The sequence below is a fragment of the Streptomyces cinnamoneus genome, from assembly GCF_014650495.1.
Lineage (GTDB): Bacteria > Actinomycetota > Actinomycetes > Streptomycetales > Streptomycetaceae > Streptomyces > Streptomyces cinnamoneus.
This window is the reverse complement of the sequence record NZ_BMVB01000037.1, coordinates 1-42,398: the sequence shown is the minus strand read 5'-3', so window position 1 is coordinate 42,398 and position 42,398 is coordinate 1. Positions and strand designations below refer to the sequence as shown.

Genomic DNA, 42,398 nt, shown 5'->3' with positions numbered 1-42,398 from the left:
GCCCGGCGGCCAGAACGCCGGCGGCGGTGCGCAGCAGCAGAAGAAGGGCAACGCCCCCTGGCCGGGCGGCGCGAGCGCTCCCGGCGCCGGCGCCACCACCGGTGCGATGCAGCACCCCACCCCGGGCGTGCCCGCCGGGAACGGCGCCGCGCCGTGGCCCACCGACGCCCAGACCACGGGGACGACCCCCTGGCCCGGCGATGCGTCGACCACCGGCACCGTCCCGCAGCCGCCCGCCCCGGGCGCTCCCTCCGCTGCGGCGAACGGTGCGGCTCCGTGGCCGGGTGAGCCGCAGGCGCCGGTCGACGACTGGCCGGGCGGTTCCTCCACCACGTCCGCGACCCCGTGGCCCGGCGGCCAGAACGCCGGCGGCGGTGCGCAGCAGCAGAAGAAGGGCAACGCCCCCTGGCCGGGCGGCGCGAGCGTTCCCGGCGCCGCACCGCAGGCACCCGCCGCCTCCACGACGCAGCAGTTCCCCGCGCCCAGCATCGGGGGCGTCCCCGCCGGGGGCGCCGCCTTCGCCGGCGCGCGGACGGACACCCCGCGCGAGGGCTTCCCGGCCGTCCAGGCCCCGGGCCCGCAGGGCGCCGGCAAGCCCGCGGCGGCCCAGGGCAACGCCCCGGCCAAGGGCAAGAAGAAGCGCGGCCCGAAGAACGCCGCGCCCGCCCCCGCCGCCGGCCAGGCCGGCCAGGCCGGCCAGACGCTGGTCGGCGGCGTGCCGCCGGTGCCCCCGGCGGCCGGTCAGGGACCCAAGCCCCCTGTCGACAGTGGCGCGCCCCGCGTGCCCGTGCCCAAGCCGAAGCCGGCCGGGGCCGCCGCGAAGCCCGCGCCGGCCGTGCCCAGGCCCCCCGCGCCGGCCGTGCCCAAGCCCCCGGCGAAGGGCGCCCCCAAGGCCCCGGCCAAGGCCGCCGCCAAGAGCGCACCCAAGAAGAAGGGCCGCTCCAAGCTCGTCCTCCTGGGCGGCGGGCTCGTCGGTCTGGTCGGTCTCGCGTACGGCGCCGGGCTGCTGCTCGACCACGCCGACGTGCCGAACGGCACCACGGTGCTCGGCGTCGACATCGGCGGCAAGTCCAAGGAGCAGGCCGTCCAGAAGCTGGACTCCGCCCTCGGCCAGCGCGTCGGCGCCCCGCTGAAGGTCTCCATCGGCGGCAAGACGGCCGACCTCAAGCCGTCCGTGGCCGGCCTGTCCATCGACACGCAGGCCACCGTGCGCGCCGCCGCCGGACGGGACTACAACCCCGTCACCGTCCTGGGCTCGCTCGTCGGCCAGGGCCGCACGGCCGAGCCGACCGTCATCGCGGACGAGGAGAAGATCGCCGCCGCGCTCAAGACGCTCGCCGGCGAGACGGGGACGGCGAAGGAGGGCTCCATCAAGTTCGAGCCCGGCAAGGCCCTGCCCGTCTACGGCCAGCCGTACAAGGGCGTGGACCTGGACAGCTCGGTCAAGGCCGTCTCCAAGGCGTTCCGCGACCGGGCGGCGACGGGCAACAACCCGACCGTCATGCTGGCCACCTCCGACCAGCAGCCGAAGGTGGCCAACGCCGAGGTCGACCGGATGATGAAGGACTTCGCGACCCCCGCGATGTCCGGCATGGTGACGATCCAGGCCGACCCGGCCCACAAGATCAATTTCGGTCCGGACCGCTCGCTGCCGAAGATCCTTTCCGTCAAGGAGGTCAACGGCAAGCTCGTCGAGAGCTACGACCTGGAGGCGATCAAGGAGCTGTACGGCTCGGCCTTCAACGGCGTGCTCATCACCCGCGGCAACGGCAGCAAGACGCCCGTCCAGCCGACGGACGTCGCCGGCGCCCTCGGCAAGGCGCTGCGCGGCAAGACCCCGGCCGAGCGCATCGTCACCATCACGCAGGGCTGACCGGCCCCGCGCCGCGTACGAGCCTGCGTACGAGCCCCCGCGCCGGGACCGGCACGGGGGCTCGTGCGCGTCCGGGCATGGATCCGTCCATGACATCTGTCATCCCCGGTCCACGACGTCCGACACTGCCACCGATGCCCCTGGCCAGCGAAGATGTTGTCCATGACCACTACTGCAAGCGTCAACACGGGGGACGGGCGCCGCACGGGCGCCCCCGTGGTCAGCTTTGAGAACGTCAGCAAGAACTACGGCACCGTGCGCGCCGTCGCCGATCTGAGCCTCGATCTGTACCCGGGCGAGACCGTCGCCCTGCTCGGCCCCAACGGCGCAGGCAAGTCCTCCACGCTGGACCTGCTGCTGGGCCTGCGCAACCCCGACGCCGGGCGCGTCGAGGTCTTCGGCACGACACCGCAGGAGGCCATCCTCCAGGGCCGGGTCGGCGCCATGCTGCAGTCCGGCGGGCTGATGGAGGAGGTGAAGGTCCGGGAACTGGTGAAGCTCGCCTGCGACCTGCACCCCAAGGCGTTCCCCGTCGAGCAGGTGCTGGAGGCGGCCGACCTCACCGGCATCGCCGACCGCCTGGTCAACAAGCTCTCCGGCGGCCAGGAGCAGCGGGTGCGCTTCGCGATGGCCACGGCCGGCGCCAACGACCTCATCGTCCTGGACGAGCCGACGACCGGTATGGACGTCTCGGCCCGCCAGGCGTTCTGGGGCGTGATGCGCGAGCAGACCCGCCAGGGCCGCACGGTCCTCTTCGCCACGCACTACCTCGAAGAGGCCGACGCCATCGCCGACCGCGTCATCGTGCTGCGCGGCGGCAAGCTGCTCGCCGACGGCTCGGCCGCGGAGATCAAGGCCAAGGCCGGCGCCCGGCGCATCGTCTTCGACCTCGACCAGCCGGTCGGCGAGGGCGCGCTGCGTGAGTTGCCCTTCCTCGCCTCACTGGAGATGTCCGGCCGCACGGTGCGCATCCAGTCCCACGACGCCGACGCCACCGTCCACGCCCTCTACGGGCTGGGCCTCTACCCGCGCAACCTGGAGGTCGCGGGCCTCGGCCTTGAGCAGGCATTCCTCGCCATCAACGACGCCGCGACCGCCGAGGAGGCGGCCCGATGAAGACCCTCGTCAAGCTGGAAATCACGCGCACTCTGCGCAACAAGAAGTTCGTGTTCTTCTCCGTGCTCTACCCGGCGGTGCTCTACCTGCTGATCGCCGGTGGCGCCAGCAACGCCGAGCTCGTCGAGGGCACGAAGCTCACCCTTCCGCTGCTGATGATGGTCTCCATGGCCTCCTTCGGCGCCATCACGGCCGTCCTCGTCGGCAACAGCGAGAAGATCGCCAAGGAGCGGGAGAAGGGCTGGGTGCGCCAGCTGCGCCTCACCGCCCTGCCGGGCCGCGGCTACGTGGCGGCCAAGGTCGCCTCCGCCTCCGTCGTCTCCCTCCCCGCGATCCTCGCCGTCTTCGCCATCGCGGCCGTGGTCAAGGGCGTGCGCCTGGACGCCGCCTGGCAGTGGCCGGCGCTGGTGGGCTCGATCTGGGCCGGCAGCATCGTCTTCGCCGCGCTCGGCGTGGCCATCGGCTACCTCGCCAGCGGCGACGCCGTCCGTCCGGTCACGTTCATCATCTACTTCGCCCTGTCCATCCTGGGCGGCCTGTGGATGCCGACCACGACGTTCCCGGACTGGCTGCAGTCCATCGCCAAGTGGACGCCCACCCACGCCTACGCGGCGCTCGGCCAGGCCATCGAGGTCGGCGACGCGCCGCACCTGAAGGACGTCGGCCTGCTCGTCGCCTACCTCGCCCTCTTCGCCGGGTGCGCCGCCTGGCTCTACCGCAAGGACACCCGCAAGGGCTGACCGGGCCTCGGCCGGAACGACACGACAGGGAGACGGGGACATGGCCGGACGCGAACGCCGCTGGAATCCGTGGCGCGCCGTCATGGAGGTCCGGGACGACGCGACGTACACCGTCGGCATCGGCGCCGAGCCGGACAACCGCCGACAGATGATCGTCAAGCTGACCTGGATCGCCATCTGGTTCGCCTACATGGCGGCGCCCGTCGACGACGTCCTCTCCGACCACCACACCCGCACCGGGGACGTCCTCGGCGGCCTGGGCCTGCTGGCCTTCGTCGCCGGCTACCTCACCCTGGTCCTCCGGCACACCGTCCGTGCCCTGGACCGGGGCCTGGTGCTCCTCTGTCTCGGCGGGCTCACCACGCTCGCCACCCTGCTGTCGCTGACGCTCGGCGGCGCGTGGCTCGTGCTCTTCGTCTACGTCTGCGTCGCCTCCGGCGCCGTTCTGCCGGCGAAGCTGTCACGCATCGCGATTCCGCTGGTCACGGGGGTACTGGCGGCCATCGGGGCCACCCAGCCGGGCGTCAGCGACTATCTCTTCGCCCTCATCGTCCCGGCGCTGCTCGGCGGCTTCGCGATGACGGGGGTGCGACAGATGGCCCTCACCACCAAGGCGCTGCGCGAGGCGCGCGCCACGGTGGCCCATCTCGCGGCGAACGAGGAACGGCTGCGGCTCGCCCGGGACCTGCACGACCTGCTGGGGCACTCCCTGTCGCTCGTCACGCTCAAGAGCGAACTGGCCGGGCGGATGCTGCCCGACCGGCCCGAGGAGGCCGCCCAGCAGGTCGCCGACATCGAACGGGTCAGCCGGCAGGCCCTCGTCGACGTCCGGGAGGCGGTGAGCGGTTTCCGCCGGCCCACCCTGGAGGCCGAACTGGCCGGGGCCCGCACGGCCCTGGCCGCCGCCGGCATCGCCGTCGACCTCACCGGCACCACCGACGCCCACCCCGACCTGCCGCCCGACGAGGAGGGCGCACTGGCGTGGGCGCTGCGCGAGGCGGTGACCAACGTGGTGCGGCACAGCGGCGCGCACCGCTGCGAGGTGTCGCTCGCCGAGGACGGCGACGAGATGTGCCTGACCGTCACCGACAACGGGCGGGGCCCCGGCGGCTCGCCGGGCAACGGCCTGACCGGCCTCACCGAGCGGCTGGCGCTCGCCGACGGCCGGCTGGAGACCGGCGCCGCCCCGCGCGGCGGGTTCCGGCTGCGGGCGTGCGTACCGCTCTCGCGCCCGGTCGCGGAGGCGGAGGTGCAGGCGCAGCAGCAGAGCTGAGCGCGCGGGCACCTACGCTGTCGCTGTGACAGCAGCTCAGCCCGCAGCCCCTGTGGACGATTCCGGCCGGCCCGCCATCCGGGTCCTCCTCGCCGAGGACCAGTCGATGGTCAGGGAGGCACTGGCCGCACTCCTGGGCCTGGAGGGGGACATCGACGTCGTCGCCCAGGTCGCCCGCGGCGACGAGGTCCTCGACGCCGCCCGCCGCACCCCGGTCGACGTGGCCCTGCTGGACATCGAGATGCCGGGAATGACCGGGCTCGACGCGGCGGCGCTGCTGCGGCGCGAACTGCCGCAGCTCAAGGTCGTCATCCTGACGACCTTCGGCCGGCCGGGCTACCTGCGCCGGGCCATGGAATCCGGTGCCGACGCCTTCCTGGTCAAGGACGCCCCCGCCGCCCGGCTGGCGGAGGCGGTGCGCCGGGTGCTGCGCGGCGAACGGGTCATCGACCCGACGCTGGCGGCGGCCGCCCTCGCCGAGGGCGCCAACCCCCTCACCGACCGCGAGCGGGCCGTCCTGACCGCCTCGGCGGACGGCTCCACCAACGCCGAGCTGGCGAAGGCCCTGCACCTCTCGCACGGCACGGTCCGCAACTACCTCTCGACCGCCATCCAGAAGACGGGCGCCCGCAACCGCGCGGAGGCGGTGCGCATCGCCCGCGACAAGGGCTGGCTCTGACGCCCGGGCGGCCGGCCGCCCTCAGTTGAGCATGGCCCGCGCGGCCAGCGCCTGGTGGCGCACGGTCTCGGCGGCCGTGGGCTCCACCGGGGCGATCACCTCGGCGTACTCCTCCAGCTCGCGCGCGCCGCGGGCGAAGTCGCCGCGCTCCACGAGCAGCTCGGCGCGCTCGTAGCGCAGCCGGGCCGGATGGGTGGGCAGGAGCAGGGAGAGCTCCACGGCCCACAGCTGGATGTTGCTGCGCTCGGGGCGGGCCGCCGCCCAGGCGCGGATGTTGTTCAGCACCCGCAGGACGATCTCCAGCGGCTCGGCCGGGGAGAACAGCGACGGCGTCAGCGGCGCCCCGGTCGCGCCCGCGACCAGCAGCCCCGCGTCCTCCTCGGAGAGGATCCGGCCCCCCTCGAAGGGGTCGGCCAGCACGTGGTGCCCGAACGGGTCGCCGAAGCCGACGACGAAGTGCCCGGGCAGTGCCACCCCGTACACGGGCGCGCCGGCCCGCCGGGCGACCTCCATCCAGATCACGGACAGCAGGATCGGCAGCCCGCGCCGCCGCCGGAGCACCTCGTCCAGCAGGGAGGACTCCAGCCGCCGGTAGTCCGCCGGCGTGCCGTGGAAGCCGCAGCGCCCGCCGAGCAGCTCCGCCAGCGCCTGGGCCCAGTGCCGGGGCTCCGCCCGCCGCCCGAGGGCGGGCAGCAGCCCGGCCAGCCGGTCCAGCTCCATCTGCGCGGCGTCGGCCGCGTCCTCCCGCAGCCCGGCCCCGGCCCCCGCCGCGGCCTCCGCGGAGACCAGCAGGCACAGCATCGCCAGGTCGGGCCGGTCGTCCCGGGCCGCCTCCGCGAACCGCCGCCGTCGCTCAGTGGTGTCGTCGTACATGCGTGCCTCGTACCCCTCGGGGCGATGGCGCAGCCACCGCCACTGTCCATGGTGCGACCGTGGCTACCGCTGCGGCTCGCGACGGTAGTGATAGGCGTGGTGCGTGGTGAAGCCGAGCTCGTCGTAGAGCGCGGCCGCCGCCGCGTTGTCCGTCTCCACCTGCAGGTACGCCGCCGAGGCCCCCTCGTCCAGCGCCGCCCGGGCCAGCCGCGCCATGACGAGGGTGCCCAGCCCCTGCCGTCGCCGGTTCGGGCTCACGTCCAGCGCGGCGAACCCCGCCCACCGGCCGTCGACCACACAGCGCGCTATCGCCGCCGGGGGCCCGCCGGGCTCCCCCGGCACGGTCGCGAACCGGACCGACGGACCGCCGCCCAGCACGGCCGGCGCGTCCCCGGGGTCGGCGCCGGTCCGCCCGTACGCCGCCAGCCACGCCTCGTCCGGCTCCCGGGTCAGCAGCACCTCGGCCGCGGCCACGTCCCGGTCGGCGATCGGCGCCAGCGCGGCCGTCCGCATCAGGGCGTACCGCTCGGCCGTCCAGCCGCGCCGCGCCAGCTCGGCGTCGAGCAGCTCGTCGGCCGCCGGGTCGCCCGTGGTGACCTGCACGCGCGCGGGCAGCCCGCGCTCGCCGTACCAGGCGGTCACCCGCTCCAGCGCCGCCGGCAGCGGCAGCCCGCAATCGCCCAGGGGAAGCACCGAGTTGGCCCGGGCGGTGAAGCCGCCGGCCGCGCGCAGCGTCCAGCCGCCCAGCGGCTCGGTCTCCCGGGCGGGCCAGCCGCGGGCCGCGATCTCCTGGAGCTCGCGGCGGCCGGCCGCGGGGCCGCGCCGCCGGGCGGGTGCCGCCGGGACGACCTTGCCGGCGACGAGCGCCGTCTCCGCGATCTCCACCGTCTCACCGTTGCGGCGTGTGATCCGCAGCACACCGCCGGTCCAGGAATCCAGCATTCCGACGGTGTCGGTGAAACGCTCCGGCGAAGTCGCGGTGTCGTTCACCCGCCGTACGGAGACCCTTTTTCCCACATCTGCCGCGGTGATCCGGACTTCCAGCCTTCCGCCAGTGGTGAATTCCACAGCTCTGCCCGCCCCTCTTGTTCGTCATGTGCCCGGGGAGGGAGATACTAGGTGTGGGCATCGACGACGCCGCGCTCCCGCGCGAGATGAGCCCTACCGAGGAGGAACGACAGCGTGACCTACGTCATCGCGCAGCCTTGTGTCGACGTGAAGGACAAGGCGTGCATCGAGGAGTGCCCCGTCGACTGCATCTACGAGGGCTCCCGGTCCTTGTACATCCACCCGGACGAATGCGTCGACTGTGGCGCTTGTGAGCCGGTCTGCCCGGTCGAGGCGATCTTCTACGAGGACGACACTCCCGAGGAGTGGAAGGACTACTACAAGGCGAACGTCGAGTTCTTCGACGAGCTCGGTTCGCCCGGTGGTGCTTCCAAGCTCGGCCTGATCGAGCGGGACCACCCCTTCATCGCCGCGCTGCCGGCGGACATCAACCCCGAGCACTGAGCGGCGCCGCCGCGGCCCCGTACGGCCCTCCGCCGTACGGGGCCGCGGCGTTTCCCGCCCCCGGGCGCCCTTGCGTCCCCCGCATTACCCCACGCACCCCCACGCCGCAAGAGAGCGAGCAGCGAACATCGTGAGCGCAGTCTCTTCCCGCCTCCCCGTCTTCCCCTGGGACCGGCTTGAGCCGTACAAGGCCACCGCGGCCTCCCACCCCGACGGCATCGTCGACCTCTCGGTGGGCACCCCGGTCGACCCGGTGCCCGCCGTGATCCAGCAGGCGCTGGCGGCCGCCGCCGACAGCCCCGGCTATCCGACGGTGTGGGGCACGGCCGCGCTGCGGGACGCGCTCACCGGCTGGGCGGAGCGGCGCCTGGGCGCGCGGGGCCTGGAGCACGCCAACGTGCTCCCGGTCGTCGGCTCCAAGGAGCTGGTGGCCTGGCTGCCGACCCAGCTCGGCCTCGGCGCGGGCGACAAGGTCGCCTACCCGCGCCTCGCCTACCCGACGTACGAGGTCGGCGCCCGCCTGGCCGGCGCCGAGCCCGTCGTCTACGACGCCGGGGCGTTCGCGGCCGACGCCGCGGAGATCGCGCTCGACCCGGCCGGCCTGAAGCTGCTCTGGCTGAACTCGCCGTCCAACCCGACCGGCCGTGTGATGTCCCCGGAGGAGCTGCGCCGCGCCGTCGCCTGGGCGCGCGAGCACGGCGTCCTGGTCGTCAGCGACGAGTGCTACCTGGAGCTGGGCTGGGAGGCCGACCCGGTCTCGGTGCTGCACCCGGACATCTGCGGCGGCTCCTACGAGGGCGTCATCGCCGTCCACTCGCTCTCCAAGCGTTCCAACCTGGCCGGCTACCGCTCCGCCTTCATCGCCGGTGACGCGGCCGTCCTCGGCGAACTGCTGCAGATCCGCAAGCACGGCGGCATGATGATCCCGGCGCCCGTCCAGGCCGCCACGGTCGCGGCCCTGGCCGACACCGCGCACGTCACCGAGCAGCGCGCCCGCTACGCGGCCCGCCGGTCGGCGCTGCGGGCCGCCTTCGAGGGCGCGGGCTTCCGGATCGAGCACAGCGAGGCGTCGCTCTACCTGTGGGCCACGCGCGACGAGCCGTGCTGGGACACGGTCGGGGAGCTGTCCAAGCGCGGCATTCTGGTCGCCCCGGGCGACTTCTACGGGGCGGCGGGCGAGCGGTTCGTCCGGATCGCCTTCACCGCCACCGACGAGCGCGTCGAGGCGGCGGTCCGGCGTCTGGCCGAGTAGCCCCTACGTCCTCGCCTACGCGAACAGGGGGCCCGGGACGGTAAGTCCCGGGCCCCCTGTGGGTGCTCCATGGAGCGGTTCAGCCGAGGGGCAGGCCCTTGCCCGGCAGGCCCTGGGTGGGCAGGCCGCTCTTGGTGACGCCCTGGGCGGTGTTGCCCGCGGCCTGGCCGAGGCCGCCCGCCACCTGGCCCGCGGCCTTCTGTACGGCCGGGACCTGCTCCTTGCTGGCCTTGCCCACCGTGCTGGTGGTGGTGCTGACGGCCTTGTTGCCGACACCCGTCGCCGTGCTTCCGGCCTGCTGGGAGGCCGAGTCGATGTTGTTGCTCAGGTTGGCGCTGTCCACCGCGCTCAGTCCGCCGAGGTCGGGGGCCTTGACCAGGTCCGCGGCGCTCGCAGAGCCGGCCGCCGCACCGACGATGGGAGCGGCCGCCGCGACGAGCAGGGCGGCACGGGCGATCCGACGCGTGAGGGGGAGGGACATGTTGCTCCTTTGACGGAGTGGGAGTTCGGTTGCGTCCGGCGAGCGGACGCTGTGACTACCGCGTGAGCCCGGCGAAGGTTGCGGTGCGCCAAGGTAAAGAGTCAGTAATGCGTCGCATTATCGGCTCTGTTGAAACCCCGCCAAACCGGGCAGGTTGTCAATCAATACGGAGGGCTTAAAAGCCTTTAGTCACAAGGTCGCCGGGGGTAAGTCGAGAACCCGTGCGGATGGCCGGGGAGGCGACAACTCCCGTATGTCGCACGTACTCCCGGGGAGGGGTCACTCGCACTACTGAGCGGTGGTGATCCGCACCTCGGCCGGGCCGTTCCCGGCCGCACCGTCCCCCGATTTCCGCCAGCCGGCCGCGGAATTCCCCGCCGTCCACACCCGGTCGCCGAAGGAAACGCGCTCCACCCGCAGCTGCGCCGCGTGCGCCACGGCCCACGACGCCAGCTCCCAGCCGCGCCGCCCCGGCCCGTCCTCCGCCGGGCCCGCCCCCGGCCCGGGCCGCACCGGCACGACGACCGTCCGCGGATCCCCCGCACCGCCGGCTCGGCCCTCGCCGGCCGGGGCGCCGGTCACCGCCGGCAGCACCCCCGCCCCGAACTCGCGCGTCAGCTTCGCCCGCACCGCCGCACCGCTGCCGGGCTTGCCGTCCCCGGGACTGCGGGTGCAGCTGAACGCCGCCTCGACGCGGCCCGTCAGCGCCAGCGCCAGCAACGAGGCGTCCGGCTCGTGCTTGGCGTACGCCTGCGGGAAACCGCTGCGTTGCACCTTCTGCGCGGCCACCGTCAGCGGCAGCCGCGAGTAGCCCGGCACCTTCACCAGGTGGTCGTAGAACTTCCCGGCCGCGTACACCGGGTCCGTGATCTGCCCGGCCGTGCCCCAGCCCTGCGTCGGCCGCTGCTGGAAGAGGCCCAGCGAATCGCGGTCTCCGTGGTGGATGTTGCGCAGGCCCGACTCCTGCATCGCCGTCGCCAGCGCAATGGTCACCGCCCGCTCCGGCAGACCCCGCGAGGACCCCACGGCCGAGATCGTCGCCGCGTTCACGGCCTGCTCCGGGGCGAGGGAGTACGACTCCCCGTTCGCCCGCACCGTGCAGCGCGGCGCCCCCGGGCCGCCCGTCACCAGCTGGGCGATCCCGTACCCGATCAGCGCCAGCAGCACGGCACAGGCGGCCGCGGTGCGCAGCAGACGGCCACGGCGGGTGGCGATGATCCGGGACATGCGGGCCACGTTACTTGAGAGACCGCCTCCCGCAGGCGCCCGGCCGCCGGGGCGTCCGCGTTAGGCTCGCGGCATGGATCACGCCGCACTGGACCTGTCCCTCGACGCCGCCGCCCTCACCGCCCAGCTCGTCGACATCCGTTCCGAGAGCGGTGCCGAGAAGCCGCTGGCCGACGCGATCGAGCGGGAACTGCGCGCCCTGCCGCACCTGAGCGTCGACCGGCACGGCAACAACGTCGTGGCCCGCACGAACCTCGGCCGCGCCGAGCGCGTCATCCTCGCCGGCCACATCGACACCGTGCCGATCGCCGACAACGTTCCCTCCCGCCTCGACGACCAGGGCATCCTGTGGGGCTGCGGCACCAGCGACATGAAGTCCGGCGTCGCCGTGCAGCTGCGCATCGCCGCGACCGTCCCCGCGCCCAACCGCGACCTGACGTTCGTCTTCTACGACAACGAAGAGGTCGCCGCCCACCTCAACGGCCTCGGCCACGTCGCGGCGGCGCACCCCGAATGGCTGGCGGGCGACTTCGCCGTCCTGCTGGAGCCCTCCGACGCCGAGGTCGAGGGCGGCTGCCAGGGCACCCTGCGGGTGCTGCTGCGCACGACGGGGGAGCGGGCCCACTCGGCCCGCAGCTGGATGGGGTCCAACGCCGTCCACGCCGCCGCCCCGATCCTCGCCCGTCTCGCCGCCTACGAGCCGCGCCGCCCGGTCGTCGACGGCCTGGAGTACCACGAGGGCCTCAATGCCGTGGGCATCACCGGCGGCGTCGCCACCAACGTCATCCCCGACGAGTGCACCGTGACGGTGAACTTCCGCTACGCCCCCGACCGCACCGAGGAGGAGGCGCTCGCGCACGTCCGCGAGGTCTTCGCCGACTGCGGCGTCAGCGAGTTCGTCGTCGACGACCACTCCGGCGCCGCCCGGCCGGGCCTCACGCACCCGGCCGCCGCCGCCTTCATGAAGGCCGTGGGCGGCGAGGCCCGGCCCAAGTTCGGCTGGACGGACGTCGCGCGCTTCAGCGCCCTCGGCATTCCCGCCGTCAACTACGGGCCCGCCGACCCCCTCTACGCGCACAAGCGGGACGAGCACGTCGCGACCGCGAAGATCACGCACTGCGAGGAGCGGCTGCGCGCCTGGCTGACGAGCTGACGGCCCCTCGCCACGGCGTTCCCGGGCCTACCCTGGGGCAACGAATCCGACGATCTGCGGTTCCCGTGAACCGCAGCGGAGGGAGCACGGTATGGGCAATCCCGAGACGTCGCGCACGCGACGCGAGCAGCGCCGGGGACCGGTCGTGCGCCGGCTCGGCCAGATGCAGGCGGGCACCACCGACCAGCACCTGCTCGACACCAGAGGGACCGCCGACTGGGTGCACGAGGACCCGTTCCGGGTCCTGCGCATCCAGTCGGAGTTCGTCGAGGGCTTCGGAGCGCTCGCCGAACTGCCACCGGCGATCAGTGTGTTCGGCTCCGCCCGCACCCGGCCGGGCACCCCGGAGTACGAGGCCGGAGTGGCCATCGGCCGCGGCCTGGTCGAGGCGGGCTTCGCCGTCATCACCGGCGGCGGGCCCGGAGCCATGGAGGCCGCGAACCGCGGAGCGATGGAGGCGGGCGGCGTGTCCGTCGGTCTCGGCATCGAGCTCCCCTTCGAGCAGGGGCTCAACCCGTACGTGAACCTCGGCGTCGACTTCCGCTACTTCTTCGTCCGCAAGACGATGTTCGTGAAGTACGCGAGCGGCTTCGTGGTCCTGCCCGGCGGGCTGGGCACCCTGGACGAGCTGTTCGAGGCGCTCACCCTCGTGCAGACGAAGAAGGTCACCCGCTTCCCCATCGTCCTCTTCGGCTCCGCCTACTGGCGGGGCCTGGTCGGCTGGCTGCGCGACACCCTCGTCGCCGAGGGCAAGGTGGGCCTGCACGACCTGCAGCTCTTCCACGTCACCGACGACGTGGACGAAGCGATCGGGGTGGTCACCAAGGAAGCGGGGACGTAGCGCCCCGCGCTCAGGCGAGCCCTCGCCGGGCCACCGCGGGCGGGCGGTGGCCGGCGATGGACGCCACCATGTCCAGCACCTGCTTCGTTTCCGCCACCTCGTGCACGCGGTAGACCTGCGCGCCCAGCCAGGCCGAGACGGCCGTCGTCGCCAGCGTGCCCAGCACCCGTTCCTTGACCGGGCGGTCGAGCGTCTCGCCCACGAAGTCCTTGTTCGACAGCGAGACGAGCACGGGCCAGCCCGTCTCCGCCATCTCGCCCAGGCGGCGGGTGGCCTCCAGCGAGTGGCGGGTGTTCTTCCCGAAGTCGTGCCCGGGGTCGATCATGATGCCGTCGCGCCGGACGCCCAGCTCCACGGCCCGCTCGGCCAGCCCCAGCGTGACGCGCAGGATGTCCGCCATCACGTCCTCGTACGCGATCCGGTGCGGCCGCGTACGCGGCTCGACGCCGCCCGCGTGCGTGCACACCAGCCCCGCCCCGTAACGGGCCGCGACCTCGGCCAGCTTGGGGTCCACACCGCCCCACGCGTCGTTCAGCACGTCCGCCCCCGCCTCGCAGACGGCCTCGCCGACCTCGTGCCGCCACGTGTCGACGCTGATGACGACGTCCGGATGGCGCCGGCGCACCTCGGCCACGAAACCCACCGTGCGACGCGCCTCCTCCTCGGCGGTCACCTCCTCGCCGGGGCCCGCCTTGACCCCGCCGATGTCGATGATCGCGGCACCCTCCGCGATCGCCTGCTCCACCCTGGCCAGCGCGGGCTCGTCGCGGAACGTCGCGCCCTGGTCGTAGAAGGAGTCGGGCGTCCGGTTCACGATCGCCATGATCACCGGCTCGTGAGCGTCGAACTCTCGTCGTCCCAGCCGCAGCATCTTCCGTACTCCCTCTCCGTGGTCCGCCAGCGACCTTAACCGTCAGTGCGGCATGGCACGATCAGAGTGGACGGTTTGGCTGATGGAGGACTGACGGGGAGACGGTCGTGTTCTGGTTCTTGCTCATCGCGCTGGTCGTGGTGGTCGCCGCGGTCACGCTCGCCGTCGCCTCCGGCGATGACACCACCGGCGTCCTGCCCGAGCCCGCCCAGGACCGCATGGCCTGGCCGCTCCCGGCCGGCCGGCCCGTCGGCCGCGCCGACGTCGAGGCGCTGCGCCTGCCCATGGTGCTGCGCGGCTACCGCATGGCGGAGACCGACGACGTGCTGGACCGGCTGGGGGCCGAGCTCGCCGAGCGCGACGCCCGCATCGCCGAGCTGGAGGCCGCGCTCGCGGGCGCACAGGCGGCGGCGATGGGGGGCCGCGGGCTGATCGGCCCCGAGGACGCGCCGCCCGCCGCCGGGGAGGCCGGTTCCGGCCCCGCCATGCAGGACGACGGCACGGGCAGCGCCGGCCGCCCGGGCGACGAGGGCGGCAACGACGGCAACGACGCCAAGGGCGGCACGCGCGACGAGGAGGGCACCGCATGAGCGGGGCAGGAGTGGTCGTCGGCCCGGACGGGCTCGCGCGCTGCCCGTGGGGCCTGGAGGCCGAGTCCCGGGAGGACTACCGCGCCTACCACGACACCGAGTGGGGCCGGCCCGTCCACGGCGACGACGCCCTCTACGAGCGGATATGCCTGGAGGCGTTCCAGTCGGGGTTGTCCTGGCTGACGATCCTGCGCCGCCGCGAGGGGTTCCGCGCGGCCTTCGCCGGGTTCTCCATCGAGAAGGTCGCGGCCTTCACGGACGCCGACGCCGAGCGGCTGCTCGCCGACCCCGGCATCATCCGCAACCGCGCCAAGATCGCGGCGGCGCTGGCCAACGCCCGGGCGGCGGCGGAGCTGGGGCCGGGCGGGCTGGACGCGCTGGTGTGGTCGTACGCACCCGAGGCCGCGCGGGCGGTGCCCCGGACGTTCGCCGACGTGCCCGCGATCACGCCCGAGTCGACGGCCCTGGCCAAGGGCCTCAAGAAGCACGGCTTCCGCTTCGTGGGGCCGACGACGGCGTACGCCCTGATGCAGGCGTGCGGCCTGGTGGACGACCACCTCTCCGGCTGCCACGCCCGCGGCCGGACGGGCCCGGCGTGAGCCCGTCCGGCCGCTGAGCCCGGCCCGGCCGCCCGGCGCCGGGCGGGTGGCTCAGCGCCCCACGAACTTCGGCTTCTCCTTCGCCAGGAACGCCGCGACGGCGATCCCGTGGTCCTCCGACGCGCCCGCCGCTTCCTGCAGCTCGTCCTCCTTGGCCAGCGTCTCCGCCAGCCCGTGCTCCGCCCCGTACGCCAGCGACTCCTTGATCGCGGCGTAGGCGGCGGTCGGGCCCTGGGCCAGCCGGCGGGCCACCGCCTCCGCCTCGGCGGCCAGCTCCGCCGCCGGCACGACCTTGTCGGCCATGCCGAGCGCGTACGCCTCCTCGGCCGGCACGTTGCGCGGGAAGAGCAGCAGGTCCGTGGCCCGGCCCCGCCCGATCAGGCGGGGGAGGGTCCAGGAGACGCCCGAGTCGGCGGTCAGGGCGACGCCGGCGAAGGAGGTGTTGAAGGCGGCCGAGTCGGCCACCACCCGGTAGTCCGCCGCGAACGCGAAGCCGGCCCCCGCGCCCGCCGCGACGCCGTTCACCCCGGCCACGACCGGCTTGGGCATCCGGGTGATGGCGCTGATGATGGGGTTGTAGTGGTCCTTGACGGTGTCCATGGCCGTCCGGGTGCCGTGCTCGCGGTCGGCGGCCAGCGAGGCCACGTGTTCCTTGAGGTCCTGCCCGACGCAGAAGGCGCGCCCGGTGGCGGTCAGCAGGACCGCCCGGACGTCCCCGTCGGCGGCGGCGCGCTGCAGGGCGTCACGCAGGGCGGCCTTGGCCTCCGTGTTCAGTGCGTTCATGGCGTCGGGGCGGTTGAGCGTGATCGTCGCCAGCCCGTCGGTCACCTCGTACAGCACGGTGTCGGCCATGGTGCGGTCCCTCCCTCGGTCGGTTGCGGAAGGGGGTGTCCCCCCTGCCGTTCAGGCGCTCAGCATGCCGGAGATCATCGGGAGCCGATATGTGACCTGCGTCAAACAATTGGGTGGCGTCATGGCCCTGAGAGCGACCCACTCACGCAGGACGATCCCCGAATTGAGTGGTTTTGCGGCAGCGCGTTGCCGAAGGGATGCGGACCGATGTTGGTCATTGGGTCGCGCGATGCGGGATAATGACCTGGAAGCAATGTGTTCGATGCCGGTGACGTGTGCCCTTCCAGAGGGCCGTCGGCTGACGATGAGCTGGTTTCAGGAAGGGGAACGAGCATGGCGGCCATGAAGCCGCGGACGGGCGATGGCCCGCTCGAGGTGACCAAGGAGGGGCGGGGCATCGTCATGCGGGTTCCGCTCGAAGGCGGCGGTCGTCTCGTCGTCGAGCTGACCCCTGACGAGGCCAAGGCTCTCGGCGAGGCCCTGGAGAAGGTCACCGCCTGACGCACAGGCCCAGGATTTCCCGCACCGCCCCGGCTGCCGGCCCGTTCCGGTCCCGGGGCGGTGGTGTACCCACGGCCGCCCGGCGCCCGCTCCGTTCCCGGCCCGCCGTTCCCGGTCCGCGCCCGCGCCGTCCCGTCCCGCTTCCGCGGGCCCGCCGGTCCGGCCGTCAGCCGCCGCGACGGACGGCGCACAGCAGGCCGTCGCCCACCGGCAGCAGGGACGGCACCAGCACGGTGGACTCCCGCACGGCCCGCAGCAGTTCGCGCAGCCGCTGCACCTCGGCGGGCGGCAGCGCCGAATCGACCGTGCGGCCGTCGGCGAAGACGCCCTCGAAACAGACCAGTCCGCCCGGGCGCAGCAGGCGCAACGATTCGGCTAGGTAGTCGAGGCACTCCGTGCGGTCACCGTCGCAGAAGACCAGGTCGTACCCGCCGTCGGCCAGGCGCGGCAGGACCTCCAGGGCGCGGCCGGGGATGAAGCGCGCGCGGTTGCCGGCGAAGCCGGCCGCGCGGAACGCCTGCCGGGCGAACTGCTGGCACTCCGGGTCGCTGTCCACGGTCGTCAGCACGCCGTCCGGGCGCATGCCGTGCAGGAGGTGGATGCCGGAGACCCCGGTGCCGGTGCCGATCTCCGCGACGGCCTTGGCGTCCGCGGCGGCGGCAAGCAGGCGCAGCGCAGCGCCGGTGCCGTTCGACACCGAGCGGAGGCCCGCCTCGTAGGCCCGGTCCCGGGCCCAGCGCAGCGCCTCGTCCTCGGCGACGAACACATCGGCGAACGCCCAGCTCGTCTGCTGGTTGCCGGTAATGGCCCTCTCCTGTCCCCGTAGTCCACGCACCCGTGACTGTATCCGCTGCCCACGGGAACCCGCAGATGGGACCGGGCGTTGGGAAGGGCGGACGGGCACGGTGGAAGGCCGGGCGGAAGGGGGAACCGACGGGCGCCGGCCGGGCGTCACGGATCACGGCAGGGCAAGACCAAAAAGCGGGTCAAAAATGCTTATCCGGAGCTAACGGGCGAGGTGGATATGGTAGGGGCTCCACTGGACACCACCAGAGCCGACAGGGGAGGTGCGGCTGCGGGCGGCGACCGCCGAGGGGTGCTGAGGCGCCTTGGGCTCCGGTCCGCTCCCGAGCCGAAATCCGTGACCTACACCGCTGATACCCGCGCCACCAGCTCCGCAACCACCGCGACCTTCGCCACCGATGCGGACGCACAGGCGTGGACACCTCCCACCTGGGAGGAGATCGTCAGCACGCACAGCGCACGGGTCTACCGTCTCGCCTACCGTCTCACGGGCAATCAGCACGACGCCGAGGACCTGACGCAGGAGGTCTTCGTCCGCGTCTTCCGCTCGCTGTCCACGTACACCCCCGGCACGTTCGAGGGGTGGCTGCACCGCATCACCACCAACCTCTTCCTCGACATGGTCCGCCGCCGCCAGCGCATCCGCTTCGACGCGCTCGGCGAGGACGCCGCGGAGCGGCTGCCCAGCCGCGAGCCCTCCCCCCAGCAGCACTTCAACGACACGCACTTCGACGCCGACGTCCAGCAGGCGCTGGACACCCTCGCGCCGGAGTTCCGTGCCGCAGTCGTCCTGTGCGACATCGAGGGGCTGTCCTACGAGGAGATCGCCGCGACGCTCGGCGTGAAGCTCGGCACCGTCCGCAGCCGCATCCACCGCGGCCGTTCCCACCTGCGCAAGGCGCTCCAGCACCGCTCGCCCGCCGCCCGGGCCGAGCAGCGCGCGACGGCGGGGGCGGTCCCGGGGGTCCGGATGGGTGGGGAGGTAGGGATCGCGTGAGCGGTTCAGGCGGTCCGTCCCCCGCCGAGCACCATCTCGGCGACCGCCTCGCGGCCCTCGTCGACGGGGAGTTGGGACACGATTCGCGGGAGCGGGTGCTGGCGCACCTCGCCACCTGCTGCACGTGCAAAGCGGAAGCCGACGCCCAGCGCCGGCTCAAGAGCGTGTTCGCCCAGGCCGCACCTCCGCCGCTCTCGGATTCCCTGCTGGCCCGCCTGCAGGGGCTGCCGGGCGAACGGCTCGGCGGCGACGACCATGACGGCGGCGGTGACGGCCCAGCAAGTGGAAGAGGCGCTTCCGTCGGGCGGGCGGAGGCGTTCGTCCTGCTCCCGGTGGCTCCGGACCCCCGTGAGCGCGGCTTCCGCATCCACGAGGTCGAGCCGCGCGGTGGCTCGCGGGGGCGCCGCTTCGCCTTCGCCGCCGCCGGGGCGGTCTCGCTGGCGGCCTTCGCGCTCGTCGGCGCGCAGCCGCTGGAGACGGCCGTGGAGCCGCCCAGGGCCCGTGGCGGCGGTCCGAGCGCCGCGACGACCTCGCTGGCCATGACCCCGGCCCAGGTCCGCGAGGAGCGCGACCTGAGCCGCACCCGGCCGGCGGCCAAGGAGGTGTCCGTCCCCCTGACGGCCCCGGCGTCCGCGGGAGTCGCGCTGCTGCGTCCCTCCGACGCCCCGGTGCTGCCTCCCCTGGTGCACACCTCGCGCCACCACCTCACCGGAGCGGCGTCCGCGCCCTGATTGCGCCCGGCTCCCCTCCGCACGCACCACAGGACCTGGTGTAATCGTCATGGGGCGCGCCGGCCACCGGCACGCGCGCCCCGAGGACGGAACGGTGGGGAGAACCATGGACGAGGGCAAGGCACAGCCGCCGCAGGACGCCGCTGCGGCCGGGGACGGAACGGAGCAGGCGCCCCTGCACGCGCCCGACCCCTACGGCACCCCGCCCTACGGCCGGCCCGGGCCGTGGGCGCCCGCACCGCCCGTGCAGCGGCCCACGGTGACCCCGGCCCACGGCACGCACCTGCCCCCCGCCGCACCTGCGCCCCTGCCCGCCCACCCGGTCGGGCCCGAGCCGCAGCCCCACCCCTACGCCGGGACGCCCGCCCCGGGCCCGTCCCTGCCCGCCGCCGGGCCCGTGCCGGCGGCCCCCGGCGCCCTTCCGCCCGCGGCCGCGCCCGCGCCCGGCCCGTGGTCCTACGACCCGTGGGCCGCGCCCGCCCCCGGCCCGCAGGACGCGCCGGAGAAGAAGACCCTGCAGCTGACCCGCGGCCGGCTCCTGGCCGGCGCCGCCGCCGTGGCCCTGCTCGCCGGCGCGCTCGGCGCGGGCATCGGCGTCCACCTGGAGCGCGACGGCGGGCCCTCGCACCGGGTCACGCTGCCGCAGTCGGCGCCCGGCAGGACCGACCGCGCCGCCGGCAGCATCGCGGGCATAGCCGCCCGCGCCCTGCCCGGCGTCGTGACGATCCACGTCCGCGGCAGCGGCGACCAGGGCACCGGCACCGGCTTCGTCCTGGACGACAAGGGCCACATCCTCACCAACAACCACGTCGTGCAGTCCGCGGGCTCCGGCGGCTCCATATCGGTGACCTTCAACGGCGGCCAGACCGCCAAGGCCACCCTCGTCGGCCGGGACGGCGGCTACGACCTGGCCGTCATCAAGGTCAGCGGCGTCAAGGGCCTCACCCCGCTGCCGCTCGGCAACTCCGACTCCGTGCGCGTCGGCGACTCCGTCGTCGCCATCGGCGCGCCCTTCGACCTGGCCGGCACGGTCACCACCGGCATCATCAGCGCCAAGGAACGGCCGATCACCGCGGGCGGCAAGAAGCAGGACGGCAGCGACGTCAGCTACGTGGACGCCCTGCAGACCGACGCCCCCATCAACCCCGGCAACTCCGGCGGCCCCCTCGTGGACTCCCAGGCCCGCGTCATCGGCATCAACAGCGCCATCCGCTCGGCCGGCGGCGACCCCGAGGGCGGCCAGGGCGGCAGCATCGGCCTGGGCTTCGCCATACCGGTCAACCAGGCCAAGCGGGTCGCCGAGGAGCTGATCAACACCGGCCGGGCCACCCATCCGGTCATCGGCGTCTCCCTCGACATGGGCTATGCGGGCGACGGCGCCCGGGTGAACACCGACAGCTCCAAGACCCCGGGCGTCTCCCGCGGCGGGCCCGCCGACAAGGCGGGCATCCAGCCCAAGGACGTGATCAAGAAGGTGGACGACGTCCCCGTCCACAGCGGCCAGGAGCTGATCGTCAAGATCCGCAGTCACCGTCCCGGTGACACGCTCCGGCTGACCGTCGAGCGCGACGGCCAGGAACGGACCGTGCAGCTGACCCTCGGCTCGGCCAGCACCCGCTGACCCTTCGCCCGGCGGCCACCGGGGTGTCTCCCACGGTTCCCGCCGGGGCAGGTACCGTGATAGACGGCCCGGACCCGGGCACCGACGCCCCAAGGAGCTGTGCAACGTGCTCGACATAGGACCTCTTGAGCTGGTCGCGCTCGTTGTCCTCGCCGTGCTCATCTTCGGCCCCGACAAGCTGCCGAAGATGATCCAGGACGTGTCGCGCACGCTGCGCCGGATCCGGCAGTTCTCCGAGAACGCCAAGGAGGACATCCGCTCCGAGCTCGGCCCCGAGTTCAAGGACTTCGAGTTCGAGGACCTCAACCCGAAGACCTTCGTCCGCAAGCACGTGCTGGAGAAGGACGAGCTCGGGCTCAAGGAGATCCGCAACGGCTTCGACTTCAAGTCCGAGATGGCCGAGGTCACCGACGCGGTGCACGGCCGCTCCGGTGACGCCCCAGCTCAGACGCCGTCCCCCGCCGCCGGCTCCGGCACCCCGGACCTGCTGAAAAAGGGCGAGGGCCCGCAGCCCGGCGGTCACCCGCCGTTCGACGCCGACGCCACCTGAGCCCGCGTATGCGGGGCCCCATTGACGGGGGTGGCTATCCTCCCTTTGTTTGGGGTGCAGCCGCCCGCGGGGCAGGCGCGCCCGGACGACGGGGCAACGAGGAGGCGCCGCGCAGATGGAGACGACGAGTCGGGTAGAGGCGCAGGGGGTCGGCGGGGCCGACGGTTCCGCCGAGGACGCGCAAGGAGGGCCGCAGGGCGGGCCCGGGACCCGGCGCTCGGTCGACGGCTATCTCCTGGCGTCGTTCCCCTGGTACGGCCTGGACGAGGCATACACCGGGCCGCGCTGGCTGATGCAGGTCGGTGCCGCGGCCGACGGCACCGTGGAGCACGGGTCCACCGGCCACGGCGCGGAGCCGTCGCTGCGCATGGGCCGCATCGAGCACGACACGGGCACCCAGCGCTTCGCGGTCGTGGTGACCGTGGCCAGCCGCCCGGTGCGGCGCAGCGCCGACGGTACGGGCGTGCTGGAGGCCACCTCGGTGTCCTCGGCGGCCTGGCTGGCCGGCTCGGGCCTGCTGGCCTGCACCTGGCCCGCCCAGATGGAGCGCGCACTGCGCCAGGACTGGCTGGACCAGCAGACGGCCCTGGCCTGGGAGCTGGCCGACCGGCTCGACGAGGCGCCCTGGTCGACGCTGTCGCTGCCGGTGGACGGCGTGCCGACCGACTTCCGCTACCGCGAGTCCGAGTACGGCTGGGTGCTGGCCGGATCCGCCGAGGGAGGCGTCCACGTGGGTGCGTACGGGCGGGGGATGAGCGCGTACGGGATGGGCTTCTCGGTGATCAAGGACATCGCCGCGTACGAGCACTGAGCGCCCGGTACCCGGGGCACGTGTAAGGGGCGGCCTCCTTGGGAGGCCGCCCCTTACACGTGGTGTGCGTCCCGGACGCTCAGAACTTGTTGCGCGGGGTGATGCCGAGCGACATGCCCGACAGCCCGCGCTGGCGGCCGCCGAGCTTGCCGGCGATGGCGCGCAGCGCGCTGCCCGCCGGGGACTCCGGGTCGGTCAGCACGACCGGCTTGCCCTCGTCGCCGCCCTCGCGCAGCCGGACGTCGATCGGGATCGAGCCCAGCACCGGCACGTTCGTGCCCGTGGTGCGCGTCAGGCCGTCGGCGACCAGCTGGCCGCCGCCCGTGCCGAAGACGTCGACCATCTCGTCGCAGTGCGGGCACGGCAGCCCGGACATGTTCTCCACGACGCCGACGATCTTCTGGTGGGTCTGCACGGCGATCGAGCCGGCCCGCTCGGCGACCTCGGCCGCGGCCTGCTGAGGGGTCGTCACGACGAGGATCTCGGCGTTCGGCACCAGCTGTGCCACGGAGATCGCGATGTCACCGGTGCCCGGCGGCAGGTCCAGCAGCAGCACGTCCAGGTCGCCCCAGTAGACGTCCGCCAGGAACTGCTGTAGCGCGCGGTGGAGCATCGGGCCGCGCCAGACCACCGGCGCGTTGCCCGGGGTGAACATGCCGATGGAGATGACCTTCACACCGTTCGCCGACGGCGGCATGATCATGTTCTCGACCTGGGTGGGCTTGCCGTCCGCGCCCAGCATCCGCGGCACGGAGTGGCCGTAGATGTCCGCGTCGACGACGCCGACCTTCAGGCCGTCGGCCGCCATGGCCGCGGCCAGGTTGACCGTCACCGAGGACTTGCCGACGCCGCCCTTGCCGGAGGCGACGGCGTAGACCCGGGTGAGCGAGCCCGGCTTGGCGAAGGGCACCTCGCGCTCGGCCTGGCCGCCGCGCAGGGAGGCCGCCAGCTCCCGCCGCTGCTCGTCGCTCATCACGTCCAGCTCGACGGTGACGCCCGTGACGCCCTCGACGCGCGAGACGGCCTCGGTCACCCGGCTGATGATCGTCTCCCGCATGGGGCAGCCGGACACCGTCAGGTAGACGGCCACCGCGACCGAACCGTCCGCCGCGATCTCCACCGATTTGACCATCCCCAGGTCGGTGATGGGTCGCTGGATCTCGGGGTCGTTGACCGTCGCGAGCGCGGCGCGGATCGCGTCCTCGCCCGGAGACGTTCCGTTCGTATCGGTAGCCATAGGGACGATGGTACGGCGCGGGAGGGGGCCTCCGGAAAGGCCCGTCAGCGGTCGCGTTCCTCACTCTCCTCCGGGAATACGCGGCGCTGTTCCATCTCCTTGACCAGCTCCTGGAACTCCGAGCGGATCCAGTCGCGCGTCGCGACCTCGCCCAGGCCCATGCGCAGGGCCGCGATCTCCCGCGTGAGGTACTCGGTGTCCGCGATGGACCGCTCGTTCTGCTTGCGGTCCTGTTCGAGGTTGACGCGGTCGCGGTCGTCCTGCCGGTTCTGCGCCAGCAGGATCAGCGGCGCCGCGTACGACGCCTGCAGCGACAGCATCAGGGTCAGGAAGATGAACGGGTACTGGTCGAACCGCAGGTGCCCGGGGACGGTGGTGTTCCACACCACCCACAGGATGATGACGACCGTCATCCAGACGATGAACCGTCCGGTGCCGAGGAACCGTGCGATGCGCTCCGAGGTCCGGCCGAACGCCTCCGGGTCGTACTCCGGCAGCCAGCCGCGCCGCTTCACCCGGGGCAGGTCCAGCCGGACCCGGGGCGGGCCGTGCGGCCGCTCGTGCGGGGCCGGCCGCTCCCGCACCTCGCCGCGCTCGGTGCGCTCAGGGCTCATCGGCGGCCTCCGGCAGCGCACTCATGCCGAGCGCGCCCAGGTGCAGCTCGGTCTCCCGCCAGTCGTCGGGCAGCAGGTGGTCGAGGACGTCGTCGACGGTCACCACGCCCAGCAGGGAGCCGCTCGCGTCGACGACGGGCACGGACACCAGGTTGTACGTGGCCAGGTAGCTGGTCACCGCGGGCAGCGGGGTGTGCGGCGGCAGCGGCCGCAGATCGGTGTCGGTGAGCGAGCCGACGAGCGTGAACGGCGGGTCACGCAGCAACCGCTGGAAGTGCACCGTGCCCAAGTACTTGCCCGTGGGTGTCTCGTCGGGCGGCCGGCAGACGTAGACCTGGGCGGCGAGCGCGGGGGAGAGGTCGGGGTTGCGGACGCGGGCCAGGGCGTCGGCGACGGTCGCGTCCGGGCGCAGCACGATCGGCTCGGTGGTCATCAGGCCGCCCGCGGTGCGCTCCTCGTAGGCCATGAGGCGGCGCACGTCGGCCGCGTCGTCCGGCTGCATGAGGGTGAGCAGCCGTTCCTTCTCCTCCTCGGGCAGCTCGGAGAGGAGGTCGGCGGCGTCGTCGGGGTCCATGGCCTCCAGCACGTCGGCGGCGCGCTCCTCCTTGAGCTTGCCGAGGATCTCGATCTGGTCGTCCTCCGGCAGCTCCTCCAGCACGTCCGCGAGCCGGTCGTCGTCCAGGGCGGCCGCGACCTCGGCCCGCCGCTTGGGGGAGAGGTGGTGCAGGACGTTGGCGAGGTCGGCGGGGCGCAGCCGCTCGAAGGTCGCCAGGAGGTTCTCGGCGCCCTGCCCGTGCTCCTCCAGCGAGAAGCCGGTCACGGCCGACCACTCCACGGTCAGGGTCTCGCCCTTGCGGCGCAGGGCGCCGCCCTTGCCGCGGCGCACGAAGACCTTGTCGATCTCCCAGTCGCGGCGGGCCGGCAGCTGGGTGAGCGACACGTCGAGGACGGTAACCTCGGCCTCCGCGCCCTCCACGCCGACCAGGCGCACCCGGCGGTCCAGGAGCTCGCCGAGGACCAGCGTCTCCGTCGGGCGCTGCTCGAAGCGCCGCATGTTGACCACGCCCGTGGTGATGACCTGGCCGGACTCCACACCGGTGACGCGCGTCATGGGGATGAAGATCCGGCGCCGGCTGACGACCTCCACGACCAGCCCCAGCACGCGCGGCGGCCGGCCGCCGACGCGCAGCATCGCCACGACGTCGCGCACGCGGCCCACCTGGTCGCCGTTGGGGTCGAACACGGCAACACCCGAGAGGTGCGAGACGAAGACCCGGGGAGCGCCTGCTGCCACGGCCGCGCACCTCCTTGCTCGTCCCTGCTCGCAGGATGTCCGATTCAGGCTAACGTGACCGGCTTCGCCGGGCGCGGGAGAGACGGCCGTACGGACTCTCCACGAGCTCTGTACGGAATCAGGACGGACTCCCGGCTTCCGCTCGCATGCGGCCCGGGTACGCTGCCGCCTGTCCCACCGGTAACAGGAGGCAGGAGCAGAGGTGCGAACCCGTAACGCGGCCCTTGTGGGGGCGCTGTGCACCGTCCTGTCGGCGGTGCTCACCGCCTGTGGCGGCAGCGAGGACCCCGACGCGGGGACCAACGGCGTCGGCAAGCTCGAAGCCCCCGCCATCCAGGACAAGGCCCGCGCCGCCGCGCAGGGCGCCGAAACCGTCCACCTGTCCGGGAACGTCGTCAGCCAGGGCCGGACGTTCCGCATCGACATGCGCCTGAAGAAGAACGGCGGAACGGGCCGGGTCTCCCTCTCCAACGCCAGCACCTTCGAACTGCTGCGGGTGGGCGACGACCTCTACCTCAAGGCACCGGCGGGCTTCTGGGCCCGGGGCGCCGCGACGGCGCCGGCGGCCCCCTCGGCCGCTCCCTCGGCGACCGGCAAGGGGGACGCGGCTGCCGCCGCCGGCAAGCTCGACGACAAGTACGTCAAGGTGCCGGCCGACGACCCCTCGTACCAGCAGCTCAAGGGCTTCACCGACAAGAACGTGCTCCTCGACGGCCTCATCGGGCTGCACGGCAAGCTCGCCCGCGGCGAGCACGGCACGGTCGGCGGCGTCCGCACCATCCGCGTCACCGGCGCGGGCGGCAGCGGCGGCACGCTGGAGGTCTCCCTCGCCGGCACCCCCTACCCGCTGCGCGTCCAGCGCGCGGGCGGCGCCGGCCAGCTGGAGCTCGACGGCTGGGGCAAGGACTTCGCCCTCGCCGTCCCCGCCAAGGAACAGACGGTCGACTACGGCAAGCAGCTGCACATCCCCAGCGGGGGCTAGGGCGCGTCCTGCGCCCCTCGGGCTACGCCTGGCGGGCCTTGCGGCCGCGGCGGAGCAGGCGCGGCAGGGCGGCCGGCATCGGGTGGCGCGTCGTCGCCGGGGTCGGCAGGGGGACGGCCGCCAGGGAATCCGAGGGCAGGTCCTCCGACGTGCCCGTCGGCGCCAGGCGCAGCACCCGGCACTCGCGGGCCCAGCGCTCCTCCAGCTGCTCCGCGTCCGGCGCGTTCAGCCGCTTGCCCTTGAGCTCGGCCACCGCCGCCGTCCACTCCTCGCCGCGCGGCGCGAGCTCGCTCACGGTCGCGGTCCAGGCGACGATCCGGCCGCCCTTGTCCTTGCTGCGGACCGTGACGGTCGCCGTCGCGCCGTCCGTGAGGGCCAGCGCGTCCACCGGCTGCTCGCCCGGGCCGCCGACGACGTGGGCGGCGCCCTCGTGCCAGACGTGCCACAGCGCGCGGCTGGGCCCGGACGGCCCCTGCACCCAGATGAGCCCCGACTTCTTCGTGGCCTCTTCGATCAGCGCCTGCGTCATCGTCATGCGCCTACTTTATGCGCGCGGCCTAGGCTGGTCGCGTGAGTGCTGCCCCTGCCCGTCGCGACGCGAGACCGGCCCCCGCCCGGCCCGCCGGTCCCGAGAACGCCGCCCCCGTATCCGTCCGCACGGAACTGGCCCTCCTCGCGATAGCCGTCGCCGGAGTCTCCCTCTCCGCGCCCCTCATCGCCGCGACCGCCGCCCCGGCCCTCGCCATCGCCTTCTGGCGCAACGCCATGGCCGTCGGCGCCCTCACCCCGCTCGCCCTGCTGCGCCACCGCGCCGAGCTGCGCGGCATGGGCCGCCGGGCGCTGCTCCTGGCCGTCGCCGCGGGGGCGCTGCTGGCCCTGCACTTCGCGGTGTGGCTGCCGAGCCTGCACATGACCTCCGTGGCGTCCTCGACCGCGCTGGTCACCACCACCCCCATCTGGACCACACTGCTGCTGCGCCTGCGCGGCCACCGACCGCCCGCGCTCGTCTGGGCCGGCACCGGGCTCGCCTTCCTCGGCGTAGTGATCCTCACCGGCGTGGACCTCTCCCTTTCCGCGCGCGCCCTGGCCGGCGACGCGCTCGCCCTGGCGGGCGGCATGGCCGCGGCCGGCTACGTGCTGCTGGGCGCCGAGGTGCGGCGCACGGTGGGCACGCTCGCGTACACGTACGTCTGCTACGCCACCACGACCGTGCTGCTCCTCGCCGCCTGCCTGGCCGGTGGCGTCCGGCTCGGCGGGTACGACGGGGAGACCTGGCTCAAGCTGGCCCTTCTGACCGTCACCGCGCAGCTGCTCGGCCACTCGCTGATCAACAGGGTGGTCAAGGGCCTCGGCCCGTCCGTCACCTCGACGGCGATCCTGCTGGAGACGCCGGGCGCGGCCCTGATCGCGGCCGTGTGGCTGGGCCAGCAGCCGCCGGCGGTGGCCTACCCCGCCCTCGCGGTGATCATGGCGGGCCTGACCCTGGTCATCATGGGGGACCGCCGCAAGGAGACCGCCCTGCCGGAGACCGGGGTCTAGCGGGCCCAGGGCCCGTCCGGCGGGCCGGACCGGCCCCTCAGAGCCAGCCGTTGCGCTTGAAGCCGCGGTGGATCGTCACACAGATGGCGACCGTGACGACCATGACCGCCGGATAGCCGTACTTCCAGTGCAGCTCCGGCATGTGGTCGAAGTTCATGCCGTAGATCCCGGCGATCATCGTGGGCACGGCGAAGATGGCCGCCCAGGACGTGATCTTGCGCATGTCCTCGTTCTGGGCGACGGACGCCTGCGCGAGGTTGGCCTGGAGGATGGAGTTGAGCAGGTCGTCGAAGGAGACCACCTGCTCGTGCACGCGCACGAGGTGGTCGGCGACGTCGCGGAAGTACTTCTGGACGTCCGGCTCGACCAGCCGCATCGGCCGCTCGCTCAGCAGCTGCATCGGCCGTATGAGCGGCGTGACCGCCCGCTTGAATTCGAGCACTTCCCGCTTGAGCTGGTAGATGCGGCCCGCGTCGCCGCCGCGCCGGCTGCCCTTGCCGGGGTCGGAGAAGACGTCGATCTCGACCTCGTCGATGTCGTCCTGGACGGCGTCGGCCACGGCTATGTAGCCGTCGACGACCTGGTCGGCGATGGCGTGCAGGACGGCCGAGGGGCCCCGGCCGAGCAGCTGGGGGTCGTCCTGGAGCCGGTGGCGCAGCGCGCGCAGCGAGCCCTGGCCGCCGTGCCGGACGGTGATGATGAAGTCCGGGCCGGTGAAGCACATCACCTCGCCGGTCTCCACCACCTCGCTGGTGGCGGTCAGTTCGGCGTGCTCGACGTAGTGGATGGTCTTGAAGACCGTGAAGAGCGTGTCGTCGTAGCGCTCCAGCTTGGGCCGCTGGTGGGCGTGGACCGCGTCCTCGACGGCCAGCGGGTGCAGCCCGAACTCCCGCGCTATCCCGGCGAACTCGTGCTCCGCGGGCTCGTGCAGCCCGATCCACGCGAAGCCGCCCTCGGCCCGCACCCGGCGCATGGCCTCGGCCGGGCTGACGTGGTCGCTCGCGCGCTTGCCGTCGCGGTAGACGGCGCAGTCCACGACGGCGCTGTTGGCCGAGGGGTCGCGGGTGGGGTCGTAGCCGCCGCCCTGGACGGGCACCCGGCGCAGGGCGGGGCGGACGGCGGCACGCAGGTCACGGATCATCGACATGGCTGGCTCCTTCACGGGCCGGCCGCCAGTGCGGGGCGCTTGGCGCAACGCTGCCTGAAACGTAGACGTGGTGGCGCCCTCGGTCCCGGGGGCCGGGTGAGGGATACGTCCGCAAATCGGGCGGCGCTTCGTGCGGTGCGCGGGACTGACGGCAGTTCGCGGAGAACTTCGCAGAGAACACGGAACAAAGCGAGAGGCAGGCGCTCTTCCGTCAAGTGCTGCGGGCGTGGAAGGACTTCCGGAGGTGGTGCCGGCGACGGTGGCCGGGCGCGGAAGGCTTCAGATCACGGGGTGACGTGCGTCCGGAGCGGGAAGACGGGAGAACTGTCGGTACTGCACGGTCGACTAGGATCCACCGCAGCCCCACCTCCTCCGGCCGGTCCCCGCTGAGGGACGATCGTCACGCCTTGACCAGAGGTCAAGGCAGACCAAGGCTAGCAGCCGTGCGGCGCGTCAAGCCCCTCCTTTGCCCGTTCGATACGCGTTCTATGCTCACTGCATGTCAGACGTTCTCGCACTCGTCGAGGCCCGGCTGGTGATGGCTCTCGGTGAGCCGGACGCGCGCGCCGCGGTGACCTTCCTCGGCACGGACCGGATCGAAGTCCTCCGCTTCACTGCCGCCGACGACGCCGGCGACGTCGTCCGCTACGCCACGCTCGGCATGTCCGCCCACCCGATGGCCGACCCCACGGCCATGGTGGCCGACCCGCTGCGCGGCCCCCGCGCCGAACTGCTGCTGTCGGTGCGCCGCGGCCGGGCCGACACGGACAAGGTGCTCCGCCCCCTGGCCGTGCTGGCCGCATCGCCGCAGGTGGAGGGCGTCGTGGTGGCGCCGGGCGCCTCCCTCGACACCGGCGAGCCGCTGTGGCCGGGCGCGCCCTTCACCTCCGTGCTCGTCGCGGAGTCCGGCGGCATCGTCGAGGACCTGGAGCTGGACGAACCGCTGGACCCCGTGCGCTTCCTGCCCCTCCTGCCGATGACCCCCAACGAAGCCGCGTGGAAGCGCGTCCAGGGCGCGGCCGCCCTGGAGGAGCGCTGGCTGCGGCACGGCACGGACCTGCGCGACCCGCTGCGTGCCGGGGTTCCCCTGGCCTGATCACGGGGGCCGGACCGCGCCCCGCGAGGGCGGGGAGCCGGAAGGCCGGAACGGTGTGCCGGTGTCGACTCCGGACGGGTGATCGTCCTTGACGCGGGGGCGGCCTGGTAGGACCGTTGGAGGCTATGAGGGGCGAACCCAGTTGCCCGAAGTGCGGTGGCCGGGTGCGAGCGCCCGGTCTCTTCGCCGACTCCTGGCAGTGCGCCGTGCACGGCACCGTGCACCCTCTGCAGCCGGTCGTCCCGCCCAGCGTCGAAGCGCTTGCCGTCGCCGTCCGCCGGGCCCGGGTGCCGGTCTGGATGCCCTGGCCGCTGCCCGTCGGCTGGCTCTTCACCGGCGTCGTCTACGCGGGCGACGACCGCAGCGGCGGCCGGGCGACGGCCGTCGCCTGCTCCGGGCCCAGCCCGCTCGGCGGCCCCGGCGAGCTGCTGCTCGTGGCGGAGGAGCTCGGCGTCGGCCTCGGCGCGCGCTACGCCGGCATCGACGGCCCCGACCCCGGCCCCTACCTCCGCGTCGACCGCTCGCCGCACGCCAAGGTCCACGCGGCCGGCCGCCCCACCCCCCTGTGGCACGTCGACAACGCCCCCGGCGACCGGGCCGTCTTCGCGGGCGAGGCCCGCGGACTGTGGCTGTGGGCGATCGTCTGGCCGGAGCGCTCGGGCCTGCTGATGTACGACGAGCTGGTGCTCACGGACCTGCGGGACGCCGGGGCCGAGGTGGACCTGCTGCCCTGCGGTGCGCTGTCGCCCCGCGTCCTGGCGCCCTGAGGCCGGCCGGTTCCGGCCAACGCGCGGTGTGCGCTCCGGCGCGCCGGGTCACGTTCGTACGACAGTTATCCTGAACCGGTCCTGTCCGTTCCACACGCCGTTGGGAGCCGTGCCGTGCGCATCGACCTGCACACCCACTCCACGGCCTCGGACGGTACGGACACCCCCGCCGAGCTGGTTCGCAACGCGGCCGCCGCGGGGCTGGACGTCGTCGCGCTGACCGACCACGACGGGGTCGGCGGCCACGCCGAGGCCGTCGCGGCCCTTCCGGCCGGGCTCACCCTGGTGACCGGCGCCGAGCTGTCGTGCCGCTTCGACGGCCCGGACGGCTTCAGCGTCCACATGCTGGCCTACCTCTTCGATGCGGCCGAGCCGGAGCTGGCGCGCGAGCGGGAGCTGGTCCGCGACGACCGCACCCCCCGCGCCCGGGCCATGGTCGGCAAGCTCAACGAGCTCGGCGTCCCCGTCACCTGGGAGCGCGTGGCGCAGATCGCCGCGGGCGGAGCCGTGGGCCGGCCGCACGTCGCCGCCGCCATGGTCGAGCTCGGCGTGATCGACACCGTCTCCGACGCCTTCACCGCCGAGTGGCTCGCCGGTGACGGCCGCGCCTTCGTCGAGAAGCACGAACTCGACCCCTTCGACGCCATCCGCCTGGTCAAGGCGGCCGGCGGCGTCACCGTGCTCGCGCACCCGCTGGCCCTGCACCGCGGCCGCTGCGTCTCGGAGGCCCAGATAGCCGAGCTGGCCTCGGCCGGCCTGGACGGCGTCGAGGTGGACCACATGGACCACGACGCCCCCACCCGGGCCCGGCTGCGCGGCCTCGCCGCCGAGCTCGGCCTGCTGACGACCGGCTCCAGCGACTACCACGGCAGCCGCAAGACGTGCCGCCTCGGCGAGTACACCACCGACCCGGAAATCTACGGCGAGATCACGCGCCGCGCGACGGGCGCGTTCCCCGTCCCGGGCGCCGGCGGCTGACCGCCCCTCACCCCGCACCCGTACCCATGCCCTCGTACGGGTGACGCTGTTCGTAGGCCCTTGTCGTCGTTTCCGCGGACCCCGCGGTGGACGGACGTACGGGCCCGCCTCCTCCGCTCCGCAGAGCCCCGTTCCCCCGTTCTTCTCTCCCGCTGTCCCGCTCCTGCTCGCACCACTCCTGCAAGGCCCTCACTGTGTTCGACATCGCTGTCTTCGGCTCGCTCTTCCTCACCCTGTTCGTGATCATGGACCCGCCCGGGATCACGCCGATCTTCCTCGCGCTCACCGCCGGCCGGCCCGCCAAGGTCCAGCGGCGCATGGCCTGGCAGGCGGCGGTGGTCGCCTTCGGCGTGATCACCGTCTTCGGCATCTGCGGCCAGCAGATCCTGGACTACCTGCACATCACCACGCCGGCGCTCATGATCGCGGGAGGTCTGCTCCTGCTGCTGATCGCGCTGGACCTGCTGACGGGCAAGTCGGAGGAGCCGACGCAGACCAAGGACGTCAACGTCGCGCTCGTACCGCTGGGCATGCCGCTGCTGGCCGGGCCCGGTGCGATCGTCTCGGTGATCCTCGCCGTCCAGCACGCCGACTCCCTGGCCTCGCAGGTCTCGGTGTGGTGCGCGATCGCCGCCATTCACCTCGTGCTGTGGCTGGTCATGCGCAACTCGCTGCACATCATCCGCGTGATCAAGGACGGTGGCGTGGTGCTGGTGACCCGCCTGGCGGGCATGATGCTCTCCGCGCTGGCCGTCCAGCAGATCATCAATGGCATCACCCAGGTCATCGCCGCCCACTGAGCGCGGCCGGCACCGGCCGGCACGACGAACGCCCCCGTACGGCAGGTCCGTACGGGGGCGTTGCGCATCCGGGTGCGTACGCGGACGCGAGGGGCGTTACCGGGCCGTCGAGTCGGCCGGGCGGATGTAGATGCGCTGGCCGATCGAGGCGGCCTGCTGCACGATCCGGTTGACGGAGGCGGCGTCCACGACGGTGCTGTCGACGGCCGTGCCGTCGACGTCGTCCAGGCGCATGATTTCGAAGCGCAAGGCTTCTCCCTTCGTCTGATCCTCCTGCGGAGAACTGTGAACAGTGACGCGCGCGGCGACGGTGCCGTGCGCGTTGCATACGTGTCCAACGCAACGCGTAGTGCAAACATTCCCTACGCTAAAGAAATTTTTAACGTGGCTAATCACTGCCGGGGAAGGGGTGGCCGTCACCGGTGCCGACCGGGTTGTGCGCACGAGGAACTGGGCGGCCTGCGCGCGCGCCGGAATGCGCTCGCGCGCGGCGAGTGGAACCCTGACAGGGGGCGGCCGCGGCACGGCCCGGCCGGCCTCCCGACACCGCAGGACCCGGAACAGAAACGAGGCGATCGGCCATGTCGGCCTCCGACGGTGCGGGGCTGGGGCAGCCCTGCTGGGTGAGCCTGCTGACCGCGGACCTCGCCACCGCCCACGACTTCTACGGCGCCGTGCTGGGCTGGACCTTCCGCGCCGGATCGTTCGGCGAGGGCTTCTCCGTGGCGCTCTCCGACGGCAAGCCCGTGGCCGGCCTCAGCGACGCGGCCCGTTCCATGGGCATCGCCGCCTCCTGGACCTCCTACTTCGCCGTCGCGGACGCCGACGTGGTGGCCTCACGGGTCCGTGAGCGCGGCGGCACCGTCGCCGTCGGCCCGCTCGCCGTCGGCAACGGCCGCGTCGTCCTCGCCGCGGACTCGGCAGGAGCGGTCTTCGGCATCTGGGAGGGCAAGAACCTGCCGGGCTGGCGCATCGGCGCCGGCGCCGCCCCCGCCTGGCTGGAGCTGCGCACCCGGGACGCCTTCGCCGCCGCCATGTTCTACGGCGAGATCTTCGACTGGACCGTCGACCGGCCCGACCGCTGCGAGGTCCGCTACGAGGACGACGCCGTCATCGTCCGCTCGGGCGGCCGCACCGTCGCCTGCATCCGCGGCGGCGCCGTCGAGGCCGACCCGGACCCGCGCATCCGGCCGCGCTGGCACGTGTACTTCCGCGTCGACGACGTCGAGAAGGCCGTGGAGGCGGCCCTCGGCTCCGGCGGCGCCGTCGTCTCCGAGCCCACCCACTCCCGGGCCGGGCGGGAGGCGACGCTGCGGGACAGGGAGGGCGCCCTGTTCACGGTGACGGAGAAGTCGGGCTGCTAGGACCCGGGGGCTGGGACGCGCCCCAGGGCTGCCGGACGAGGTTCCAGAAGCGCAGGAGGGCCTCCGCCGTCTCGGCGGGCCGCTCGGCGTTGGGGGAGTGGCCCGCACCCCGGACGACCGTGCGCTGCGCGGACAGCTCCTTCGCCATCGCGTCGATCTCCGGGACGGGCCAGGCGTAGTCCAGCGCCCCCGAGACGACGTGCTTGGGCAGCGGCACCTCCGCCAGCTCGGCCGTCCGGTCCGGCTCCTTGGTCAACTGGCGTCCGGTCGCCATGAGTTGCTCGGGAACGGTGCCCATCCAGCGGCGGTACAGGAACGCGGCGAGCTCCGGCGGCGTGCCGGCGACGGAGGCGTTCTCGGCGCTCTCCGCGGAGGCCGTGTTCTCCCGCTGCATCTCCTGCCACACGTCCTCCATGCCCAGCACGCCCAGCGCTTCGATCAGGAGGCGGGTACGGGCCTGCTGCGACGGGGAGATCGCCCCCGGACCGCTGCTCATCACCGTCAGCGAACGGAACGGTGAGGGGTCGGCGAGCACGGCGGCCCGTGTGATCAGGCCGCCCAGGGAGTGGCCGAGCAGGTGCACGCCGTCGCCGCCGAGGGCCGCGGCCTGGGCATGGACGTCGCGCGCCAATTCCTCCTGCGCATAGGCGGCTTCGTCCCGCGGCCCCGGGCTCTCGTGCTGCCCGCGCCCGTCCACGGCCACGGCCCGGTACCCGGCCTCCGCCAGCGGCTCCAGCAGCGCGATGAAGTCCTCCTTGCTGCCGGTGAAGCCCGGCACGAGCAGCACCGTCCCGCGCGGCGCCCCGGCGGGCCGGGCGTCGTGGACGGCGAACTCCCCCCGCCCGGTGGTGAGACGGTACGCGCGTGCGCACGGGGGCAGCGTGAGGAAGGGCGGCTTGCTCATGGGAACGAGGCTAACGCGGCGTCCGGCCGCCGCCGGGCCCGCGGGGCCCGTGGGGGCGCGGATCGCGCCACGGCGGGCGGGGGCAGGGGTTCGCGCACGGAAAACGCCGCTGCCCGGGCCTGAACGGCCCGGGCAGCGGCGTTGCAGAGGCTTACGCCTCGGCGGCCTTCTTCGTAGCCGTGCGGGTGCGCTTCGGCTTGGCCTCGGCCTCGCCCTCGGCGACGGGCGCGGCGGCGGCCTTCTTGACCGTGCGCGTCCGCTTGGGCTTGACCTCGGTGCCGTCCACGGCCTCCGGCGCGGCAGCAGCCTTCTTGGCAGCGGTGCGGGTGCGCTTGGGCTTGGCCTCGGCCTCGCCCTCGGCGACGGGCGCGGCGGCGGCCTTCTTGGCCGTGGCGCGGGTGCGCTTGGGCTTGACCTCGGTGCCGTCCACGGCCTCCGGCGCGGCAGCAGCCTTCTTGGCAGCGGTGCGGGTGCGCTTGGGCTTGGCCTCAGCAGCCTCGGCGGTCTCCGCGACCTCGGCGGCCTTCTTGGCGGCCGTGCGGGTGCGCTTGGGCTTGACCTCGGCGACGGCTTCGGCGACGGGCGCGGCGGCGGCCTTCTTGGCCGTGGCGCGGGTGCGCTTCGGCTTGGCCTCAGCAGCCTCGACGGTCTCCGTGGCCTCGACCGTCTCGACGGCCTTCTTGGCCCGGGTGCGCTTCGGCTTCGCCTCAGCAGCCTCGTCGACCTCCGCGACCTCGGTGGTCTCGACGGCCTTCTTGGCGGCCGTGCGGGTGCGCTTCGGCTTCGCCTCGGCGGTCTCCGCGGTCTCGACGACCTCGGCGGCCTTCTTCGCAGCCGTGCGGGTGCGCTTGGGCTTGACCTCGGCCTCGACCTCGGCGACGGCTTCGGCGACCGGCGCGGCGGCGGCCTTCTTGGCCGTGCGGGTGCGCTTCGGCTTCGTCTCGGCGACCTCGACGGCCTCGACCGTCTCCGTGGCCTCGACCGTCTCGACGGCCTTCTTGGCGGCCGCGCGGGTCCGCTTCGGCTTGGTCTCGACGACCGTCTCCACGGCCTCGACCGTCACCTCGGGCTCCGCCGCACGGGCGGCCGGCACGGACGCGATCACAGCCTCGGCGGCCTCGACGACCTCCGTGGCGGCGGCGACGACGCTCGCCGCGGCGGTCGTCCCCGACGCGCCACGCGTGCGGCGACGCCGCGAACGGGCCGGAGCCTCCGGCTCGGCGGCCGCGGGGGCCTGCTCGGTCACGGGCGTGGCGGCGACGGCCGGAGCCGTTCCCGCACCGCCCCGCGTGCGACGGCGGCGCCGCGGACGGGCCGGCGTCTCCGGGGCGTCGGAGCGGACGGCGGCCGGTGCGTCGGAGACGGTGCCGGAACCGGCGGCCGGCGCGGCCTCGGCGGACACCGGCTCACCGTTGCGGGTGCGGCGGCGCTGGCGCGGGGTGCGCGTACGGGCCGGACGCTCCTCCTCCACACGGTCGCGGCCACCGCGGCGGGCGTCCCGGCCGCGTCCGCGGCCGCCCGGCTCGCCGAGGTCCTCGATCTCCTCGGCCGCGAGGCCGGCGAGCGTCCGCTCGGAGCGCGGCAGGATGCCCTTGGTGCCGGCGGGGATGCTCAGCGCCTCGTACAGGTGCGGGGACGTGGAGTACGTCTCCTCCGGCTCGTCGAACGGGAGGTCCAGCGCCTTGTTGATGAGCTTCCAGCGGGGGATGTCGTCCCAGTCGACCAGCGTGACGGCCGTACCCGACTTGCCGGCGCGGCCGGTGCGGCCGATGCGGTGCAGGTAGGTCTTCTCGTCCTCGGGGGACTGGTAATTGACCACGTGCGTGACGTCGTCCACGTCGATGCCGCGCGCGGCGACGTCCGTGCAGACGAGGACGTCGACCTTGCCGTTGCGGAAGGCGCGCAGCGCCTGCTCGCGGGCGCCCTGGCCGAGGTCGCCGTGGACCGCGCCGGAGGCGAAGCCGCGACGGGTGAGCTGTTCGGCGATGTCCGCAGCCGTCCGCTTCGTGCGGCAGAAGATCATCGCGCGGTTGCGGCCCTCGGCCTGCAGGATGCGGGCGACCATCTCCGGCTTGTCCATGTTGTGGGCGCGGAAGACGTGCTGGGCGATGTTGGCGTGCGTCTGGCCCTGGTCGTCCGGCGAGGTGGCGCGGATGTGCGTGGGCTGCGACATGTAGCGGCGGGCGAGCGAGATGACCGCGCCCGGCATGGTGGCCGAGAAGAGCATGGTCTGCCGCTTGGCGGGGAGCATCGTGATGATGCGCTCCACGTCGGGCAGGAAGCCGAGGTCGAGCATTTCGTCGGCCTCGTCCAGGACGAGGGCCTTGACGTGCGCGAGGCTGAGCTTCTTCTGGCCGGCGAGGTCCAGCAGGCGGCCGGGGGTGCCGACGATCACGTCGACGCCCTTCTTGAGCGCCTCGACCTGGGGCTCGTACGCACGTCCGCCGTAAATGGCCTGGACGCGGACGTTGCGGACCTTGCCGGCGGTCAGCAGGTCGTTGGTGACCTGCTGGCAGAGCTCGCGGGTGGGGACGACGACCAGTGCCTGCGGGGCGTCGGTCAGCTGCTCGGGCTGGGCCCGGCCGGCCTCGACGTCCGCGGGGACGACGACGCGCTCCAGGAGGGGCAGACCGAAGCCCAGCGTCTTGCCGGTGCCGGTCTTGGCCTGGCCGATGACGTCGGAGCCCGAGAGGGCGACGGGGAGCGTCATCTCCTGGATGGGGAACGGATTCACGATGCCGACGGCTTCGAGCGCTTCGGCGGTTTCGGACAGAATCCCGAGGTCTCGGAAAGTGGACAGAATCTTGCCTCTTCTGTGAGACGCGGCGCGAGGCGGCGAAGGGGGTCGTACGAGGGCTCGTACGGACCGCGCCAGTAGTGCTGCCGGCTGCCGGTGGCTGCCGGGTGGCGCGGGACCACTGCCTTCGCTCGTGCACACGTGCCGCGAGCGGATCCCTCCTGGTGTGCGTACGTCCCGTACGTACCGCGCGGAGGGCGGTCGGTTTTGTGGAAGCCGATCGGGCCACCGACCGGGCATCCGCTGCAGTCCTGAAGACGCGCCTCCAGAAGACACAGCATGAGTTCGGCCCGCCGAATACTCGGCTGGCCTATTAGCACTGTACCCCGGAAAGGCGCATGTGTGTCCGGACAATCGCGTGTCCGGATCAGGATGAACTGTCTGACCAGGGGGTTCGTCGTGTCGCACGGCGGGCTATCGTTCGCTGCATGGAGACGCCCGACACGCCAGAGAACGCCACCGAGACCGGCACCACCACGGCCGGCGAGCACACCGGGATCGCCGCCCAGGACTGGGCCCACGCCTCCGCCGACCCGCAGTACCGGGCGGCCGTCGTGGACCTGCTCGGCGCCCTCGCCTACGGCGAGCTGGCCGCCTTCGAGCGGCTCGCGGAGGACGCCAAGCTGGCCCCCTCCCTCGACGACAAGGCCGCTCTGGCCAAGATGGCCGCGGCAGAGTTCCAGCACTTCCAGCGGCTGCGGGACCGCCTGGAGGCCATCGACGCCCCGCCGACCGCCGCCATGGAGCCCTTCGCGGCGGCGCTGGACGAGTTCCACCGCCAGACCGCGCCCTCGGACTGGCTGGAGGGCCTCGTCAAGGCGTACGTGGGCGACTCGATCGCCAGCGACTTCTACCGCGAGGTCGCGGCCCGCCTGGACTCCGACACCCGCGCGCTGGTGCTCACCGTGCTCGACGACACCGGCCACGCGTCGTTCGCGGTCGAGAAGGTCCGTGCCGCGATCGAGGCCGAGCCGCGTGTGGGCGGGCGGCTCGCGCTGTGGGCCCGGCGGCTGATGGGCGAGGCGCTCTCCCAGGCGCAGCGCGTGGTGGCGGACCGTGACGCGCTGTCCACGATGCTGGTGGGCGGCGTGGCCGACGGCTTCGACCTGGCGGAGGTCGGCAAGATGTTCTCGCGGATCACCGAGGCGCACACCAAGCGGATGGCCGCGCTGGGCCTGGCGGCCTGACGCGGTCGCGACACCGCCCACCGGCGGATTCCGGCGGGCCCGCCTCAAGCCGTGGCTGATCGGCGGGCCCGGCCGGCCGGGCGCAGCAGGAGGGAGAGCAGCGCCACGGCCACGCCCAGGGACACCGTCAGGATGGCGACGGCGTGGCCCGGCCCGAGCACCGAATGGGCCAGCAGCGCGCCGAACAGCGCGGCGACCGGTCCGGTGGCCAGGGTGAGCGCGCGGGAGCGGAACTGTCCGTAGCGCGTGGGAAGCCAGCGCAGGGCTCCGTAGGAGACGGCGAGGCCGATCAGGACCGAGCCGAGCGCTTCCCAGAGGATCATGCTCATTCCCTCCCATGAGGTGGCCGAGAAGCAGGGGGTGCAAATCGGTCGTAGCGGTCTTACCCCATGGCCGACCCGGGCAACCCTCGTCACCGGTCCGGCGTCACGTACGACAGTCACACACGACCCGCACCTACGACAACGGCGGAGCCCCGGTGAATTTCGCACCGGGGCCCCGCCGTTCGCGTCCGGCCGGAGCCGGACCTCACACGATCATCGCGCGATCACATCGCGCCGAATCCGACCTTCCGGACGGTCGGCTCGCCGATCTCGACGTACGCCAGCCGGTCGGCCGGGACCAGCACCTTGCGGCCACGGTCGTCCACCAGGCTCAGCAGCTGTGCCTTGCCGGCGAGCGCATCGGCCACCGCGCGCTCTACTTCCTCGGCAGCCAGCCCGCTCTCCAGAACGATCTCGCGGGGCGCGTGCTGCACGCCGATCTTGACCTCCACGGTCTGTCCCTCCGAAGGTTGCGGTCCCCGTGGCGAAGCCCCGGGACGGGGTGCGCGGCCAGCCGCGCCGTACGTTCCACACATTAGCCCGGTACGGGGGCGAGCCGGGCCCCCGCCCGCACGCTCGCAGCGAACACCGCCGCGGCCGCCGCGCGGAGCGGCGGCCGGAGCGGCTCAGTGCTGCTCGTGCGCGACCTTCGGGAAGCCGGCGATGCCGCGCCAGGCCAGCGACGTCAGCAGCTGGACCGCCGTCTCCCGCGGGACGGCGCTCTCGCTGGAGAGCCAGTAGCGGGCGACGACCTGGGAGACGCCGCCCAGGCCCACGGCCAGCAGCATGGCCTCGTCCTTCGACAGGCCGGTGTCCTCGGCGACCACGTCGCTGATCGCCTCGGCGCACTCCAGCGAGACCCGCTCGACGCGCTCGCGCACGGCCGGCTCGTTGGTCAGGTCGGACTCGAAGACCAGGCGGAAGGCGCCGCCCTCGTCCTCGACGTACGCGAAGTAGGCGTCCATGGTGGCCGCCACGCGCAGCTTGTTCTCGGAGGTGGAGGCGAGTGCGGTGCGGACGGCCTGCAGGAGGTTCTCGCAGTGCTGGTCCAGCAGCGCCAGGTAGAGGTCCAGCTTGCCGGGGAAGTGCTGGTAGAGCACCGGCTTGCTGACGCCCGCGCGCTCGGCGATGTCGTCCATCGCCGCGGCGTGGTACCCCTGCGCCACGAAGACCTCCTGGGCGGCGCCCAGGAGCTGGTTGCGTCGGGCTCGGCGCGGCAGGCGCGTGCCCCGCGGGCGCGCCTCGGTCTGCTCGATGGCTGTCACGCCGCCTCCCATGTTCGTTCCGTGCACGGTGTGCACCGCGCCCGCCATCGTACTTTTGGGTAACCGGGCCGTGCGTGGTCGGAGCGGAGAATTTCACGGACCGGACGCTGTGGGAAGTCGACAAAACCCCCAATCCAGGCAGTACGCCCGGTCCGGCCGCTGCAGGAGGGTCAGCGGTAGTCGTCCTCGTCCAGTTCCACCACCCGCGCCTGCTCGGCGCGGTCCGCCTCGTTGGCCGAGTCGCGGTCGATGTGCTCCAGCCGGTCGTCGCGCTGTGGAGCGAGGTCGGCGTGCTGCTCGGCGGCATCCGCCTCCGGCGCCTCCGCGTCGGTGGTGATCACGACGGCGTCCTCGTCCTCGTCCTCGAAGGTATCGGGGTCGGTCGGGTCGACAGGCATACGGGATCCCTTTCCGGTATCCGGGATGACGCCCTGTACTCCTTCATACACCTGCTTGCAGCCTAGGAGACGGGGCTGGCGACCGCCAGGCGATCTGTGACCGCCGCCACAAAGGTTCGGGCGTGATCGTCTCGTAACATTGCCCGCATGTCTTCGACCGAGTCGCCGGATGCCCGCGCCGTGCCCGTGGTGCCACCCACGCGCTCCTCGCGGGTCAGCGCGGGGGAGGAGCTGCGCACGGTGGCCCTGCCCGGGATCACGCTGACCGTGCGCTCCCGCCCGCCCGCCGGTGGCCCGGGCACGCTGCCGGCCGCCCTGTGCCTGCACGGCCTCGGCGGGTCCTCGCAGAACTGGTCCGAGCTGATGGAGCGGCTCGCGGGTCTCGTCGACTGTGAAGCCCTGGACCTGCCCGGCTTCGGGGACGCGCCGCCGCCCGAGGACGGCGACTACTCCATCACCGGGTACGCGCGCGTGGTCATCCGCTACCTCGACGCCACCGCCCGCGGCCCCGTCCACCTCATCGGCAACTCCATGGGCGGCGCCGTCGCCACCCGCGTGGCCGCCGTCCGTCCGGACCTCGTCCGCACGCTCACCCTCGTCTCGCCCGCCCTGCCGGAGCTGCGGCCCCAGCGCACGGCGGTGCCCACCGCCCTGCTCGCCGTGCCCGGCGTCGTCTCCCTCTTCGCCCGGGCCACCAAGGACTGGACGCCCGAACGCCGCACCCGCGAGGTGCTCGCCCTGTGCTACGGCGACCCCGCCCAGGTGACGCCCGAAGGGTTCGCCCTCGCGGTCGCCGAGTACGAGCGCAGGCTGGAGCTCCCCTACTTCTGGGACGTCATGGCCCGCTCGGCCCGCGGCATCGTCGACGCGTACACACTCGGCGGACAGCATTCGCTGTGGCGTCAGGCGGAGAAGGTCCTTGCCCCTACTCTGCTCGTGTACGGAGCGCGCGACCAGCTCGTCTCCCTCCGCATGGCCCACCGTGCGAGCAAGGCATTCCGCGACTCGCGGCTGCTGACGCTTCTCCAGGCGGGTCATGTCGCGATGATGGAGGACCCGGACGTGGTGGCTCGCGCCTTCCGGGAACTGCTCGCGGACACCGCCACGACACCGGAACGGAGCGCCCCGCCCCGTGGGTAAACACAGCGCACGCGCCGACCGGGCCCGCTTCGGGTCCGCCGCTGCCGCCTCCGGTACGGGCCGCCGCCGCGCCCCGGAGGGCCAGGGGCCCACCGCGCACGGCCGCGCCCCCGAGGCGGTGACCCCGGTGCCCGGCCCGGGCAGCGGGCGCCGGCGCGGCGCCGCCTCCGGCACCGACGCCGCGGAGCTCGCGGCGGACTTCGACGCCGGATTCGCCCCCGGCTACGACGCCGGCGTCCCCGGCTACGACGCCGGGTTCGGCCCCGACTACGACGCCGGCTACAGCGCGGGCCTCGGCTCGGGCGCCGGCCCGGGCGCCGGCTTCGGCCAGGAGGAGGCGGCCCGCCCCTCCGCCCGCTCCGGCCACCCCGAGCAGCGCGACCCCGTCCTCGGCTGGGGCGTCATCGGCGCCCAGCGCGACCGGACGCCGGGCGCCGCGCCCGCCGCGCCCGCCGCGCGCACCCACTCCGCCACCGGCTACATGTCCGGCCTCACCGCCCCCGCCGCCCGCCGTCCGGACGCCGACGACACGCCCCGCACGCCCGCGCCGGGATCCAGGCGCGGCCGGAACAGCTCGACGGGCATGGCGTACGCACCGGTCACCGCGTGCAGCCGGGCG

45 protein-coding genes and 1 pseudogene are annotated in these 42,398 nt (G+C 73.5%); 27 read left to right on the top strand and 19 right to left on the bottom strand.

The features are described from left to right. From IE182_RS29800 to IE182_RS29780, 5 genes are all read left to right on the top strand, one after another. On the top strand, positions 1-1,873 hold a 1,873-nt coding region (locus IE182_RS29800; protein WP_190113097.1), incomplete at its 5' end, for a hypothetical protein. 162 nt (positions 1,874-2,035) lie between these two features. Further along, entirely contained in the window at positions 2,036-2,989 is a 954-nt protein-coding gene (locus tag IE182_RS29795; protein WP_190113096.1) for an ABC transporter ATP-binding protein, read from the top strand. Further along, positions 2,986-3,729 carry an ABC transporter permease gene (locus tag IE182_RS29790; RefSeq protein ID WP_190113095.1) on the top strand — a complete coding sequence of 248 codons (744 nt, stop codon included), beginning with the start codon at positions 2,986-2,988 and terminating at the stop codon, positions 3,727-3,729. Before IE182_RS29795 ends, IE182_RS29790 begins: the two co-directional genes overlap by 4 nt. A gap of 40 nt (positions 3,730-3,769) precedes the next feature. Then, a complete protein-coding gene (locus IE182_RS29785) occupies positions 3,770-5,002 on the top strand; it encodes a sensor histidine kinase (protein WP_373303637.1) in 1,233 nt (410 codons plus the stop codon). A gap of 76 nt (positions 5,003-5,078) precedes the next feature. Then, positions 5,079-5,681 (top strand): response regulator transcription factor, encoded by a 603-nt coding sequence (locus IE182_RS29780; protein WP_506417126.1) that lies wholly within the window; start codon positions 5,079-5,081, stop codon positions 5,679-5,681. A 21-nt stretch (positions 5,682-5,702) separates the two neighbouring features. On the opposite strand, the gene IE182_RS29775 is transcribed toward IE182_RS29780, so the two are convergent. Then, positions 5,703-6,554 (bottom strand): transglutaminase-like and tetratricopeptide repeat-containing protein, encoded by an 852-nt coding sequence (locus IE182_RS29775; RefSeq protein ID WP_190113094.1) that lies wholly within the window; start codon positions 6,552-6,554, stop codon positions 5,703-5,705. 63 nt (positions 6,555-6,617) lie between these two features. Then, entirely contained in the window at positions 6,618-7,622 is a 1,005-nt protein-coding gene (locus tag IE182_RS29770) for a GNAT family N-acetyltransferase (protein WP_190113093.1), read from the bottom strand. A gap of 114 nt (positions 7,623-7,736) precedes the next feature. Between IE182_RS29770 and fdxA the strand changes: the two genes are divergently transcribed. Both fdxA and dapC read left to right on the top strand, forming a co-directional pair. Then, complete coding sequence (gene fdxA, locus IE182_RS29765; RefSeq protein ID WP_030366150.1) at positions 7,737-8,066, top strand: ferredoxin; 330 nt, start codon at positions 7,737-7,739, stop codon at positions 8,064-8,066. 130 nt (positions 8,067-8,196) lie between these two features. Further along, the gene (gene dapC / locus IE182_RS29760) at positions 8,197-9,318 is read left to right on the top strand and encodes a succinyldiaminopimelate transaminase (RefSeq protein WP_190113092.1); all 1,122 of its coding nucleotides are present in this window, start codon (positions 8,197-8,199) and stop codon (positions 9,316-9,318) included. Positions 9,319-9,397: 79 nt separating this feature from the next. On the opposite strand, the gene IE182_RS29755 is transcribed toward dapC, so the two are convergent. Next, a complete protein-coding gene (locus tag IE182_RS29755) occupies positions 9,398-9,799 on the bottom strand; it encodes an ATP-binding protein (RefSeq protein ID WP_190113091.1) in 402 nt (133 codons plus the stop codon). A 288-nt stretch (positions 9,800-10,087) separates the two neighbouring features. Further along, positions 10,088-11,026: a VldE C-terminal domain-containing protein gene (locus tag IE182_RS29750; RefSeq protein ID WP_190113090.1), complete on the bottom strand. Its 939-nt coding sequence runs from the start codon at positions 11,024-11,026 to the stop codon at positions 10,088-10,090. A 73-nt stretch (positions 11,027-11,099) separates the two neighbouring features. On the opposite strand from IE182_RS29750, the gene dapE reads away from it, so the two are divergent. Together dapE and IE182_RS29740 are read left to right on the top strand one after the other, a co-directional pair. Next, positions 11,100-12,179 carry a succinyl-diaminopimelate desuccinylase gene (dapE, locus tag IE182_RS29745; protein ID WP_190113089.1) on the top strand — a complete coding sequence of 360 codons (1,080 nt, stop codon included), beginning with the start codon at positions 11,100-11,102 and terminating at the stop codon, positions 12,177-12,179. A gap of 91 nt (positions 12,180-12,270) precedes the next feature. Continuing rightward, the gene (locus IE182_RS29740; RefSeq protein ID WP_190113088.1) at positions 12,271-13,020 is read left to right on the top strand and encodes an LOG family protein; all 750 of its coding nucleotides are present in this window, start codon (positions 12,271-12,273) and stop codon (positions 13,018-13,020) included. 10 nt (positions 13,021-13,030) lie between these two features. On the opposite strand, the gene folP is transcribed toward IE182_RS29740, so the two are convergent. Next, positions 13,031-13,891, bottom strand: a complete 861-nt coding sequence (gene folP, locus IE182_RS29735) for a dihydropteroate synthase (RefSeq protein ID WP_190113087.1) — start codon at positions 13,889-13,891, stop codon at positions 13,031-13,033. A 107-nt stretch (positions 13,892-13,998) separates the two neighbouring features. On the opposite strand from folP, the gene IE182_RS29730 reads away from it, so the two are divergent. Then, the gene (locus tag IE182_RS29730; protein WP_229845234.1) at positions 13,999-14,481 is read left to right on the top strand and encodes a DivIVA domain-containing protein; all 483 of its coding nucleotides are present in this window, start codon (positions 13,999-14,001) and stop codon (positions 14,479-14,481) included. Further along, positions 14,478-15,080, top strand: a complete 603-nt coding sequence (locus IE182_RS29725) for a DNA-3-methyladenine glycosylase I (protein WP_190113086.1) — start codon at positions 14,478-14,480, stop codon at positions 15,078-15,080. The genes IE182_RS29730 and IE182_RS29725 overlap by 4 nt, the downstream gene beginning before the upstream one ends. 51 nt (positions 15,081-15,131) lie before the next feature. On the opposite strand, the gene chcB is transcribed toward IE182_RS29725, so the two are convergent. After that, positions 15,132-15,932 carry a 2-cyclohexenylcarbonyl CoA isomerase gene (gene chcB / locus IE182_RS29720; RefSeq protein ID WP_190113085.1) on the bottom strand — a complete coding sequence of 267 codons (801 nt, stop codon included), beginning with the start codon at positions 15,930-15,932 and terminating at the stop codon, positions 15,132-15,134. 333 nt (positions 15,933-16,265) lie between these two features. On the opposite strand from chcB, the gene IE182_RS29715 reads away from it, so the two are divergent. After that, a complete protein-coding gene (locus IE182_RS29715) occupies positions 16,266-16,433 on the top strand; it encodes a DUF3117 domain-containing protein (protein WP_179198936.1) in 168 nt (55 codons plus the stop codon). Positions 16,434-16,599: 166 nt separating this feature from the next. Here the strand turns inward: IE182_RS29715 and IE182_RS29710 are convergent, their stop codons facing one another. After that, the gene (locus IE182_RS29710; protein ID WP_190113084.1) at positions 16,600-17,268 is read right to left on the bottom strand and encodes an O-methyltransferase; all 669 of its coding nucleotides are present in this window, start codon (positions 17,266-17,268) and stop codon (positions 16,600-16,602) included. A gap of 189 nt (positions 17,269-17,457) precedes the next feature. Here IE182_RS29710 and sigE point away from each other — a divergent pair, with 189 nt between their 5' ends. From sigE to IE182_RS29685, 5 genes are all read left to right on the top strand, one after another. Continuing rightward, the gene (sigE, locus tag IE182_RS29705) at positions 17,458-18,234 is read left to right on the top strand and encodes an RNA polymerase sigma factor SigE (RefSeq protein WP_190113083.1); all 777 of its coding nucleotides are present in this window, start codon (positions 17,458-17,460) and stop codon (positions 18,232-18,234) included. Further along, positions 18,231-18,965, top strand: coding sequence for a zf-HC2 domain-containing protein (locus IE182_RS29700; protein ID WP_190113082.1), 735 nt, complete (start codon positions 18,231-18,233; stop codon positions 18,963-18,965). The genes sigE and IE182_RS29700 overlap by 4 nt, the downstream gene beginning before the upstream one ends. A 49-nt stretch (positions 18,966-19,014) precedes the next feature. Then, the gene (locus IE182_RS29695; RefSeq protein ID WP_190113081.1) at positions 19,015-20,586 is read left to right on the top strand and encodes a S1C family serine protease; all 1,572 of its coding nucleotides are present in this window, start codon (positions 19,015-19,017) and stop codon (positions 20,584-20,586) included. Between the two features lie 106 nt (positions 20,587-20,692). Then, positions 20,693-21,136, top strand: coding sequence for a sec-independent translocase (locus IE182_RS29690; protein WP_190113080.1), 444 nt, complete (start codon positions 20,693-20,695; stop codon positions 21,134-21,136). A gap of 115 nt (positions 21,137-21,251) precedes the next feature. Then, positions 21,252-21,947: a hypothetical protein gene (locus IE182_RS29685; protein WP_190113079.1), complete on the top strand. Its 696-nt coding sequence runs from the start codon at positions 21,252-21,254 to the stop codon at positions 21,945-21,947. A 79-nt stretch (positions 21,948-22,026) separates the two neighbouring features. Here IE182_RS29685 and IE182_RS29680 read toward each other — a convergent pair whose 3' ends face one another. The 3 genes from IE182_RS29680 to IE182_RS29670 are packed head-to-tail and all read right to left on the bottom strand — an operon-like array spanning position 22,027 to position 25,092. Beyond that, the gene (locus IE182_RS29680; RefSeq protein ID WP_190113078.1) at positions 22,027-23,184 is read right to left on the bottom strand and encodes an Mrp/NBP35 family ATP-binding protein; all 1,158 of its coding nucleotides are present in this window, start codon (positions 23,182-23,184) and stop codon (positions 22,027-22,029) included. Between the two features lie 44 nt (positions 23,185-23,228). Further along, positions 23,229-23,798, bottom strand: a complete 570-nt coding sequence (locus IE182_RS29675) for a DUF1003 domain-containing protein (RefSeq protein ID WP_229845230.1) — start codon at positions 23,796-23,798, stop codon at positions 23,229-23,231. Next, a complete protein-coding gene (locus IE182_RS29670) occupies positions 23,788-25,092 on the bottom strand; it encodes a magnesium transporter MgtE N-terminal domain-containing protein (protein WP_190113077.1) in 1,305 nt (434 codons plus the stop codon). Before IE182_RS29670 ends, IE182_RS29675 begins: the two co-directional genes overlap by 11 nt. A gap of 202 nt (positions 25,093-25,294) precedes the next feature. Here IE182_RS29670 and IE182_RS29665 point away from each other — a divergent pair, with 202 nt between their 5' ends. Beyond that, a complete protein-coding gene (locus tag IE182_RS29665) occupies positions 25,295-26,074 on the top strand; it encodes a hypothetical protein (RefSeq protein ID WP_190113076.1) in 780 nt (259 codons plus the stop codon). A 22-nt stretch (positions 26,075-26,096) separates the two neighbouring features. Here the strand turns inward: IE182_RS29665 and IE182_RS29660 are convergent, their stop codons facing one another. Then, positions 26,097-26,609 carry a hypothetical protein gene (locus IE182_RS29660; RefSeq protein WP_190113075.1) on the bottom strand — a complete coding sequence of 171 codons (513 nt, stop codon included), beginning with the start codon at positions 26,607-26,609 and terminating at the stop codon, positions 26,097-26,099. Positions 26,610-26,644: 35 nt separating this feature from the next. Between IE182_RS29660 and IE182_RS29655 the strand changes: the two genes are divergently transcribed. Next, positions 26,645-27,613, top strand: a complete 969-nt coding sequence (locus tag IE182_RS29655) for a DMT family transporter (protein WP_190113074.1) — start codon at positions 26,645-26,647, stop codon at positions 27,611-27,613. Positions 27,614-27,650: 37 nt separating this feature from the next. On the opposite strand, the gene IE182_RS29650 is transcribed toward IE182_RS29655, so the two are convergent. Further along, entirely contained in the window at positions 27,651-28,760 is a 1,110-nt protein-coding gene (locus IE182_RS29650) for a magnesium and cobalt transport protein CorA (protein WP_190113073.1), read from the bottom strand. 499 nt (positions 28,761-29,259) lie between these two features. Here IE182_RS29650 and IE182_RS29645 point away from each other — a divergent pair, with 499 nt between their 5' ends. The 4 genes from IE182_RS29645 (at position 29,260) to IE182_RS29630 (ending at position 32,401) form a co-directional block, all read left to right on the top strand. Beyond that, the gene (locus IE182_RS29645; RefSeq protein WP_190113072.1) at positions 29,260-29,856 is read left to right on the top strand and encodes a suppressor of fused domain protein; all 597 of its coding nucleotides are present in this window, start codon (positions 29,260-29,262) and stop codon (positions 29,854-29,856) included. 125 nt (positions 29,857-29,981) lie between these two features. Then, positions 29,982-30,623: a DUF6758 family protein gene (locus IE182_RS29640; protein ID WP_190113071.1), complete on the top strand. Its 642-nt coding sequence runs from the start codon at positions 29,982-29,984 to the stop codon at positions 30,621-30,623. A 114-nt stretch (positions 30,624-30,737) separates the two neighbouring features. Continuing rightward, positions 30,738-31,601, top strand: coding sequence for a PHP domain-containing protein (locus IE182_RS29635; protein ID WP_190113070.1), 864 nt, complete (start codon positions 30,738-30,740; stop codon positions 31,599-31,601). Between the two features lie 194 nt (positions 31,602-31,795). Next, positions 31,796-32,401, top strand: coding sequence for a MarC family protein (locus IE182_RS29630; RefSeq protein ID WP_190113069.1), 606 nt, complete (start codon positions 31,796-31,798; stop codon positions 32,399-32,401). Between the two features lie 96 nt (positions 32,402-32,497). On the opposite strand, the gene IE182_RS29625 is transcribed toward IE182_RS29630, so the two are convergent. Continuing rightward, positions 32,498-32,650, bottom strand: a complete 153-nt coding sequence (locus IE182_RS29625; protein ID WP_190113068.1) for a DUF8834 family protein — start codon at positions 32,648-32,650, stop codon at positions 32,498-32,500. Between the two features lie 332 nt (positions 32,651-32,982). On the opposite strand from IE182_RS29625, the gene IE182_RS29620 reads away from it, so the two are divergent. Further along, entirely contained in the window at positions 32,983-33,765 is a 783-nt protein-coding gene (locus tag IE182_RS29620) for a VOC family protein (RefSeq protein ID WP_190113067.1), read from the top strand. Here the strand turns inward: IE182_RS29620 and IE182_RS29615 are convergent. Together IE182_RS29615 and IE182_RS29610 are read right to left on the bottom strand one after the other, a co-directional pair. Next, complete coding sequence (locus IE182_RS29615; RefSeq protein ID WP_190113066.1) at positions 33,737-34,669, bottom strand: alpha/beta fold hydrolase; 933 nt, start codon at positions 34,667-34,669, stop codon at positions 33,737-33,739. The two genes, IE182_RS29620 and IE182_RS29615, sit on opposite strands and share 29 nt — an antisense overlap. Positions 34,670-34,820: 151 nt before the next feature. Beyond that, complete coding sequence (locus IE182_RS29610; protein ID WP_190113065.1) at positions 34,821-37,379, bottom strand: DEAD/DEAH box helicase; 2,559 nt, start codon at positions 37,377-37,379, stop codon at positions 34,821-34,823. A gap of 515 nt (positions 37,380-37,894) precedes the next feature. Here IE182_RS29610 and IE182_RS29605 point away from each other — a divergent pair. After that, positions 37,895-38,653, top strand: coding sequence for a ferritin-like fold-containing protein (locus tag IE182_RS29605; RefSeq protein WP_229845228.1), 759 nt, complete (start codon positions 37,895-37,897; stop codon positions 38,651-38,653). A gap of 44 nt (positions 38,654-38,697) precedes the next feature. On the opposite strand, the gene IE182_RS29600 is transcribed toward IE182_RS29605, so the two are convergent. From IE182_RS29600 to IE182_RS29585, 4 genes are all read right to left on the bottom strand, one after another. Continuing rightward, positions 38,698-38,976, bottom strand: a complete 279-nt coding sequence (locus IE182_RS29600) for a hypothetical protein (protein WP_190113064.1) — start codon at positions 38,974-38,976, stop codon at positions 38,698-38,700. Between the two features lie 224 nt (positions 38,977-39,200). After that, positions 39,201-39,428, bottom strand: a complete 228-nt coding sequence (locus IE182_RS29595) for a DUF3107 domain-containing protein (RefSeq protein WP_190113063.1) — start codon at positions 39,426-39,428, stop codon at positions 39,201-39,203. Positions 39,429-39,602: 174 nt separating this feature from the next. Further along, positions 39,603-40,241 carry a TetR/AcrR family transcriptional regulator gene (locus tag IE182_RS29590; RefSeq protein WP_190063387.1) on the bottom strand — a complete coding sequence of 213 codons (639 nt, stop codon included), beginning with the start codon at positions 40,239-40,241 and terminating at the stop codon, positions 39,603-39,605. Positions 40,242-40,411: 170 nt separating this feature from the next. After that, positions 40,412-40,639, bottom strand: a complete 228-nt coding sequence (locus IE182_RS29585) for an Rv3202a family protein (RefSeq protein ID WP_190113062.1) — start codon at positions 40,637-40,639, stop codon at positions 40,412-40,414. Positions 40,640-40,786: 147 nt separating this feature from the next. On the opposite strand from IE182_RS29585, the gene IE182_RS29580 reads away from it, so the two are divergent. Next, entirely contained in the window at positions 40,787-41,779 is a 993-nt protein-coding gene (locus IE182_RS29580; protein WP_190113061.1) for an alpha/beta fold hydrolase, read from the top strand. Continuing rightward, positions 41,772-42,398 (top strand): annotated as a pseudogene (locus tag IE182_RS29575) (hypothetical protein); the annotation flags it as partial. The gene IE182_RS29580 and the pseudogene IE182_RS29575, both read left to right, overlap by 8 nt.

What these genes read in the sequence shown, in the direction of transcription:
- IE182_RS29585 (WP_190113062.1), bottom strand. Translation starts at nt 40,639, where the DNA reads ATGCCTGTCGACCCGACCGACCCCGATACCTTCGAGGACGAGGACGAG.
- IE182_RS29790 (WP_190113095.1), top strand. Translation starts at nt 2,986, where the DNA reads ATGAAGACCCTCGTCAAGCTGGAAATCACGCGCACTCTGCGCAACAAG.
- IE182_RS29615 (WP_190113066.1), bottom strand. Translation starts at nt 34,669, where the DNA reads ATGAGCAAGCCGCCCTTCCTCACGCTGCCCCCGTGCGCACGCGCGTAC.
- IE182_RS29675 (WP_229845230.1), bottom strand. Translation starts at nt 23,798, where the DNA reads ATGAGCCCTGAGCGCACCGAGCGCGGCGAGGTGCGGGAGCGGCCGGCC.
- dapE (WP_190113089.1), top strand. Translation starts at nt 11,100, where the DNA reads ATGGATCACGCCGCACTGGACCTGTCCCTCGACGCCGCCGCCCTCACC.
- IE182_RS29620 (WP_190113067.1), top strand. Translation starts at nt 32,983, where the DNA reads ATGTCGGCCTCCGACGGTGCGGGGCTGGGGCAGCCCTGCTGGGTGAGC.
- IE182_RS29660 (WP_190113075.1), bottom strand. Translation starts at nt 26,609, where the DNA reads ATGACGATGACGCAGGCGCTGATCGAAGAGGCCACGAAGAAGTCGGGG.
- IE182_RS29600 (WP_190113064.1), bottom strand. Translation starts at nt 38,976, where the DNA reads ATGATCCTCTGGGAAGCGCTCGGCTCGGTCCTGATCGGCCTCGCCGTC.
- folP (WP_190113087.1), bottom strand. Translation starts at nt 13,891, where the DNA reads ATGCTGCGGCTGGGACGACGAGAGTTCGACGCTCACGAGCCGGTGATC.
- IE182_RS29680 (WP_190113078.1), bottom strand. Translation starts at nt 23,184, where the DNA reads ATGGCTACCGATACGAACGGAACGTCTCCGGGCGAGGACGCGATCCGC.
- IE182_RS29755 (WP_190113091.1), bottom strand. Translation starts at nt 9,799, where the DNA reads ATGTCCCTCCCCCTCACGCGTCGGATCGCCCGTGCCGCCCTGCTCGTC.
- IE182_RS29750 (WP_190113090.1), bottom strand. Translation starts at nt 11,026, where the DNA reads ATGTCCCGGATCATCGCCACCCGCCGTGGCCGTCTGCTGCGCACCGCG.
- IE182_RS29695 (WP_190113081.1), top strand. Translation starts at nt 19,015, where the DNA reads ATGGGGCGCGCCGGCCACCGGCACGCGCGCCCCGAGGACGGAACGGTG.
- IE182_RS29740 (WP_190113088.1), top strand. Translation starts at nt 12,271, where the DNA reads ATGGGCAATCCCGAGACGTCGCGCACGCGACGCGAGCAGCGCCGGGGA.
- IE182_RS29580 (WP_190113061.1), top strand. Translation starts at nt 40,787, where the DNA reads ATGTCTTCGACCGAGTCGCCGGATGCCCGCGCCGTGCCCGTGGTGCCA.
- IE182_RS29640 (WP_190113071.1), top strand. Translation starts at nt 29,982, where the DNA reads ATGAGGGGCGAACCCAGTTGCCCGAAGTGCGGTGGCCGGGTGCGAGCG.
- IE182_RS29685 (WP_190113079.1), top strand. Translation starts at nt 21,252, where the DNA reads ATGGAGACGACGAGTCGGGTAGAGGCGCAGGGGGTCGGCGGGGCCGAC.
- IE182_RS29645 (WP_190113072.1), top strand. Translation starts at nt 29,260, where the DNA reads ATGTCAGACGTTCTCGCACTCGTCGAGGCCCGGCTGGTGATGGCTCTC.
- IE182_RS29775 (WP_190113094.1), bottom strand. Translation starts at nt 6,554, where the DNA reads ATGTACGACGACACCACTGAGCGACGGCGGCGGTTCGCGGAGGCGGCC.
- IE182_RS29715 (WP_179198936.1), top strand. Translation starts at nt 16,266, where the DNA reads ATGGCGGCCATGAAGCCGCGGACGGGCGATGGCCCGCTCGAGGTGACC.
- IE182_RS29725 (WP_190113086.1), top strand. Translation starts at nt 14,478, where the DNA reads ATGAGCGGGGCAGGAGTGGTCGTCGGCCCGGACGGGCTCGCGCGCTGC.
- sigE (WP_190113083.1), top strand. Translation starts at nt 17,458, where the DNA reads ATGGTAGGGGCTCCACTGGACACCACCAGAGCCGACAGGGGAGGTGCG.
- IE182_RS29795 (WP_190113096.1), top strand. Translation starts at nt 2,036, where the DNA reads ATGACCACTACTGCAAGCGTCAACACGGGGGACGGGCGCCGCACGGGC.
- IE182_RS29785 (WP_373303637.1), top strand. Translation starts at nt 3,770, where the DNA reads ATGGCCGGACGCGAACGCCGCTGGAATCCGTGGCGCGCCGTCATGGAG.
- IE182_RS29605 (WP_229845228.1), top strand. Translation starts at nt 37,895, where the DNA reads ATGGAGACGCCCGACACGCCAGAGAACGCCACCGAGACCGGCACCACC.
- IE182_RS29650 (WP_190113073.1), bottom strand. Translation starts at nt 28,760, where the DNA reads ATGTCGATGATCCGTGACCTGCGTGCCGCCGTCCGCCCCGCCCTGCGC.
- IE182_RS29610 (WP_190113065.1), bottom strand. Translation starts at nt 37,379, where the DNA reads ATGACGCTCCCCGTCGCCCTCTCGGGCTCCGACGTCATCGGCCAGGCC.
- chcB (WP_190113085.1), bottom strand. Translation starts at nt 15,932, where the DNA reads ATGGCCGACACCGTGCTGTACGAGGTGACCGACGGGCTGGCGACGATC.